Source organism: Borrelia persica No12, from assembly GCF_000500045.1.
In the GTDB taxonomy this organism is placed as follows: domain Bacteria; phylum Spirochaetota; class Spirochaetia; order Borreliales; family Borreliaceae; genus Borrelia; species Borrelia persica.
This window is the reverse complement of sequence record NZ_AYOT01000225.1, coordinates 115,343-173,013: the sequence shown is the minus strand read 5'-3', so window position 1 is coordinate 173,013 and position 57,671 is coordinate 115,343. Positions and strand designations below refer to the sequence as shown.

Genomic DNA, 57,671 nt, shown 5'->3' with positions numbered 1-57,671 from the left:
GACCATTGACCTTCTTTTAAATCAAAGATTAAATCATAAAAATCCTTACTATTACTAAAAACTGAAAGCTCTTTTAAAGTACTAGGATAAATGTTCATATTATATGCAAGATTAACCATATCTTCTTTTAACGCCAAGTTATATTTTTTCAAAGACTGTTCCTCTCCAACAGCAGAATTGACCTCCTCAAGAATAGTATTAAGCTTTTGCTCAAGAAAAGTCTCAATAACACTAGGTTCATAAGTTTCTATGTAATTTTTAACAGAACTAATATCATGATTTGAATTTTGATCAAAATCATGAACATCACTTAACACTTTATATATCTTATATTCACTTGAACTCTTAGATTTAATAGGAATAGTAAATTCATTTACCTTTAAAGAAAAAATTGTCGCAAGATCTTCTTTCTTTTCAAGCACAAGATCCAAATCAAAATAATATTGCTTAGAAGAAGCAATACCTTTAAAATTAGCAACATCTTCAGAATAAAACTTAGCAACCTCTTCAAAAGGAGTACCTTTAGATAATTTATCATAGGCATCATTAGCATCATTTAAATTCTTAAAACTAATAGAAACAACGTCTAAACTTTTAAATAATTTTTGGTTATTTTTAACATAAGAGATTAATTCATCTTGAGGAAAATCTTCATACGAAAGTGTAACATAAGCAATTTTCTTTTGAACTTTACTCATATCTTTAATATTACTCAAAAGAAAATCTGAAAATACAAAACCACTATTTAGAAAAACCTGTATATTTGAAGAAAGTAAATTTTCTACTGCTTCACTATGAATTTTAAACTTTTGATAATCAGAAACTTTATTATACCTTTTAGGACTAAAATTACCATTAGAGTCTAAATACACAAGAGAACTCATTAAGTTTTTATTCAAAACATTTTTTGAAATATAAAAGTTATTACTCTTTGCCAAATCAAGAAAAGCAATATCTTCAACATATTTCATAAAAGCCAAACGCCAAATAAAATAATCTATATCATAACTATTATCTCTTCTTAATTTAGAATAAAAATTTGAATAAGAATTAACATATTGCGCAAACTTATTATCTTTTGCATAATAAATTGGCTGTCCCTTATAAGAGCCAAACTTCACATTGGAAGAATCAGTAGTATCAAATAATCCTGGCATCAAAGGTGCAACAATAAACCCAAACACAATCAATATAAGTGCTAAAATTCCCCATATTCCAACTCTATTATCATTCAAATCACCACCAGAGGCAACACTTTTCCCTTGACTTATTCTCTTGTCCATAAAAACAACCCTTATAATTTCAATAAAATAGTATTTTAGATATTAAAATAGCATAATTAACACATTATTTCAATTCAGCGCATATAATTATAATATCAAAATTTTGATATTATAATTATATGCTCAAGAATATTTAAAAAAAATTGGAAAATACTTATAATTTAGACAATGGAAGATAAAAATATAATAATGGACACTAGATTTAATATTAAAATAAACCAAGAAGAATTTAAAAGACTTAGCAAAATAATTTATAACAATTTCGGGATTAATCTTACCGAGAAAAAAAAATTACTAATAGAGAGTCGATTGTCATCAACAATCAAAGCCAAAAATCTAAGCAGTTTTACAGAATATATTAATTACTTAGAAAAACAAAAAGACCAAATGTCTTTAATAGAATTAGTGGACAAAATATCAACAAATCACACTTATTTTTTTAGAGAAGCCAACCACTTTGAATTCCTTGAAAAAAAAATTTTACCCAAAATAATTAAAAGAATGACAGAATCAGGAGAAAGAGAAATCAGAATGTGGTCAGCTGGATGCTCAAGTGGAGAAGAGGCATACACAATAGCAATGATATTAAATGAATATATAAACAAAAATAATATCAAATGCAAAGTAAAAATCCTAGCAACAGATATTTCAATTACTGTTTTAAAGGAAGCTAAAGAAGGAATTTACCCAGAAGAACGAATAAAAACTCTTCCAGACAAATTAAAAACCAAATATTTAAACAAACTTGAAAATGACAAATTTATAGTTAAAGATGTGCTTAAAGAAATGACTGTATTTAGGAAATTAAATCTAATGAATGAAGTTTTTCCATTTAAGAAAAAATTTGATTTAATTTTTTGTCGAAATGTAATGATTTATTTTGATGAAAAAACTAGAAACAAACTTGCTGAAAAATTTAATAGATACTTAAAAAATGATTCTTATCTATTAATCGGACATTCAGAAACAATCAGAGGCAATAAAAATCTAGAATATATCATGCCAGCCACGTATAAAAAGATCAATTAAATTAAGAAATTATAATAATACTTATCAATAATTAAAGCAAAAATTAACATATTATTTTCAATTAAGGTTTACTTCCTCTCCTCTTTAACAAAATAAAGTAGTTCACCTATTGTTGCAACGTGATCTCCAACTCTTTCCAAAAAACTATTCAGAAATAATATATTTAAAAGATAATCTAAATTTTCTGGATTATTTTTCATAGCATCAATTAGAAGAGCCTTTTGTTTGGAAAACAATTTATCTATGATATTATCATACTTTATTATTTTAAATATTTTAATAAAATTTCCATCAAAATAAGCATCAAAAATATTTGCAAGCATATTTTTTGCTATATCAGCCATTTCTCTTAAAGGTTTCTGATACATATCACCACAAGAAACAACCTCTACATTAGATTCCAAGAGAAGTACTACCTTCACAATTTTAGTAAAATGATCTGCAATACGTTCAAGAGAGTTAATGACCTTGATGATTGCCAAAATTTCTCGAAGTTCAGTAGCAACAGGATGTTCAGTAGCAATCATGCGTCCACATAAATCTTCAATATGATATTGATAATCATCTATAATTTTTTCATCCTCATTGATAATCTTTTTAGCCAAATTCTTATCGTTAAATTCTAAGGCTGTTAATGAGTTTTCTATCATTTTAAGAACACATTCTGTCATCTTCCGAAGATAATCTTTAATATCTTCAAGTTGCTTAGTAAGCTTACGCCTAATCATATCAATTCCTCCTAAAAAAAACGTTTCAAAAACAAAAACCTTAATTTAGATAATTCATAATAACTGCTAAAAGGATAACTATCAATAACTCTCTTATAGTAACCAATAGACTTTAAAAAATCTTTATATTCGCTCTCAGTTTCATAAAATTTACCCAGCAAATAATTATATCTATCTACAAACCTTGAACTTAAATATTTTGGATAATACAACAAACTTAAACTAAGACAAAACTCATACTCACCATTTGTCAATAAAAATTCAAAAATATCAAGATAAATATTCTCATCAAAATCAATATTATTTTCTACTAAAAATCTAACATCTCTTAATACATTTTCAACTTTACCTAATTTAATACCAAGATCAACTAAATTGACAAATATTTGACTAAAAAACTTATCTCTTAAACTTAAATAATTTAAATAAGAATTCAAATAATCTCCATTCTTATAATAAAGTTCTGCCTTTAACAATATATACTCATCATCATTAAAATCGTATTTATTAAGCAATGCAATTGCTCCCTTGTAATCATTAATATGAGATAAATTCAAAGCTCTTCTCATGATATCTCTCAAATCCACATTATGATCATTACTATCATTTAATCCAAAACTTTTATCATTTTTAAAATCTTTATCTAAATTTACATTATTTTCAAAACTCATTTGATCTGATTTTAAAGATTTTTTTTGTTTTACAATTTTCAAAATCACATTTTTAGTAAATTCTCTAGAATCCTTTACATTTTGATACTTAAATGTCAACACAATAACTCCAATATTCTTTGAAGTTTGAAAAGTAAACATAGCACCATCTTGATAAGATTCTGCTACAAGCCTAATAAAGGCATTATTTTTGTCATTTTGAATATAAATCCAAGCCTCATCTTTTAAAAAAAAACTAAATTTCGAATTAGTATTTACCACAAATTCTTGCTTTTCACTACTAAAATCAAGTTCATAAATATTAAATTTATTTTTTTCAAAAGCAAAACAAGATATTATACTAATAATAAAAAATAAAAAATTACAATAAATAAAATTTCTTTTACTCATTTATAATTTTCCAAAATTTTATCAACTAATAATTCATTTTCATTTTCTAAATTGATATTAAATAAATTGTCTGATTTGACCCAAAGATCTTTCAAAATTTCTTCATTAATCGATCGATAATGCATCACACCATCGCCTAATTTACCATCAGGAAGACTAGGCTTAGGAAAGAAAAAATCATCCATATTAAAACTAGAATTCAAATCAAAATAAAAATCTTCTATATTAAGTAATTTTAATTTAAGATTTAAATTCTCTTCAGTACTACTTCTGCTCTCCTCAATCATTCTAGATGAATACAAATAAGTAAAAAAAGCAACAATAATTGATAAAAATATCAATATTAAAAAATATTGTTGAAAATTAAATTTTTTCTCTCTCATAATAATTTTTCCTAATATAATGAATAAATTATATATTAAATATTACACTTTCTCCATTATCACTAGTAACACCAATTAAATTCTTGCTCCCCTTAGCAACATACATATTATGAGTTATTATCAACAATTGAACTTTTTGACCAAGTTCATTTAAAAGTGTCGAAAGCTTACTACTATTTTCAAAATCAAGAGAAGCATCTATTTCATCAAGTACACAAAATGAAGCAGGAGAATAATAATACAAAGCAAATAAAAATGCTATACTAATTAAAGAATGTTCTCCTCCAGAAAGCATCTTATTTCCCTTAGCTAACTTATCCTTAAAATTTATTTTAATTTCTATATCATCTAAATTTTTATCATAAAACAGGCTGCCACTTCCTTTAAATATTCGACTAAAAAAATAAACAAAATGATCACTAATTTTATCAAAAGCATCATTAAATTTTTTATTAATTTCCCTTTTTATTTTCTTCCTAAGTTTATCTAAAGATTCTTTAGTTGCTCTTAAATCATCTATTTGTAGACCTATTTTTTCAACTTTTTCCTTTATCTCATTATACTCTCTCTCAACATTAAAAAAAATATAATTATTATGCTCAATTACATTAATTTCTTTACGTAAAGCATCTATCTGTATCAAATCCTCTTCAAGCTCAAACTTTTCCATATTTTTATTAATAAGGTTGAAATCTTTTACCTCATCCTTAATATCCAAGCTAGCATGCAATAAAACATCATATTCTGCTTGCTTTTTCATATACTCATAATAAGATGAATTTTTAAAAGCATCCAACAAACTCAAAGAACTGATTTCTTTATTAACAACTAATTCATTACCCTTAGCAGCACTTAAAAACTTATCTAAGTTAATATTAATATCACTTCTCTCCAAATTTAATTCATCTAACTTCAAGTTCAAACTATTCAGTCTCTCCTTAAGATCATCCCTAGTTTCAAATAAAAATTTCAAATTACCCTCAATTAATTTAATCTCATCTTCATTCTTCAGTCTAGAAAGCTCTGTATATTCAATCTCACCTAATATCTCATTTAATTTTGCTGTTTTCTCAGAAACCAAACCTTCAATAGTAGTGATTTCCTTTGCAAGACTGGTTTTAAAATTATTTCTTGTAAGTAAAAATTTCCTTAAATCAATATTTTGTTCAAAAATAGGTTCAATTTTTTCCCTTAACAAATTTAAAAGTTTATCTTCCTTGACTATATATTGAAGTAAATTTTCTCTAATCTCTTGAAGATATTTTATGCTCAAAGTATCTTCAAACAACTTTAAAGAATTAAAAATATTTTTTTTAAGTTGCTCAAATTCTTCTATATTACTCTCTTTGGAAATTGACAAGACCAAATCAACAAGCTCAAAAAAACTCCTAGTATACCTATTTATCTCATCAGTCAATTCAAAAAAATCTTTTTTCTTACTTTGAAGAGAATTATTCAAATTTATAAGCTCTTCATTTATGTTTATCTTTACTGATTCAATTTGTGACTTATTGCTCATAAAAATATTTGCCAAATTCAATTTTCCCATCTTATCACGTTCTAATTTTTGAATTTTAATCTCCATTGCAAGCAACTTAGATTTTAAAGTCTCAATTTCTTTTTTTACAACTTCAATATTTTTAATAACATTTTTTTCCCTAAGAGAATAAAATTCTAATTTTTCCTTAATACTCTCAATAGAAAAACTACTTAAAGATAAAATATTGTCTATATCTTTAATATCCAAACTACTCTTAAGTTTAGTCAATTCAAAGTTAAGATTAAAAAGTTTTTTTAACCTTAACTTTTTATCCAATATTTCTAAATCATCCTTCAATTTTTGATATTTATCTTTAATTAAAAAATCATTTTTAATCTTTTCATATTTTCCATTTAATTCATCTCTTAATATCAAAAGAGAAGTTAAATTTTCTCTAGATTTTTCTAATCTTTTATATGCCTCTTCCTCTTCAACTCTAAGCATATCTATTCCACTAGCCTCTTCTATTAGAGATTTTAAATTAATATTTCCACTTGAAGATATTCTCTCAATCTTACCCTGATTAATAAACATATAAGGCGAGTTTTTAAGTCTCAATTTATTAACAAGATTCATATAATTTTTAAGATTCAAAGTATCATTATTAAAAAAATACTCACTCGTGCCATCTTTATAAAGTCTTCTTCTAATATAAAATTTATCTCTAAAATCACTAACAGAAAGATCTTCATTGTTAAAAAAAAGAGTTACCTCAGCAAAATTAGATTCTATAGATTTTGACACAGAAATCAAATCTGTTATATGCTTAATTCGCAAAATACTTAAATTATCTTCCCCTATACAAAAACGAATTGCATCTAATAAATTACTCTTGCCACAACCATTTGGACCTACAATAAAATTTAAACTACTATTTAATTTTAATTCCTGAAGTTTGACAAAAGATTTAAAACCCAAAAGCCCTATTTTTTCTAAAAACAAAACTACTCCCAACTAAATTATAAACAATACTAATGTATTAAGCATAATTTCATATTATAATAAATAGTAATGATTTGTGGAATTGATGAAGTTGGAAGAGGGTGCATTTTTGGACCAGTTCTAAGTGCAGCTGTTATTTTCAAGAGAAAACCCAATTTTGTAAATGAACTAGATGATTCAAAAAAGCTTACTAAAGCAAAAAGAGAATATCTCTCATCATTAATAATGGAAAATACACATTATGCTTTTGCAGCCATATCCAATGAAATTATTGATAAAATCAATATTCATCATGCCTCGCTCCTTGCAATGAAAAGCGCATACGAAAAACTAAATATAGAGTGTGATTTAATACTTGTAGATGGAAAATTTATCCCCAAAATACAAGCTAAAGAGATCAGAGCAATAATTAAAGGAGATTCTATCATCGATGAAATAAAAGCAGCATCAATTATTGCAAAGGTGCAAAGAGATAAATTGATGGATGAATATGACAAAATTTACCCTTTATATGGAATTAAAACAAACAAAGGATATCCAACAAAAGAACACAAAGACGCAATAAAAAAATATGGAATATTAAACCTTCATAGAAAAAGTTTTAAACTCATTTAAATAAAATTTTAATTACGTCCACGACTAGGACTAAGTCATCTTTAGAAATGACAATGCTTATCAAACACTCTAAAATTTACGATCATTATAATATTCCCCTTTTTTAACTAAATTCTCAGCCACCTTTTTCTTAATCACAGAAATTGCTTTTAATAAATTTGATTCAAATTCCTCAATATTTTCCTCATAAACAAAAACAGAATGTCTCTCAAAATCTCCATTAACATTTCTCTTACTCTCTACAATATTCAAAAAATAATCACCTTTTCTATTTTCTTTGACATTAAAGAAATAAGTCCTATCAGAATTTGTAAACAACTTGTCAGAATATACTTCCCCTCTCTCGCCCATTAATTCCTCCACACAAAAATCCTTTATATATTAGCCTATACAAAAGTTAACATAATTGTACTTACTAAACAAAAAAAATACTAGCCGAAATTAACAATAAAATCAATTGACATAAAATGATTTTTTTTATAGAATCAACTCTGTTATATATGCGTCCTTCGTATAGTGGCTATTACCTTAGCCTTCCAAGCTAATGACGTCGGTTCGATTCCGATAGGACGCTTCCCAATAAATTAATACCTTAAATAAAAAACTAACATTGGAGATGGCGGGAGTTGAACCCGCGTCCTAAAAATAATATCATAAATATCTACAAGCTTAGCTAATTTTTGAAAAAGTAATAAGGCTTGAAAAAACTAGCAAACCACCAAATTACTCCCAAGTTTAAAAGTCCCTAAAAATCAACTTGAAATATTTTTAAGCAAGCTTTGATGTCTTAAAGAGTATAAGTCGAACCTCAAAGCACAATCCAACAAAACTCTCTGCTAATTTAAGCAGCCATTACAAGGTCTGAACTTGTAAAGTTATTAAATTTTGCATTTATTAAAGAATTTTTAAGAGATTCACTCTGCTTGCAACTCATGCTACTAAAGTTTTTAGTCAAATCCAAAAACATCCCCATCTAAATAATTCTCTTAAAAAGAGTATAACACAAATAAATCAAAAAAGGCAAAATAAATTAATTTGCAAAGAAATATCTAAAAGCTTATAATTATTACTAATACACAGATAAATATTAAAATAACAAATAACATAAGGAGCTTTCTTGAACAATGAAATCTTATGGTGCATCATGTTAGTTTGTACCTATTCAATTTTAATCATTATATATAATCTTTTTGGACAAAAAGGCTTACTTGCATGGGTAACATCATCCATCATTATTGCAAACATTCAAGTTTTAAAGCAAATCACAATATTTGGATTTAATGCAACACTAGGCAACATTATCTATGCATCATCATATGTTGCAACAGATATTTTATCAGAACTTTACGGTCATCAAAATTCAAAAAGAGCAGTTTATATTGGATTTATAAGTTTTATAGCATTTGCATTTATTACAAATATTCAACTTTATTTTTCAACAAATAATAGTGATATATATATAGAAGACTTAATAAACATTTTCTCTTCAATTCCAATTTTGTTAGCTGCATCAATCATAGCATATATAATATCTCAATTAAATGACATATACCTATTTCGTTTAATTAAAAAAAAGTTTCCAAAATTTTTATTTATAAGAAGTAATGGCTCAACATTAATAAGTGAATTTATAGATACAATAATTTTTATAAGTATTGCAACATATTTCAATATATTTCCAAAGGAAGCTTATTTTGATATAGTAATCTCCACATATTTGATTAAAGGAATTGCTGGAATCTTAGGCACCCCATTCATTTACATCGCAAAATATATGTATCAAAATAAAAAAAATTTAAATTAATGGGTCAATATACATTCAATTACCACTTAGTAATTTGTTATAATTAGCAACATGATGGACATAATTTTATGGATAATTTTAATAGCATTTGTATACTCAAAATTAACATTATTGTATTATTTATTTGGAAAATCGGGTCTTTTCTGTTTTAACATCACCATGAGTATACTTTCAAATCTTATTATACTAAAGAAAGTAATTATATTCGAACAACAAATAAGCTTATCGGGAATAACCTTTCTTGCAATTCTTTGTTCATTAAACTTAATTACAGAAAAATATAATGATAAATCAGCCATAAAATCAATAATATTAAACATGATCATACATATTACTTTTGTAATAATGATACACTTTACGCTTTATTTTCAACAAAATGAATTTGACACCTCTAACATACATCTAAAAGTATTATTTTACAATGCTTCTTATATTTCAATAATTTTTACTGGAACATACATTATCTTCTTGTGCAATTATGTAAATATCAAAATATATTCTACACTACAAAAAAACAACATAAACAGCAAATGGTTTAAACACAATGTGTCAAGATTGTGCTCCTCTTGTATAGCCTATATATTAGCCAATATTTCGATGTATGTGATAGCACAATTATATCCTGAAAATAATATTAACATAGTACAAAGTTCATCGATCTTTACCATTGCAATAATGATAATCGACACTTTTATCTATTACTTCCTAAATAAAATAAAAATTAAAGACATTCATGTTTCTCAATAATCTTATGCCTTTTTATAATTTTTCTATAATATTCAAGCTTCAAATTTAATTTTTCATCTTCATTCAGCAAATAATTAATAAAACTCTTTTTTAAACGAGTAATTAAAGAATAAAAGACTATAGCCACAGCTACAGAAAGATTATAGCTTTGTGTAAACCCATACATTGGTATTTTTAAATGCAAATCAGCATTTTCCAAAATTGTATGACTAAGTCCTGTTAATTCTGTTCCAAAAAATACTGCCATTTTAGTATCAATTGGAAAATCTTCAAGGGATATAGCATTATCATCTAAAGACGTGGCTACTATTTTATATCCACTCTCTCTTAAATGTTCAAATGCATATTTAACACATCTATACTTATTAATACCTATCCATTTTGAAGCGCCAAGAACAACACCCGGATTTAGAGTATATTTATTATTGGTCTCAATAATATGAATATCACTAAGCCCCAAAATTTCAATTGTACGCATTGTAGCACTTGCATTCTGAGATTGACAAATATCCTCAAGTACAAGTGTTAAGTAATTCGTACGATTATTCAACACCTCATCTATTTTTTCCCGTCTTCCTTGTGTTATAAATTTAGACAATTTCTCTATTCTTTTCAATGTATCGTTGTCAATCATAAAATATAATTTTAAATAAAAAACCAATAAAATCAAATTAAAATGTTAAAAATAATTAATTTTCTATATAATATTAAATGTGGAAGTGAGAATAGAAGAATCCTGGAAAGAAATGTTAAGAAATGAATTTTGCAAAGGGTACTTTACACGACTTGTAAAGTTTATAAAAAATGAATATAAAACTAAAAAGGATAAAATATTTCCACCGCCAAGACTAATATTCAATGCATTTGATACTTTACCATTTAAAGATGTTAAAGTAGTTATACTTGGACAAGACCCATATCATGGAAAAGGACAAGCCAATGGTTTAGCATTTTCTGTCAATTCAGACATCAAAATACCTCCATCATTACAAAACATTTTCAAAGAAATAGAGAGAAGTCTCAAAATAAGAACTATTCCAAATGGAGATTTAACACGATGGGCTAAACAAGGAACGTTTTTGCTAAATTCAATATTAACAGTAGAAGAAGGTCATCCATCATCTCATAAAGATATTGGTTGGGAAATTTTTACAAACGAAGTAATAAAAATTATTTCAAAAAACTTAAATAACATTGTATTCATGTTATGGGGTAATTTTGCAAAAGGAAAAAAAGAATTAATAGATGCTTCAAAACATTTAATTCTTGAAACAAGCCATCCTTCTCCTTATTCTGCACATAACGGCTTTTTAGGTTCAAATCATTTTAGTCAAACTTTAAAATACCTACACGAACATAATAAAACTACAATAGACTTTCAATAAATCAACTTGTCTAATACACTAGAGCATAGACAAGTTATTTAAATTTAATTATTTATCTTCCTGAGATTCTTCATTTAAGGTTTCTTTATTAAGAACATCTTCAGTTTTGTTTGTATCATCATCCCAAAAAGTTGAACTTTTTTCATCAACCTTAACATCTTTTAATAAATCACTATCAACCCTTCTGGTATTAATAAAAGACAATGCAATTACAAAAATAAAAAAAAGAGTAATAAAAAATGCGGTAATTTTTATCGCAACACTTGAAGATCTTGCTCCAAAAATAGAAGAACTTCCACCTCCAAATACTCCTCCAATACCATCACCTTGCTCATCTTGAAACAATACTAACAAAATAATCATAAATGAAGTAATAACAAAAAAAACAAATACTAAAAATCTAAATAACTCCAAAATAAACCTCTCTATTTGGCTATTTTATTAATTATCTTCAAAAACGTATCTGCTTTTAAAGATGCACCACCAATTAATGCCCCATCAATATCACTTTCTCCCATTAAATTTTCCACATTATCAACATTAACAGAACCGCCATATTGAATAATTATGTCATCTGCTGCCGATTTTGAATATAATGATGAAATTTCAAGTCTAATGGCCTTGTGAACTTCTTGTGCTTCTTCTTTTGTTGCTGTCTTTCCAGTCCCAATTGCCCATACAGGTTCATAAGCCAAAATTATTCGTTTAAGATCAGATTCAGATACAGATGCCAATCCACGTCTAACCTGATTTAAAACTACATCCAAAGTCTTAGATTGTTCTCTCTCCTCAAAGGTTTCTCCAACACAAAGAATTAAATATTTAAATGGATGCTTAAGTCCTGTAAGAATTTTTTTATTTATAATCTCATCAGTCTCTCCAAGATATGTCCTACATTCAGAATGTCCAATTATTACATAATCAACTCCAAATTCCAAAAGCATCAAAGGAGCAATTTCACTAGTTCTAGCCCCGCTATTCTCATAAGACATATTTTGTGCACCAAGGAGAACATTAGTTCCCTTAGTGATTTTACAAACTTTACAAAGAGATGTAAACGTAGGTGTTATCATAACGACAACATCACTATTAATATTTTGTACACCATCTACAATTTGTCTAGCAACATCTGCAGCCTCTACACTTGTATAGTGCATTTTCCAATTTCCTGCTAAAAATACCTTCCTCATTTTACATCTCCAACACTTTTATGCCTGGCAAAATTTTTCCCTCAAGATATTCAAGAGAAGCACCACCTCCCGTTGAAACATGAGTGATCTTTCCAGATAAATTAAATTTATTTACAGCAGCCACTGAATCTCCACCACCTACAACTGTAATCCCAGAACAATTAGACACATATTCTGCAACTTTTGCTGTACCTTTGGCAAAAGAATCAAACTCAAATACTCCAAGAGGACCATTCCAAATTACAGTTTTTGCACCAATAAGAGCTTCCTCAATTTTCTTTAAAGTCTTCTCACCAACATCCATTCCAATCTTATTATCAGGAATATCAATAGAATCAACATATTCAGGAGTAGAATATTCCTGAAATTCACTTGCAACAACATGATCAATAGGCAAAATAATTTTTACATTTAATTCCTTCGACTTCTTTAAAAAAGAAGCAGCTACATCAACATATTCATCTTCCAAAAGAGATTTTCCAATAGAATACCCTTCCACCTTTAAAAAGGTATATGCCATCCCACCACCAATTACCATTACATTTGATTTTGGCAAAAGCGATTCGAGCACTGCAATTTTTGAAGAAACTTTTGAACCACCAATGATTGAAACAAATGGACTCTCAGGATTTTTTAAAATTTTACCCAAAAATTCATCTTCTTTTTCCATCAAAAACCCACCAACGGCTGGCAAATAAGCTGCAACCCCTGATGTAGAAGCATGCGCCCTGTGCGCAGTTCCAAAAGCATCATTGACAAAAATATCACCACTCTTAGATAATTGCATTGCAAAAGCATCACTATTTTCTTCTTCTTCCTTATAAAATCTCACATTCTCAAGCAAGACAATATCTCCATTTTTCATAGAAGCAATAGCTGTTAAAACTTCATCACCTATGCAATCAGACAACATTTTAACATCTTGACCCAACAATTCTGACAATCTTTGAGCAACAGGTATAAGAGAATACTTCATATTTTTCTCTCCTTTTGGTCTGCCCAAATGACTCATCAAAACAACCCTAGCTCCTTGAGATTTAAGATATTCTATTGTAGGTAAAGCCGCTCTAATCCTAGTATCATCAACAATATTTCCTTCTCGTAAGGGAACATTAAAATCACATCTAACTAAAGCACGCTTGCCAGAAAAATCACAATCCTTTATCGTTTTTATTGACATTTACAAATACCTCAAGACTACCTTCTTAACTATTTAATTAATTTTTGTGCAAGATCAACTACTCTAGTAGAATATCCAAACTCATTGTCATACCATGAGAGCACTTTTACAAAACCATTTAGCAATACCATAGTTTCAAGACCATCAACTATTGAAGAATGAGAATTTCCCTTAATATCTGAAGATACTATTGGATCTTCTGTATATCCCAAAATACCACTAAGTTCTCTAGACTCTGATGCCTTTTTAAGTACAGAATTGATCTCTTCCTTTGTAACATCTTTTTTCTTAAGTTGCACTGTAAGGTCAACAATAGAACCTGTTGGCACAGGAACTCTCATAGAAGTACCATTAAGTTTTCCTTTAAGCTCAGGTAAAACAAGTCCAACAGCCTTAGCAGCACCTGTTGAAGTAGGAATAATTGAAAGAGCCCCAGCTCGTGCTCGTCTTAAATCAGCATGCGGCAAGTCAAGAATCCTTTGGTCATTTGTATAAGCATGAACGGTAGTCATAAGCCCTTGCTCAATTCCAAAAGCTTCATGTAAAACCTTTGCAAGAGGTGCTAGACAGTTTGTTGTGCATGAAGCATTAGAAACAGCTTTTAAATCAGAAGTAATTTCATGATCATTAACACCAAGTACAATCGTTTTAATATCATCCTTAGCAGGCACTGTCAAAATTACCTTCTTAGCACCAGCATGTTCAACATGATCAAGGTATCCACCTCTATCACTTGCTGCTAATGAGAATACACCTGTTGATTCAATTACAACATCAACTCCCAATTTACCCCAAGGAAGATTTTTGGGATCACGCTCAGCAATAATCTTTATTTCTTTTCCATCTACTACAATAGCTCCATCTCTTGCCTCAACCTTTTTATTATATATTCCAAAAGTTGAATCATATTTTAAAAGATGTGCAAGTGTTTTAGGATCTGTCAAGTCATTTATTGCAACAACTTCTATTCCTCTTTCAAAAGCAATTTTAAAAACATTTCTACCTATACGTCCAAAGCCATTAATAGCTAACTTCATACAACTCCTCCATCATTTTTATTATCTACTAGAATTATTAAATCATAAATTAATTAATAACAAGTGTCAAACTATTTTTTTATAAAAACTGTATATCTTTCCTGAATATAATCTCTTAAGAGTGCAGATGACTTTAAAGTTCCTCTAGAAATATAATCACCTATCTCCTCAACAAAAATTTCACCAAGAATATCTGACTTACTATAACTAATAAAGCTAGCACTATCACTATTATATTTTAAAGCTCCTTCTTTAAGAACTAAAAAGACATCACCCGGTTTCACATCATTTACATAACCAAGGTTCATTAAAACATCATCTTTCTTAATTTGAAGTATTTCTCCCTTTTTCGGTAAATAGTCATTAAAATCTCTAGAAAAAGAACTTAAAATATTACTTAAATATAACACTCCTCCTGAATTATAATTAAAAGTCTTAACTTTAACACCAGTTCTACCTGAAAAGATATCTACCTTTAAACTAGCCAAATTTTGAAAAATATCTACATCAAGATCAAACATTAAAAATAAATCAAGATTATTATTTCTTGCATAAGAAAATTCTTCAGAAAAACTACTTACCAAATAATCTTTATCTTTATTATAATCAAATCTATAATTAACTACTTCTATATTTAAATTACGATCAAGAATTCTCTCAGCATATTTTAAAATTAAATCGTTAGCACCAAAAACCTTGTTTTCATTTTGGGTAAATATCCCCACTCTGTAAACCGTCTGATTATCATAAAGCTTATTTAAATCACCAATGGTTTTATAACCATACTTAAAAAACAAAGAACTTCTAATATCAAATGCAACCACATCATAAAAGTCCAAAATTTTGGTGTCTGTTACCTTTTTCTGCTCTACTAAATAATACAGCTCCTCATAAGCCATAATATCTAATCTCATAAATTTATAAATTTTAGCAAGTAAAAATCTAGCACTATCATTATCAGGATAAATATCAATAGCATTCTTTACATTAAATACCGCTTTATCTAAATTTAAATCCTGAAAAGCTCTAAGCCCTTCATTTTGATATCTTTTAGAAATTTCTATATTAGCACCATTATTCTTTTGAAATGCACTTCTAAAATTAGAAACAAAAAAACTCTCTTCAAGAGCTATATCATAAAATTCCAAGTCTTTTTTCATATTTTTAGCTTTTTCAAAATTGAAAACAGCCTTGTCAACTTTTCCAAGCTTTAAATAAGAATATCCAAGCAAATAATAAAGCTCATCAGAATTTTGTTCAATAATTATTGATTTTTGAAGAACATCTGCTGCATCTTCATACTTACATTGATATAAATAAACAAGAGCAAGCAAACGATAAGCATCAACAAGTCCAAAATCCTTATAAGTAGTTTTTAGTAACATTAAATAATTTTGGGCATATTTTTCAGCAATCCCTAAATTACTCGTTTTAATAGAAAATTCTGCCACTCTTTTATGAAAATCTGGCAAAGAAGTAAAAGTTCCTCTAACCTTATTTATTAGATGTTGTGCCTTGTCATTCATGTGCAATTTTTCATAAATACTCATAAGATGATCAAAAGCACTATAATTTGTTTGACTATACTCAAGCACAGATAAATAATAATTAGCAGCTGCAATAAGTAAACCTTCTTCCTCAAAAATTGAAGCAAGTCCCACTAAAGCATCAACGTTATTTTTTTGTTTAGCTAAAACTTCTGAATAAAATTTCTTAGCCTGTGATGCTCCATTATTTTTAAGCAATATATTTGCATAAAGAATCTTATATTCAGTATCCCTATTTGACATTTTATAGGCTTTCTCTATAAAAAACTGAGCTTGATTATATATCTTTAATTTATAATAAATCTCAGCAATCAATTTATAAGCCTCGTAATAATTAGGATTAATCTTAACAGCTTCAAGAAGTTCATCAATAGCATCATAATATTTTTGCATAAGATAATATGTTTGTGCCTTTTGATAATATTCAATAGCAGTCGTAGTAGCACCTATCAAACTCCCAAAATTTAAATTCAAAAACAAAAGCACTATAAAAAATCTCTTCAAATTCATAAACCTTCCTTTTGGGAAATCTTTATAACTTTAATATTTCTCTGATGCATATTCTTAATAGTAAATATTAAATTATTATATTCTATCTTTTCATTTTTTAAAGGAATTTTTCCAAATAGATCATAAACAAATCCTCCAAGAGTATCAAAATCCCCATCGGGAAGACACAAGCCAAGTTTTTCATTTAAATCTTCAATTAACACTCTGGCTGTACAAAGATAACTTCCATCATCAAGAGAAACTATTTCATCAAGTTCATTGTCAAATTCATCCTGAATATCTCCCACAATCTCCTCAAGAATATCTTCAAGTGTCACAAGACCAGAAACGCCTCCATACTCATCAACTACAATAGCAATATGTACATGATTTTCTTGAAATTCTTTTAAAAGCGAATCTATCTTTTTGCTCTCAGGAACAAACATAACTTTTCGCATAATATCTCTTAGATCTATCTCATAAAAATCTTTTTTCCACATATGTAACAGGATATCTTTCGTATGGATTATTCCAATAATATCATCTATTGTTTCCTTATAAACGGGAAATCGTGAATGATTGCTAGATGTTACAACTTTCAAAATATCATCTTTACTTAAAGAATAATCAATAAATATTACACTTATCCTTGGAACCATAATTTCTTTAACAATCGTTTCTTTAAGTGAATTAAAATTCTTAAGTAAAGACGTTTCAAATCTCGACTTTTCTTCAATATCCTTACCATCAACATATTTCATTTTTTTATTTTTAAAATTCAAAAACTTGAACATCAAAATACCCTTCTGGTTTCTCTTAAAACTTGTTCCTGAATAATCAACATTATTTCATTTTGAAAGTCATTTGTATCATGATTATATCCTATTAAATGTAAAATCCCATGTATAGTATTCCTTTGTAGTTCATCATACATTTCAACATTAAATTCTAAAGAACTAAACTCCAAATACTCAAGAGATATTACAATATCGCCTTGTATTTTATGACTTATTTGTCCACTATCTTCAACATAATTAAAAGACAGAACATCAGTAGGCTCAGATTTTTGCCTAAATTCACCATTTAATTTTTGAATGTACTCATTATTGCATAGGATAACAGAAAGTTCATATTCTTTAATACAAAGAAAATTGAGAACAGATAAAATAAAATTATAATAAGCATCCCAATGTTTAAACTCAACACCCTCTGCCCATAAATTTAACTCCTCTTTTATCAATTCACTATATCCTAGAATTAATTATAACTTAAAAAGAATATTATATAAACAGACAAGATTTCAATTTCTCATCAAAACCCTTTATTCAACTTTAAACAAATCTTTAATTGCATCTTTAAAAGAATTCTTCTCTATAAAGCCAACAGAAACTCTTGGTTTCTCTCCAACAGGAACAAAAATAATGGTAGGAAGACTTTGTACACCAAGTGCCATAGAAATTTCCTGTTCCTTATCAGTGTTAACTTTATAAAAATCAATCTTATCTCCATATTCCTTAGAAAGTTCATCATAAATCGGAGCAAGCATTTTACATGGACCACACCAATCAGCATAAAAATCAATTATTGCAGGTTTTGTACCCTTAAAATTCCATTCCTGATTGTTTTTATAATCAAAAACTTTATCAATAAATTCCTGCTTCGTTAAACTAATTGCCATATTATCTCCTAACTTAATCGATTTTTCATTATAACATAAATATAATATAATTAATAAAGGACTCAATAGAGATAATGAATTTGATATTAATAAACTCAGATGAATTCCATAACGGAATTACGCTTAATGATCCAAGAGTAAAACATATTACAGAAATATTAAAACTTCAAAATAATGAGACTTTTAAATTTGGTATTATTGGAGAAGAATATATATATTCGTGCATATACCACAAAGATACAAGACTCTTTTTGAGAGATAGTCATAAAATATCAAAATCAAATAAACTTACAAGGCTAAAAGTTATCATTGGTTTAATAAGACCAATTGCAGCAAAAAGAATAATTAAACATCTTGGAAGTATTGGAATATCTGAACTTATTTTTTTCAATGCTTCACTCAGTGAAAAATCTTATTTACATTCCAAACTCTTTAGAGAAAAAGAATACGAAAAATACCTAATAGAAGGTGCTATGCAAGGCGGGATTACATATATACCAAAAGTTACCATTTTTAACAATTTAACAGAAGTTTTAGAAAATACAGAATATGACAATATGAATATCACCAAAATATTACTTGAAATAAAAAGCAAAAATAAATTAATTGACTTACATATAAAAACAAAAGATGTTATTGTCATTATTGGACCTGAAAGAGGATTTATAACAAAAGAAATAGATTTAATCAAAAAACATAATTTTAAAACCTATAACATTTCGCCAAATATCTTAAAAACAGAAGCAGCTACAATTGTAGCATCCACAATTATTACGTCAAAAATGGATATCTAATAATATCTTTTAAAAAAACCAAATAAAGATTTATCTTCACAATCTTTAAGAGAGAAATCATGGCTTTCTTTATTAAATGTTTAAAATTTCAATTTGCCAATGTTTGATTTATAAGTTTATCATGTATATAAAGTTCAATTGTAGAACCTTTTAATGCTTCATAAGGCAATCTAAGAAGCCCACCCCTAGATTTAAAAGAATAAAACAAAGAACTATTTCCACTAGCATCTTTTACTTTAATCATGATATCTACACTAGATGGATAGATATCTAATTTATAAGTCACAATTCCAAAAACACTTGTGCTAGTAACTTTTGGTTCATTAACAGTAATTGTTAATTTATCTAAATTTTTAATTTTACTGCCAGGCGATAAAGACTGCTTAATAACACTTCCAAAATCATTCCCCTTTGACAAATTTATATCAAAATTAATCTCATCATTTAAAAGAGAAATTATCACATCTTTATAATAAAGTCCAACATAATTTTTTATATATTTAACATATGTTTCTTCTTGACCCTTACTAACTAAAAACTGAAGATCAACTAAACTTGCAATCTTAGTACCTGGTGACGGTTCTTGTCGAATTATCGTTCCTTTTGGAAGAGTACTCTCAATTTCAACAGGTCTTAACAAATGATAAAGCATTCTATTATTGTTAATTGCATTGGCCTTTAAATTAATAAGAACATCATCAATATTTTTACCAATAAAATTATCAACTTTATTTATCAAAGATCCCTTACTAATAAAGATTTTCACTTTACTGTCAAGTCTTAAAACAGTACCTGCCTTAGGATTTTGATCTATCACTTTTCCTTTATCAAGCGCAGTTGATGAAAATTTAAGCTCAACATAAGGAATTAGTTCTTTATTTTGAAGCTCAGTAATTGCTTCTTCAATATAAAGCCCACTTAAGTTTGGCACAAGAACAATATCACTACCCTTTAAAAAAGTAAAAAATATCGCACATGCAATAATTAAAGAACCAAAAATAGTAAGCACCAAACCCCTAGACACATGTTTTGGCAAATGATAAACCTTATCATTATAATTTCCTTTAAATTCATACGAATTACCATTATTTAAATTTTGAATATCTAAAAATAACTGATCATGTGGTGGTTTATTGTCTATCAATATTAGATCATCTCCTTATACTTTAATTTTAAGAAAAAATTTTGCCTATTAAATTTTTACTTCCATGATAAAATGATGCAAAATCTACAACTTTTCTTCCAGTTTTTTGAAGTTCTAGTAATACCAAAATTCCATCTCCTGTCTTTACTAAAAGACCCTTATTAGGCTCAAAAGCAACAATTTTTCCAATAGCTTGATCATCATAATCACTAGTCTTTATAAAATCAGCTCTATGAAAAATAATTTCATCACCATCAAGCTTAGCTCTTGCAAGAGGCCAAGGATTACACGCATTAATTTTATTTTTAATATCAAATGCACTCAATTTAAAATCAAGAATTCTATGCTCTTTAGTTAAAAAAGAACAATACGTAGCACGGCTTTCATCCTGAACAATGCCAACGTCTCCTTTACTTAGTTTATCTAAAGCTTCAATCACAAGATCAAAACTATTTAAAGAAACATATTGAAAAATATCAACACTTGTATGAAAACTCTTAATTTTAAATTGATTTTGTGCAAAAATATTACCACTATCCATCTTCAAAGCCATTTTTTGAACAGTAATTCCACTAATAGCGTCACCATTTAAAATAGCAGTCTGAATAGGAGAAGGTCCCCTATATTTTGGCAAAAGAGAAGGATGAATATTAATGCAACCCATCGTAAAAATGTCCAAAAATTCTTGTTTAAAAATCTTCCCATAAGAGAAAACTAACATAAGTTCAGGGTCTAAGCTTTTTACCATTTCTATTACATCAGAATCAAGTACAGCTGGCTGCAGAACAGTAATATTTCTACTAATAGCTTCATTTTTAATGTCATTAGGCTTACAAAAAAGACCACGACCACTAGGTTTATCGGGAGCAGTTAATACCCCAACTACATCATATCGATCTGATATCTTTTTTAAAACCTCTAAAGCAATACTCTCAGAACTTGCAAAAAAAATTCTCAAGGGGTCACAAGCCCCCTTTCCTTAAGATAAGATTTCAATAATTTTTCTCTAAGTTTAACCTCATAATAATCAATAAAAAGCACACCTTTTAAATGATCCATTTCATGCTGAATAATCCTAGATAGAAGTTCTGAATTTTCAATCTTAAAAAACTTACCATTCTCATCATAAGCTTCAATTACAATTGATTTAGGTCTTGAAAGCTCATAATAAACCCCAGGAATACTTAAACAACCTTCTTTATAAACACTAAGTTCAACAGAACTTTCCATTATCAAAGGATTAATAAAAACCAAAGGTTTTGATATTAAATTTTCTCTAACTACAAACATAGACAAATCAAGACCTACTTGAGGAGCAGCCAGGCCAACACCACGACTACGATCCATTAAATCTATCATTTGAAAAACAACACTCCGAAGTTCATCATCAATATTTGAAACCACCTTTGTTTGCACTCGAAGCAAATCATCAGGATAGTAAACTATTTCCATAAAATCCTCCCCAAATTCATGATCAAACTTATGGCTTTATTTGCCCAAAAAATTTCCATTCTTCCTTCTCTGATTCCGAAAAATAAATACCACCTTTCTTAGATTTTGGAAAAGCATAAAGCCTACCTTCATTTTCATCCTTAAATACAAAAAATTCCTTAAGTTCTATTTTTGAAGGAAGGAGTTTTTTATCTTTACCATTCATTCTCAATCTCCAATGACCATCCAATGTTTTATAGAAAAAAACCTTATCATCAAGAATATTAATTTCATAGTTATTATTTTTATGTACAACATCATCTAATTTAAAAACTCCCAAAGCATAATTTAAAAACTCTTTATTATACTGAACAGTATCTTTAATAGAGCCAAAATAAACAGCTTTCACTTGTTCACTTTTTGCATCAACAAAAAACAAAGTTGGACTTTTCTTTAAATTAATCTCACTAAAAATTTCATTATTCACATCAATAATCAAAAAAACATTATGTTTGACAATAAGTTTAAACATTTTATCATCTTCAAATGACTTTAAAAAATCTTTTACCAAATTATCTTTAATATCTCTTCCCACCAATATTAAAACATTTTTATATAGCTTGCGAGCTTCTTCAATGGCATCTTTATAAGAGTCATGAAAAACAAAATCAGATGAAATTGAAAATAAACATACAAAATTAAAAAAAATAAAAATAAATATTGCCAATAAGTTTACAAATCTCATATCTTACTAGTCAACATCTCTACAAATTTAAGTTCATCACCACTAAGATATTCTTTTAAATTACAATATACAAATTCATGATAATTATTAATATAATCTAATTCATCTTCAGAAAGCATTTCAGAAACTATCAATTCTCTCTCAAAAGGTACAAGGGTCAAATTTTCAAATTCCAAAAAAGTCCCAAATTCATTTGAATAACTTTGTTTTACAAAAACTAAATTTTCAATTCTAATTCCATATTCAGAATTTCTATATATCCCAGGTTCAATTGAAACAACTTCAGAACCTTTAAAAGAATAAGTAGATAAAGGACTAATAGAAACAGGAAACTCATGAACATTGAGAAAAAATCCCACTCCATGACCCGTTCCATGAGCAAAATTTAACCCTTGCTTAAGTAAAGGAAATCTAGCAATACCATCAAGAGAAGCGCCTGAAATTCCAAAGGGAAATTTTAAAGATAAAAGAGCAATAAAAGACTTAAGAACTAAAGTATAATCTTCTCTCTCTTTATAAGATGCTGTCCCAATTAAAACTGTCCTAGTAACATCTGTAGTACCAAGTTCCAAATAGGAACCCCCAGAATCTATCAAAAGCAATCCATCCTTATCAAGCTTTTTAAATCCTTTTTTGGGTCTGTAATGAGGTAAAGCTGAATTTTCTTTAAATCCAATGATAGAATCAAAACTAGAACTAAAAAATTCATCTCTCGACATCCTAAAACTTAAAAGCATATTTGCAACATCAACCTCATCTAATTCAGAAAGCTCATCTCTACTCAAATTCTTAAATTTATATAAAAATTTAACCAAACTCACAGCATCAATAATATGAGCCTCTTTTATCTTACTAATTTCATAATCAGATTTTATTGCCTTAAGTTCATTAACAATACTAAGTCCAAGTACTGCATTTGCTCTACCAATAGATTCCAATATTTTAACATTACTATTAACTGGTATCAAAAATTTTCCTTCATGATTAATCTCTTCTAGAAACAAATAAAAATTACTATAATCTTCAATCTCAAATCCTTCAACTTCAAGTCTCTCTGCTAAATCGGAATCAAGTTCATCAACATTAACAAAAAGAACATTCTTATATCTTTCACTCCTAGCTATAAACAAAAAAGCATAAAATAAAGCTGATGATTCAATATCAAATCCTCTTAAATTTAAAAGCCAAGCTATTTCATCCAAAGAACTCATAACATAAAAATCAATTGCATTCTCTTCTAATTTTGCATTAACTTTACTAACTTTATTTGTTCTATTGTCATTCTTTTGCGCTTCATTAAGTTCGAATATTTTATTACTCTTTAAACAAGGCCTATCTTGCCAAATTTTAGAAATTAAATCTTCATGCAAAATTTCAATATCTGTATATCTACAATTCTTAACCAAATCATCATAAAATTTTATACTAATATCTTCAGCATAAACTCCAATTCGTAAGCCCTTAAGATTCATATTAATATAACCAAAAATGTCTGGATGACCTTTAACTCCAAGCTTGACTAATTTAAATTCAGTTCCCTCAAGTTCACTTTCTGCTTGCAGAAAATACCTACCATCAGTAAAAAGAACTGATTCCGTTTCTGTAATAATTACTGTACCAGCACTTCCTGTAAAACCTGTAATAAATTCACGAATATTAAATCTAATATGAAAATATTCACTCATATGCGGATCATGACTTGCTATTAAATATGCATCTATCTTGCTTTTAATCATCAATTTCCTTAAAGACAATATTTTTGTACTAACCTTCATATAAGCAAGCTCCTTAGGTTTCAAAAAGTAACTTTTTATTTTATTATAACAAATAATTCAATTTTAAAAAAACTTCTTATTTGATATAATGAAATGCAACGGTAAAATCAAAGGACAAGAATATGAGAAATATTAAGGCTGTTGTTTCTGATCTTGATGGTACACTTTTGCTTTCAAATAGCCAAATAGGAGCTTTTAGTGAAATTGTAATAAAAAAATTAACAAAAGAAAACAAAAAGTTTATTATTGCAACAGGAAGAAGTAAAAATGAAATAATACCTCTTCTTATACAAAATTTAAATTCACATGTTTCATTTTTTATAACATTAAATGGAGCAAGGGTATATAATAATCAATGGCAATTAATAAGCAGTTATGACCTATCTTCTGATATCGTAAATGAAATTTTAACTCTTAGAGAAAGCAAATATCAAGATATACCTCACTTCTTACAAAAATCTGATGATATAGATGAAAGCCTTTATGCCGACAATATTACTAAGAATGCAATTAATGATATATTTAAAAAACACAGATTGTTAAGAAAACATCAATATATCAAACATGAACTACAAGATATAAACATAAAATATAATGAAATTAATAATTTTAAAGAAATTGAAAATTTTACCAAAATAGCAAAAATTTTATTATTACATGATGAAGAATCACAACTCATAAAATACGAAGCAACAATTTTGGACAAATATAGAAAAGAAGTAAATGCCTATTTATCAACACCACACTCACTTGAAATTGTTAATAGTAAAGTTTCAAAAGGAAATGCATTAAAAGATGTTCTTGCAAGAATCAATATCAGCTTAAGTGAAACAGTTGCATTTGGAGATGGATTTAATGACGTTGATATGTTAGAAAATGTAAAAAAAGGATTACTAATGGGTAATGCAAATTATAGACTAAAAAAAATGCTATCATACTTAGAAATAATAGGTACTAACGACAATGAAGCTGTTGCACATTACATCAATGACAACATCTTAGAAGACCCTGCATAATAAGGATAAAATATGAAGACAGATTTAATAAAATATGCAGAACTCATTATCTTAAAGGGAATCAACTTACAAAAAGATCAATGTGTGCTAATTACAGGTCCAATTGAAAATTATGAATTCTTAAGAACTTTAGCACAAAAAGCTTATGAACATGGAGCAAAATACGTAGAGTTAAACATTGAAGATACAGAAATTCTAAAATCTAGATTACAATCAACACCAGAAAATTTCTTGGAATTTATTCCTGATTTCAAACGTAAATTTTTTGAAGAAATGATAAGTGAAAAATGGGCCAAAATAAGAATTGGTAACACAGAAAACTTAGATGCATTAAAAGAATATGACCATAAAAAAATATACAAATATCTTAAAGCACTAGGCTTAGCATCAAAAAACGTTTCAAGTGCAATAATGAACAATGAATTAGCTTGGTGCACAGTTTGTGCTCCAGGACCGAAATGGGCTTCAAAAGTCTTAAATAAACCTGAAAGTCAAAAAACATTAGAAGAATTTTTTGAAATTCAAAAGAAAATTATGTTACTTGACACAGAAGACCCACTAAAAGCTTGGGAAATCCATTCAAAAACACTTCATCAAAGATGCAAGACCCTAAATGACCTTAAATTAGAGAAAGTAATATTCAAAAACAAAAAAACAAATTTAGAAGTATATCTACTAGAAAATTCTATTTGGACTGGAGGAAGTGAAAAAGTAAGTGGAACAGAAATTGAATTTAATGCAAACATGCCTACACAAGAAGTTTTTACAACTCCAAACTACAAAAAAACAAACGGAATTATGTATGCAACCCGACCAGTAACAATAAGTGAAAATCTAATCACTGGCATATGGATAGAATTTAGAGAAGGTAAAATAATCAATTTTGGATGTGATAATGATGCACTACATAAAATATTAAAGAGACATATAGAAACTGATGCACAAGCCAAATACATAGGAGAAGTTGCATTAGTAGACAACAATTCTCCAATATATCAAAGCGGACTCACATTTTACAACATATTATACGATGAGAACGCAAGTTGTCATATTGCACTAGGAAGTGCTTACCCTTCTTGTTTAAGTAATGGAAGAGAACTTAAAACAGATGCCGAAAAATTAAATTACGGATGTAATGTTTCTTTAATTCACACAGACATTATGATTGGAAGTAATGATATAAATGTCATTGGTATTGACAAATCAGGAAAAGAACATGCAATAATACAAAATGGACAATTTGTTATATAAAACGGAGTAATCAAATAATGATAAAAGATTTGTTCACAAATGACCTTTTCTTATCTTGTTTAGTTTCAGGAATTGTTGCTCAAATGATCAAATACATCATTCAAGCAATGAAAACAAGAAAAATCAAATTAAGTCCAAAATATCTTTTAAAAAGTATTTTTTTAGAAACAGGGGGCATGCCTAGCAGTCACTCTTCAACAGTAACAGCTCTTGCAACATCAATATTACTGACAGAAGGAATTAATACTCACTTTATCATTGCACTAGCTTTTGCTTTAATAACAATAAGAGACTCATTTGGAGTTAGATATATGGCAGGCGTTCAAGCAGAATATCTAAATAATTTATCAGAACAATTAAAAATGAAAATCAAAATTGAACCTTTAAAAATCAAAGTAGTTAAAGGACACAAAAAAAAGGAAGTATTTACAGGAATACTTATTGGAATTATCTCTGCATGGGCAATATGCAATCGAATGCTATATCGAATAATATAAATAACAGATCATAAAGGGAAAAATGAATCTACTAAAGTTTTTACATATATTGCTAATATCGCTACTTTCTTGCAATATGGCAAAATTTGGAGACTATAAACCAATATATTTACAAGGAGAAAAAGATTTAAAAATAGCAAATGAATACATAAATTCATTAGGATATAAAACATTATCCGAATACACAACAAAAGTACATATATTAGATTTCCCCAACTTTAAAGAAATAACAATAGACAAAGTAATTCACCTTAATGACTACGATCTTCGAAAAGATCTGTTTTTAAAAAAATTACCTAACCTCTTTAACATAGAAAATAAAAAAATACTTTATGTTGAATCATCATTTACTAATAAAGATTTAAAAAAACTCAAACACGATAAAAATATTGAAGCAGAACTGCACTCTTTTAACTACAAAACAAAAATTCAATATTTTTCAATCATAACTTTCATAATAATGATGCTCTTATTATTATTACTCAACATCAAATATGCTCCCTTCATAATCCTCTTTCTAATAAGTTCATGCATTATATTCATATTTAGTGATGAAATATTATATTTTTATCCTTTAACCATACTATCTTACCTATTATTTATATTGATTGATAATTTTAACAAAAATTATAACAAAATATATCTAAGGGACATCAGTTTTACAGTACTCATTAAAAAAATCAAAATCCCAATATTTTTATTTTTATTCATAGTACTATATTTCACTATAAGTATTAATTTTTTATCCAGCAATCTTGAGGCCATTTTGATTATTTCTGTATCAATATCGACACTTTGCATTTTTTTGATATTTACTTGGATAAAAACTGAGAGCAATTTTAGCAATACATTTTTATCTTTAATTGAAATAAAAGAACAAAAAAAAGAAACCAAAATTTTAAGATATAAAGCAATAATACATACGATGCTATTTATAGGCTCAATAATGCCATTTTTTTATGCCCAAAATGTACTCAATTCTTACAAAAATTTCAATTATCTTTATAGCAAAAAATTGAATTATTTCGATTATTTAAATCCCACTAATATCTATTTAATGGTTGGACACAATGAAGAAATCCCAAATATCGTAGGTTATATGTATCACATATTTTATCAAAATGAACTTAAATACAAAATCACATCACAATACGGCAAAATAAATACAAATGTACAAGAAGACTACTTTAAAATAGAAAACAATAAAATAACTATCAATCCAAAAATTATATACAAGGTAGACAAAGAATTTATATCTAAAAACCTCAATAAAGAACTATCAAAACTATTTTTAGAAAACAAAAATCCAATTTTAATATATAAGGAAACACCTGATAATATCACAATTAATAAAAACAACTTCACAACATTATTTGCTCTTTCATTACCATTTTTTTTATTACTATTTTTATTTAAAGCAATAAGATTTACAATTCTTTTAAATATGAATAAAAAAAGTTATAGAAAATATATCAGAGGAAACACTTAATGTTTAACTCAAGAAAAACAAAAATGACAAGACAGTATAAAGTCAATATAGATGAAATCCAAATACCTGAATGTGTTTTGGTTCCACTAGAAACAGAAAATTCAAAATCTACAATATATATCATTGAAAATCAAAAAATCTCAGAAGGGCAAATACTATCAAAAAACAAAAATGCAGAGCTTTATACATATGCCCCAATATCTGGAACAATAGAAAAAATATATACTGCCAATCTTCCAAACGAACAACAAGTAAAATCAGCATTAATAAGATTTCATGGAAGAATAAAAAATGAACAAGAAGTTTCAATTGAAGAAGAATCTAGAGAAAAAACACTAGAAAAGCTAATCAGACTAGGAATCCCATGGTTCAATGAACATTCATTATTCCAATACATAAGCAAATGTAAAAAAATAGACAAAATGATTTTACTAATCAATGGAAAAGATTCATTTACAGACATATCAGAAATATTAATAACAAAAAAACTAGACCAAATTATTTACGGTTTTGAAACTATTGATAAGATATTCAAATTTAAAGAAATATTAATAATAACCGACAAGCATAATATTAAAAAAGAATTTGAAAAATTAAATATCATTAAAAACAAAAAATTAACAATCAAATTCATTCCCAACAACTCATACCCATATTCAAATCACGAAGTGATAATGCACTTTTTATACAATGAAGGAAACACAAAAAATGATATAAACCCAAATAAAAACATACTATTGACAAATGTTGAAGATCTCTACAATGTTTATACCACACTTAAAACAAACTCTCCATATAAAGAAAAATTCATAACAATAAATGGCAATAACAAAATAGAAAGTCAAATAATCAAAGTTAAAATCGGTACATCAATAAAACAAATAATAAATCAAAATATTGATACAAAAAAATACGACATTTTCTTAAACAATCCAACAAATAATATAAAAATAGACAATCTAAATATACCTATTACAAGAGATATATATAACATTACAATATTAAGAAAAAAAACAATATTCAGCAAAATCAATAAAATCAAACTCATAAACACACCCAGTTTTGCACCATTGTGTATGGAAGAAATGATTTTAGGAAAAATTAAAAATCATAATAATGTTGAAAATACACAACAACAATACTTACAATATACGGAAACTGAAATAGAAGAAGAAATAAGCAAAGTAAAAAGAGAAATAAAGGAAAATATATTAAATATAAGCTTTAATAATGAACCAATATACACTGAAAACAATTTAAAAGATATCTATTTGATTACCATCTTAGCATTAATGCCTAATTTAATATTTTCTTTTGCAAATAATATCAAATTCTTAATTGATAGCCTCATATTAACAATCATAAGTCTATGTTCATACATCCCAATCAGACTTAAATCTAAATACAGATATTTCTCTTTTTTTATATATACTGCACTAATTACCAATATAATACTACCTTTAAATTTTCCTATAATATTAAAAATAACGGCAATATTTTTTACATTTTTAATGTTTTTTTATTTCTCAAGGCTTTCTAAACTCCTTGTAAATCCTATATTAATTTCATTCATATTTTTATTGCTAAATTTTCCACTAAGTTTCAAACAAACATATTACAAGGAACTTATAAAACAAAATGACATAATTCCCACATGGAATAAAATAATTAATCAAAATCCAAACATTCAAAACTTAGAAAGCTTAAAAGAATTCAAAAGGCATGAAAACAAATACATTGATATAGTCGAAAAATTGATCAATGATCAAATATTATCTCATCTAAACATAATGATACCAAGATTTCACATTGAAAACCTATTTGGATTACAAAACGAAAAATATCTATCCCCTATTCTAATTTATATTGGTTTTTCATTTATCCTTGGAAAATTTATTATTAACAAATTAATACCACTAGCCTTTTACATAAGTTTATTACTAATCGCTTATACATTACAAAAAATTGGTCTCTACAGTTATATAAGTTTCGATATATTAAGTTTAATAATATCACCAATTACAATGATTTTAGTATTCACAATGGGCACAGAACTACAAACAGCCCCCCATTTTAAATTTGAACAAATAATTTATGGAATTGTATTATCTTTAGGATATTTTATAACATTAAGCTATATTCCCCTTGAAACTTTTGCAGTTGTAATGTCAATGTTTATACTACAAATAAGCTCAACACTAATTAAAAGATACAGCTTAACATTCCATATAAAAAAAATACTACACTCTTTAAGAATGAACAAAGAAAAAGTAATAGAAAATAAAAATGAAAATGGAGAAGAAATTATTAAGATATGACAAACAATTTAATAACATACTTATTAGTCAACAATTTATTACTAATACACTTTATTGGAATTGAAGATATAAAAATAAAAGACAACAAAACATTATCAAAAAAATATTTCACTATTACAATAACTTCTCTGTTAATTTATTCGAGTCTTTTTTATATTTATAAACTATTTTTAAAATATAGTTTATTATTTATGATACCAATAATGTATATGATATTAATTTACATATTAACAATTATGCTAAAAACACTAAATAATATATCAATTGTCATTTATAACAGCAAAACAAAATATTCAAATGATTTTTTGCTATCTAACAGTAGTTTAATTGCAATAACATTTTTTGCTCTAGATAAAAGTTATAATTTTGTAGAAGGGATTACAATAATTATTTTATCTTCACTAAGCATACTAGTAGCCCTTATATTAACAATAATAATCAAAAAAAGTGTAGAAAAAAAATCAACATCAGTACTACTAACTAATGAGACAATGTACTTTTTTATCATCTTCATTTTATCTTTAATTCCAAATATAATTATATTAATAAATAATAGTGAGAGTTTATAATGAGGGAAACAATAAATGAACTTTTAGAACAAATTGAAAATGTTTGGAGGCAGCTTTGACAGTGATACGATCAAAAAACAGATACAAAACTATGAAAAACAAATAAATAACGAAAATTTTTGGAATGACAATAAAAGGGCACAAGAAATTCTGAAGAATCAAAATATTTTAAAGGCCAAGATTGAACCTTGGGAAAACTTGATATATCAACTCAAAGACCTAAAAGAACTATATGAAATTGCAGAAAGTGAAAATGATAAAGCACTACTAGAGAGAGACATTCACAAATTAAAAGAACAGTATAAACATCTTCTAACATTATCATATTTTAAAGAAGATATTGACATAAATAATGCATTCTTGACAATACATTCAGGAGCAGGTGGAACAGAAGCATGTGATTGGGTTAGTATGTTATATAGAACATATCTGAGATATGCTGAAAGACGTGGATATAAAACAGAACTTATAGATTTACTTGAAGCTGAAGGAGGTATTAAATCCGTTACAATCGAAATAAAAGGCGAATATGCTTATGGATTTTTAAAGAGTGAAATAGGAATACATCGTCTTGTAAGAATCTCTCCTTTCGATGCTGCAAAAAAAAGACATACATCTTTTGCATCTGTTTTCATTGATCCTGTAATTGATGATAAAATTGAAATAATAATTAAACCAGAAGACATTAGGATCGATACATACAGAGCTTCAGGCGCAGGAGGACAACATATTAATAAAACATCATCAGCCGTTAGAATTACCCATCTTCAAACGGGAATAGTAACTCAATCTCAAACTGACAGAAGTCAACATAGAAATAAAGAATTAGCAATGAAAGTATTAAAATCTAGACTTTATGAACACTACAAAACACTAGAACAACAAAAAAGCAAATCTCAACAACAAGAAAAAAAAGATATAGCTTGGGGAAATCAAATAAGATCTTATATATTTCAACCCTACACTCTAGTAAAAGATCACAGAACAAAATTTGAAAATCCCAATATTATGTCTGTTATGGATGGAAACATTGATAACTTTATAGAAGAATACCTCAAATGGAAAAATTTAAGTTAATCATAATAATATTATTTTCAATCTTAACAACCAAACTAGCATATACTCAAAGTAATATTGAGTATGGATTCTCTTACATTATAAATACACAAGATGAAAATAAGGATCTCCAAAAAGGAATTGAACAAACATTAAATAAAATCTACAATACAATAAATGAACACATTATTAATGAGAAAGATAAAGACTTCATCAAACGAATCTACATATACCAAAATATAATAAATAAAGAACGAGAATTTAGCAAACTCAAAGAAGACATGGATAAAAGTAAGCTACAAAATACAATAAGTTTAAAAGAAGAAACTAAAACTAAAACCAAAATTAAAAAACTTAAAAAAGAAATTCTAAACATTAAAATTCAGCAACAAGAACTTGAAAAGTATCTTATGAATTTAAAAAAAATAAAAGCAAATCATAAAAAAAATCAAGATAAAATAAATCTATCAAGATTGAACATAGAATTTTTAACAAGTCAAGAATTATTTTTTATTAATTATATAAACTTAAAAAAAGTAGACAGACATTATTTAGTTGAAATTAGCAATATTACTCCACAAGGAGTAAAGGTTCACAAAGAAATTTTTCAAACATCATCATCCGTTGATAATATTGCATACAAAATAGCAGAACTTAGTCTTGAAGAAATATTAGGAAGAGAATTCATTAAACTTAAAATTAATGTCATCAATAACTCAGATGCCAAAATATATATAAACGAAGAATTTGTATCAAAAGGATTATATAACAATGATATATGGGATATTTCCAAATTACCAGATAAAGAAATTACTATTGACATTACAAGTAAAACTTATAAACCTTATAGAATAAAGCAAAAAGTAAAAAGTGGAGACACTATTGACTTAAATATCACTTTACAACAGACAAATTCTAATCAAATATTAATTAAAAGTAATGTAAAATCTAAAGTCTTCAAAAAAGGAGTATTTATAGGAGAAACACCAATTGAAATTGAAAAACCTGAGAATGAGGAATCCATACTATTGCAAGCTGAAGAACACAAAAATAAATTCACAATAATAAACAACAAAGATAAAGAAGTTTATATAGAAATGATAAGGGACAATAAAAGCAAACTCATTATAAAAAGAGATCTATTTTACATCAATCTTAGTATTTTTACATTAAATCTCATTGGTACTGCATTTGCAATAACAAAATATAATGAATCCTCAGAACTCTACAATATAGCTTTAAAAAATATTATACAACACAGAATAAGCGCTCAAAATTTATATAACGCAAAAGTAGAACAAATGATTGCAACATTTTTACTTGGCACAGGAATAACATTTTCCGTCGGCAGTTTTATACCATTAATCATTCATTTGGTACAATATATTAAGGAAGGAAGTCGAGGTGAATAAATTATTGTAAAATTTATTTAACGCAAAACAAAAAAATAGGAGAATGAAACTTTTGGGTATTTTTAACAAAATAAAAAGTCTATTTAAGAACAAGGCAAAGACACAAACACTTGAAAACTTAGAAGATATACTCTTAGAAGCAGATATTCAAAACGATATAGTAATAGAAATAATAGAATATATTAAAAAAATTAAAGCTAAAGATGAAGAAGAAACAATATCAAAACTAAAAAACTTGCTAAAAAGCTATATAAACCAACAATCTCTTAATTTGGAAAGTAAAACATTAAACATCTTATTGATACTTGGAGTAAATGGAGCTGGGAAAACATCAAGTATTATAAAACTTGCAAACAAATTCAAAAATGAAGGAAAAAATGTACTGATTGCCGCAGCAGACACATTCAGAGCAGCTGCAATTGAACAACTTAAAATACAGGGAGAAAAAATTGGAATTAAAGTCATATCTCAAAACCAAGGAAGTGACGCAGCAGCAGTAATATTTGACAGTATTTCAAGTGCAAAAATTAAAAATTATGATATATTAATAATTGATACGGCAGGAAGACTACAAAACAAAGAAAACTTAATTAAAGAACTCCAAAAAATGGATCAAGTGATAAAAAAACAAATACTAGATACAAATATTAACTATAAAAAGATACTAGTTATAGACTCCATATCTGGAAAAAACACAAGTAATCAAACAGAAATATTTGATAAAGCAATAAAGATTGACGGAATTATAGCCACAAAATTTGACTCATCATCCAAAGCAGGTGGGATAATCAATATTTCAAAATTATTTAAAAAACCTATATATTTTTTTACATTTGGAGAACAAGTAGAAAATATTAAAGAATTTAACAGCGAAAACTACTTAGATAAGTTACTATGACAAAAAAAATAATAATATTAATTTTAATAATTAAAATACAAAATATATATGGAAAAAGTTATTTTAAATCAGATGTATTTTTCAATAAGTATCAGGAAATATATGATATACCACAAACAGGATTTTACATTGAATATAGCAAAATCGATGAAATTGAAAAATTTAGTCTTTTTAAAGACTTAAAATTAATTAAATATAAAACTGAAGAAAAAATAGAAGATAATAAAAAAAAATTAACATTTTACAATGAAAAAAACATCAAAATAAGAGAAGAAATTTCCGATCATCTAAATAATAAAATAAGGGAAACAAAATATAATCACAAAGGAACAATTCTTGAATCTGTAGACTACTTTTATAAAAACAACGATTTAATTTATAAAGAAATTCAAATTTTAAATCAAAAACCCAAAACGATACATTATATGAAAGACACTAATGGCAAGCTATTAAAAATAACAGGATCAGATTTACAAGTTTGGAATTATGGAATCAATGGAGATATAAAATCAACATATTTTGATATAAAAGAATCCAAAACAAAGGTAATCCAATATGATGATCAAAAAAGACACTTAAAAAACATAATACTAGATAATGACAAAATTACATTTCAAGAAAACAATCAATATTTAAATGACAATAAAATAACTAATATCAAAGAAAAAGACAATACAAAAACCATATCAAAATATAAAGATCATAACTTAATCAAACAAGAAGTATACAAAGATAATAAGCTAACAAAAATAATCGATTTTGAATACAATGAATCTGGACATGTTACAATTGAAAATGTCACTATAAAAGACGAAAATAACGAATATACTACAAAAACAACATATGAATACAATTCTGATAATAAATTAAAGTCAAAAACAATCTATGAAAATGAGTTAATATCATTAAAGACTGATTATTTCGGTGATGATGAATATGAACAAAAAATATATCATAATGGAAGCCCTATATTTAAAATAAAGTATAAAAATGATGAAATTATTGAACAAATAAACACAGATACAACTAGAGATAAAAATGAAAATAAATAAACTTTTATTTAAAAGATTGATTATAGAGGAACAAAATAGTTTATCACTCACAATTGTAATAATATTAAGCATAGTACTTGGACAAACCATTATCATTATCACAATATCAATAATGAATGGTTTTCAAAATGATTTTTTCATAAGTACATCTACACTAGAAAGTGGCAACTTAAAAATTGAAAACAAACTCAGTGAAAAAGAATTCAACTCAATTAAAAATCTTAAAGAAATAATTCAAATAAATAAAATTTATGAAACACAAGGAATTGGAATTGAAAACTATTATGATCCAAAAATTTTAAATATAATTGCATTTGATACAAAAGATATTATAAAAGACACAAACTTTATTCTATTAACAGATCTGACACAATCTCAACTCCAACTCAATGAAGATGAAGTCATAATAGGAGATGTGCTCTCATATAACTTAGATCTATATGAAGGAGACACAATAGGATTGATATTAAATGATGAAATTACAAATTTAAACGCACTAAAAGATGAAGTAAAACAATTTAAAATAAAGGCAATTTTCAAAAGCAATGATAGCAAAATAAATAAATCTACAATATTCATGAACATCGATTATTTTTACACAAAACAACTAATTAAAGATTCGGACATTAATTATCAATTAAAGACAAAAAATCTATATCCTAGCAAAAGACTAATAAATGAAATAAAAAATATTAATCCACAAATCAAAGTTAAACCCTGGAATGAATATAATAAAGAATTATATAAAGCACTCAAAATAGAAAGAAATACAATGTTAATCATTTTAACAAGCATATTTCTTGTCATCGCTGTTAACACCTACTACCTACAAAAAAGAATAATAATTAATAAAAGTAAATCTATCGCAATACTCTTATTCTTAGGCCTAAGAGCACAAAAAATTAGAAAAGTTTTCTTAATGCATTCAGTAATAATCTGCATACTGGGAAGCATTACTGGCCTAATTGCAGGCACCATAATATCTTTAAACATTAATGAAATCCTAAATATAATTGACATTGCAACAAACAACCTGATTAATACTATAAATTACATATTAAAATTAAAACTAGAGAATATAGAAATAAAAATAGTAAAAAATACAATTACACCTAAAATATTCTTAAGTGATTTAATGTTTACATTATTCTTTGCTTGTTTATTTACAATATGTTCAAGCTTAAGAGTGACTCAAAAAATTAAATATGCTGACAAAATAAATGGAGCACCATAAATGAACAACACACAAAATATAATGTGCATAAAAGAAATATACAAAACATACACTAAAAACAAAACAAAAATAAAAGTATTAGAAAACTTAAACTTAAATGTTAAAAATGGTGATTTCATTTCCATTCAAGGTAAAAGCGGCTGTGGTAAATCAACACTCTTTAATATAATATCAGGAATTGATAAAATGGATTCAGGAGACATAATATCATGTGGCATATCTTTAAAAAATGCAAATGAGAAAACCTTAAGTTTATATAAAAATAAAAAAATAGGTCTCGTATTTCAAAATCATAATTTAATTGATGAATTTAATGTATTTGAAAATATTATTTTACCTAAAATAATAGAAGGAAAAGACAACTTTGAAGAAATCAAAAAAAAAGCTCTACGCTTAGCAAAAATATTAGGCATCAATACAAGAATAGAACATTATCCTTCAGAATTATCAGGCGGAGAAGCACAACGAGTGGCAATCGCAAGAGCTTTAATCAATGAACCAAATATAATATTATGTGATGAACCTACTGGCAATCTAGATATCAATACCGCCAAAACAGTAGAATCATTACTCATAGAAACATCGAAAACATTTCATAAAACACTTATTTTGGTTAGTCATAATCCAGAATTTTCAAATAAAGCAGACATCAAATACGAACTTAGAGATAGAACACTAAAGAGAATATGATGCGTCCAAATATTAAAGAACTCTTAAAAATAGCATACATTATATTTATAAATTCAAAAAATAAAAAGGCTCTAATAGGTTCTGGAATATCTTTAAGCTTAGTTATGATCCCCCTAATAATTGTTTATTACATGTCAAACAATATTATGAATGCTACAATAGAAAGATACATTGAAAATGAAGGATTTTCGGTGCAAATCGAATATAATGAAATTCACAAAAACGAATCTCTTAAATCTAAACTAGAAAAATTTAAAAAAGAATACAAACATAACGAACTAAGATATTTTTTTGAGAGACGAACTTATGGACTTATTGGAAATAAAAAAAAACAGGGAGCATTAATAAGAGCAGTAGAAAATAAATTTATTAATAATAATAAACACATCAAATTAATAGATGGAAAGAAAAATCTTAACAAAAATGAAATATTAATATCAAAGCAAATCAAAGATAAACTTAATTTAAATATTAATGACTCTATTTACCTAGTAATACCAAATAATAAATATCACAAAATAATTCCCAGAGCACAAAAATTGACCATATCTGGAATAATTGAAACAGGATTAAGAGAAATTGATAAAAATTTAGTTTTCATTTCATTAGAAGATTCAAATATAATGGCAAAAGAACTATCTAAAAGCATAATTGGACTTTCTATCAAATCCAATACAAAAGAAGAAATTAACAATCTTAAAAAAGAGATCGTAAAAGAATTTAAAGAATATAAAATAAAAACATTTTATGAAATTTATCTAAATAAATATGAAAACTTAGATACAAGCAAAAAACTCTTAACATTTATTATGGCATTTATTGTAATATTTGCAAGCATTAATATATCTTCATCACTTTGTATGTTAATACTTGAAAATAAAAAAAAGATTGCAATATTAAAATCAATTGGAATGAATAATTTAACTCTTAAATTAATATTCATCCTAATAGCTCTCGTTTTAAGTTCAATATCATGCATAATAGGAATAATCATTGGCAATTACCTAACTATTAATATAGAACATGTAATTAACATAATAGATATTATAGCTAATACAATTTTAAAAATATTTGGTGCTGACAATAACACGGAGATATTAAATTCTGATTATTATATCTCTGAATTCAACATAAAGATAAATACTAAATTTAGCATAATTATTCTGTTATCCTATACACTAATTAGTATTGTAACAACATTTATTCCTCTAAATATCATTTCAAAATTCAAAGAAAAAACAATTTTATAATTTACCTATATGAAATAGATACTATTTGACAAATACATTAATAATCTGAATAGAAGACAATTCTTCTTTAATATTTGGATAAATCTCTTTTGGAAAAATAGTTTTTAAAGTAAAACTTTGTCTAGAATGAGACTTAAGAAAAGAATTGGGCTCAGAAATTAATTTTCTTTTTAAAGATCTAATAACCTCAATATCCTTAGTAATATAACCTATTTCAATTTCCAAATCCTTAATATCATCATCTGACCTATTATAAACTTCTATTAAAGAATTAACCTCATAAATGCCAAAAGCTTCATTAAAAGAACTACCAAGATATTTAAAACTTAATATTGAAGAATTTGTCTCCAAATCAACACTAGAGAAATTATCACTTTCATTAAAAAATTCAATTAAACGTATATCAATAACCATTTTTTTAGGATAAGAATCAATACTCTTAGAAATATTATAAATAAAATCAATTGGTGCATATACTCCCTTCTTCCATTTATTGGGAAAATCATTTGTCTTTTCAAAAACTTTATTCAAAATAGGTTCTCCCAAATCATCATAAATAGTTACACCATAAGAAATCTTTTTAATAGGATCTCTAGACGAAATAACCCCTGCTTTTAACTGATAAGTGTGTGAATCTTCAAAAACCAATACCTTGGCATCTTCAATTTCAATATGATATAAAACATAAGGATTTGAAATAAGATTAGAAGATTCAACTATTAAACTAGATGCCCTTGTAATTGAAGGCAAACCTTGAACTACAGGCTCTTTAATATCCTCCTCTGCCTCACCAAAATCTTCATGACTACTAATCAAAGGATGTACTAATCTATATGTAGCAAATGCAACAATAGATATTAATATAAAACTCAAAAATAATATTAAGGTTCGTTGCTTTAACTTATCAAACTCATCATAACCTCTTAAATCAACTCCATCAAATATTCCAAATTCTCTAGCCTGCAAAGCTACATGCATTAATTTTTTATTTGCCTCTCGAGTATTTATTTCCGCAACAAGTCTCTTATACAAATTAAAAAACGAAGTAAAAAGAGTTCTATTATGAAGAGAATATAAATACACCGTATTAAGCTCTCTTAAAGAAAAAATCAAATCCCCCGTTCTTTCCAATTGCCTAGCCTTATCATATATCTTAAAGAAATGCTTCTCAATATTCTCTATATCAGCATCAGAAATATCAGCTCGTGCAATAATTTCCTTTATACCATTTTCTTTTAAAACCTTATTCTTATATTTAGACAGCTTAAATAAATAAATTTTAATTCTTTCCTCAGAAGTTTTACTCATTATCTTCTAATTCATCAACTTTTTTTAAAAGCCAATAAGCAATATTCTTAGCAGTATCTTTTGTAATAGAAATGCCAACAAAAGACTTAATCAAAACTATTTTCTCTTTAGAACCCTTAAGCTCTTCAGAAACCTCTTTTAAAACACCTTCTTTGGTTTTAGTATAAACAATCTCTTCAGAAATTTCTGTAGACTCAAAAACAAGATCACAAAAAATTTCTCCAGTATTAGTTACATTTCCATAAATATTATTAATAGGAACCAATTTATAATCCTCTGCTTTTTCAAATCTGTAAATTATTTCTTTCATAAGACGAATTATAACACATAAATATTTATTCAAAATTAAAACACAAACTTAAAAATCAATTTGATTATTTAAAATACAGAACATTTTATATACAAAAATAAAATAAAAAATAATGGTATAATTTTTAAAATAAAATTTTCAATATAAAAACAAAGAGCAATAAATGAACACTAATATTTTAGAAAGTAAAGATGAAAAGATAAAAAACCTAAGAAAAGACTTTCCTATTTTAAATAAAACAATCAATAATAAAAAAATTATCTACTTTGACAATGCAGCAACTTCTCAAAAACCACAAAGCGTAATTTCATCCATAGTAGAATATTACACAAACCATAATGCAAACGTTTATAGAAGCGGACATCAACTTGCAATAGAATCGAGCTTAAAAATAGAAAATACAAGAAAAATTGTTAAACAATTTATCAATGCAGAATCTTCTAAAAATATAATATTTAATTCTGGAACTACAGATGGAACAAACACAATAGCAAATTCACTATTGTTTTCAAAATTTTTTAAAGAAAATGATGAAATTATCACAACAACACTTGAACATAATAGCAATCTACTTCCTTGGATCAATATTGCCAAATATTTAAATTTAAAAATCAAACTTGCAAAATTTAATGCAATGGGAATTATCCAAGCAGAAGAAATACAAAATTTAATTACAGATAAAACAAAAATCATTGCTATATCTGGAATAAATAATTTACTAGGAACAATACAAGATGTAACACAAATAGGAAAAATTGCCAGAGATAATAAAATTATATTATTCATAGATGCTGCCCAAATGGCACCACACATGAGAATAGATGTAAAGAAAATAAATTGTGATTTTTTAGTATTCTCAGGACATAAAATGCTTGCCCCAACAGGTATTGGGGTCTTATACATATCAGATAAGATTATAAACAAACTTGAAAGCTCAAAATTAGGAGGTAATGCCATAGAAAACATCTATATAGAAAATAACAAACTTGATTTTAAAACCCTAAGCTCACCAAATAAATTTGAATCAGGCACACCAAATATTTCAGGAATTATTGGTCTTGGGAAAGCAATAGAATATATAAACGACATTACAATGGAATTTATTCAAGAACATGATAAAGACCTGACTCAATATTGTGTTTCAAAATTAAAAGAGATTGATGAGGTTGAATTCATTTTAAATAAAAATATTAAAAGAAAATCAATAGTATCATTTACAGTAAAAAATATTCACTCACACGATATTGAAACATATCTCGATACAATGGGAATTGCAACCAGATCTGGAAAAACATGTGCTTACCTTGCATTTCTTTCAGAACACATTAAAAAAGATCATTTATTAAGAATAAGCTTTTACATATATAATACAAAAGAAGAAATTGATATTTTTATTTCCTCACTTAAGAAAACGATAACAGAATTTTATAAATATTATTAAAAAATAATAAGTAAAATTTACTTACTATATCAAACCTAAACTAAATCAATATAAAACTATTATTAAAACTATTATTGATTTAATCAAATAAACTTCTTAAAATTGAAACATGTTCTCAGAAGAAACAAAAAAAGAACTAATCAGAATAAGCAAAATAAAGAAATATTGCTTCAAAACAGATCAAAACCAAAATCCCATATATCACAAATCCAAATGTGGGGATCAAATAGCCTTTCAAATTAATGAAGATAATAACAAAATCAGATTAAAATATAACGCATATGGATGCATAGTCCTTCTCTCAAGTGCTTACATTGTAACTAAAATATGCGATAATCAACCTAAAAAAACAATACTAAAAATTATAACAAAAATAATCAACAATAATTTTGAAAATTTAGAAGAAATCGATAAAAACCTTAAAAATTTTGAAAATTTTTTATATACAAACAGAAAAGATTGCTTCATTCTACCATACAAAGCTTTAAAAGAAATTTTAAAGTAATATAAATAACTCTAAAAAAGGAGAATTATATGAAAATATACTCTCATTCATCAATAGGATACGAAGGAGAACTAATTGAAGTTGAAGTAGACATAAAAAAAGGAATATCGGGAATTGATATTGTTGGACTAGCTGGAAGTGAAATTAAAGAATCGAGAGAAAGAATAAAAGCAGCTATTAAAAACTCAAAATTTAATTTTCCAAAAGACAGAATATTAATAAACCTTGCACCAGCAGGTATTAAAAAAATTGGAACAGCAATTGATCTATCAATAGCAACAAGCATTATCACTACAAAAGAAAATAAAAATAATAACTTAAAAGTTTTAATGTTGGGAGAATTGCAACTAGATGGACAAATAAGAGCAATTAAGGGAGTATTACCTGCTATTTCTCTTGCAAAAGAAAGAGGAATTAAATGCATAATAATACCTTTTGAAAATCTTGAAGAAGCCCTCTTAATATCAAACCTAAACATTTGGGGAGTTAAAAATTTAAAAGAAAGTATAGAAATAATTGAAAATCTTAATAATAATATATTTCCCTCAAAACCTACAATCAATTTTAAAACAGAAGAAAAAGAAGAAGAATTTGAATATGATTTTAAGAATATCAAAGGACAACACAGAATCAAAAGAGCACTCGAAATAGCGGTATCTGGAGGGCACAATATCATGATATTTGGACCTCCTGGAAGTGGCAAAACACTCAGTATCAAATGCGTACCATCAATCTTACCTCCACTCACAAATAAAGAAATTATTGAAACAAACAGAATCTGGTCAATTGCAGGAAAGTTAATAGATACAAAAATAATAAGACAAAGACCATTTAGACAACCACATCAAACTGCAAGCAAAGAAGGCATTATTGGTGGTGGGGCTAATGCACTTCCTGGAGAAGTATCACTTGCTCATAATGGTGTTCTATTTTTAGATGAAGCTTTGGAATTTCAAAAATCAATATTACAATCACTTCGTGAACCAATAGAAGATAAGGTAATCTCAATAGTAAGAGCAAGTTCAAAATCGTTTCAATACCCTGCAAACTTTCAATTAATGATTGCCACAAATCCATGTCCCTGTGGAAATCTTGGAAAAAACGATATTGAATGTTTTTGTTCACAGCAAGAAGTTTCAAACTATTGGAAAAAATTTGGAGCAGCCATGCTTGACAGAATTGACATTAGAGTACCAGTTAAACCAGTAAACAATGCCAAATTATTCCAAGAAGATAATGAAAGCTCAAGTGAAATTAGAAAGAGAATAATAAAAGCAAGAAACATACAAAATAAAAGATATGAAAACATTAAAAATATTCACAAAAATTCTGATCTAAAACCAGAACACATTGCAATATTTTGTAACTTAGATAAAATATTGACAGACGAAATGATTTATATATTAAATAAACTTAACATATCATCAAGAGCAACTCATTCAATCCTTAAACTTGCAAGAACAATTGCTGATTTAAAAGACGAAGCTCATATTTCAAGAGCATCATTACTAGAAGCAATTGAACATAGAAAACATGGAGAAAAATTATTAGAAGAATAAAAAAGCCCCCAAGCGGGGCAAAATTAAAATTTTATCTTATCAAGACAACTTTTCAATTGCTTTGCAGAAGCTTGAAATTTTTTAAGTTCTCTATCACTAATTTTAAAATCAAGAACTTCCTTTACACCATCTTTACAAACTACAGCAGGTGCTCCAATATAAAGATCTTTAATAGAATCACCATATTGACCATCAATATATGAAGATATAGGTAAAATAAGGTTTTGATCACCAATTATTGCATTGACAATTCTTTTAATTCCAAGTCCAATAGCATAATAAGTTGAACCTTTAAGCTTAATTACCTCATAAGCAGCATTCACAACCTTATTATGAATCTCATCAAGTTCTGATTCTGCTATTATCCCCTCAATAACGTATTCTGACAAAGACTTCATAGCTATTTTAGTTTCATCCCAAGTAGCAAAAGAACTATCTCCATGTTCGCCCATAATATATGAATGTATATTTTGAGTATTAACATTAAGACGCTCAGCCAAGAAATATCTAAGTCTTGAAGTATCAAGTGTTGTACCTGTTCCAATAACCTTACAGGTTGGAAAATTGGAATACTTCATTGTTACATAAGTCATAATATCAACAGGATTACTTGCAATTACAAAAATACCATTAAATCCACTTGAAACAATGCTTGTCACAATTTCCTTAAAAATCTTAGTATTCTTATCAACCAAGTCAAGTCTTGTCTCACCTGGTTTTTGATTAAGACCAGCAGTAATTACAACAATATCAGCATCAGAACAATCATCATAATTACCAAATTCTATTTTAATATTCTTTTTTAAGAACATCTGACCATGGTTCAAATCCATGACTTCACCTTTAGCTTTATCTTGAGCTACATCAATAATTATAAGTTCGTGAACAAGTGAGTTATCAATCGTCAAAGCATAAGCAAAGCTTGAACCAACACCACCCGCCCCAACAAGAACAACCTTATTACGTTTAAGCATAAACCATCTCCATATAAAATTATTTTATTGGTATAACATAATCTTATAACAGTTTATAACACTTTAAAGCAATTTAATAAATTTAATAATATTTTATAAAGGTACAATTTGATTATTGTCCTTAATAAATGGCAAAATCATACAAATTAACATATTGAATTAACTTAAATATAGATTAATTATCATCAGATTTAAGAACAGCAAGAAATGCACTTTGTGGTATTTCAACATTTCCTATCATCTTAAGTCTCTTCTTGCCTTCTTTTTGCTTGTCTAAAAGCTTTCTTTTTCGAGTAATATCGCCCCCATAACATTTAGCAGTAACATCTTTTCTAACAGGCGAAATTGTTTCACGAGCAATAATGTTGGAACCAATAGCTCCTTGAATTGCTATTTTAAATTGCTGCCTTGCAATCTCATCTTTTAATTTTTTACAAATATTCAAAGCCTTTGTTCTTGCACCATCCACAAAGACTAATTGAGACAATGCATCAACCCTATCTCCATTAACTAAAATATCTAACCTAACTAAATTTGTCTCTTCATATCCTAATAATGTATAATCAAAAGAAGCATACCCACGACTTACTGATTTAATCTTATCATAAAAGTCAAACAATATCTCAGCAAGTGGCATCTTATAGATAACCTCAACACGCTTTGAATCAAGATAAATTAAATTTTCTTGCACGCCTCTTTTAAGCAAACAAACACTCATAACATTACCCAAAAACTCAGTAGGAACAATAACATTAGCTCTAATATAAGGTTCAAGGGCAACTTCAATATTTTCATTTCCAGGAAATTGTTCAGGACTCTCAATAAAATAGAAATTCCCCTTTTTAGGAATAATTTTATAACGAACAGATGGAGATGTTAATATCACGCTAAGATTAAATTCACGTTCAATTCTCTCTTGAATCACCTCTAAATGTAAAAGTCCCAAAAATCCACATTTAAATCCATGTCCAAGAGCAGCCGAAGCATCTTTTTCAAAAGTAAGAGACGCATCATTTAGTTTAAGTCTATCCATTGCCCTTAGGAGATCATCATACTGATTAGCGTCAACTGGATAAACAGACGAAAACACCACAGGTTTAACCTCTTTAAATCCTTCAAGAGGACAATCTGCTGGATTATCAACAAGAGTTATAGTGTCTCCAATTTTAACATCTGATATATTTTTTATGCCTGCAATAAAATATCCAACATCACCCGCTTCTAAAACATCTCTCTTCTCAAGAATGATTCTAAAAATTCCAATCTCTTCTAACAAATATTCCCTATCTGCATGCATAAATTTAATCTTATAGCCAGTTTTAATTTGCCCCTCAAAAATTCTAAAATGAACAACAACACCACGATAAGGATCGTAATGCGAATCAAAAATCAAAGCTTTTAATGGATTTTGTGCATTTCCCTTAGGAGAAGGCACATATCTACAAATAGCCTCAAGTAATTCATCAATACCTATTCCATTTTTAGCAGATATGGGAACAGCAACACTAGAATCTAATCCCAAATCATTCTCTATTTGTTCTTTCACAAAATCGATATTTGCACTTGGTAGATCTATCTTATTAATAACAGGAATAATTTCAAGATCATGTTCAAATGCCATATAAAAATTTGAAACGGTTTGAGCCTCTATTCCCTGACTAGCATCAATAAGTAAGAGTGCTCCTTCACAAGATGAAATTGCTCTTGAAACTTCATAAGAAAAATCAACATGTCCTGGAGTATCTACAAAATTAAGCTCATAAATATTGCCATCACTACACTTATAATCAATAGTTACTGCTTGACTCTTAATGGTAATTCCTCTCTCTCTTTCAATATCCATACTATCAAGAATTTGACTTTTAAAGTCTCGATCCGAGATTATCTTAGCTTTTTGTATAAACCTATCTGCTAAAGTTGATTTACCATGATCAATATGTGCAATAATACAAAAATTTTTTTTATAAGAACTAATTTTTAAACCTCCCCTAAATTCAAAATAAAATATTTAGGAAAATTACATTGATTTATGTCAATTCACATTTTTATTAGACAAAAAATTTTTAATATGAGTCTTTGATTTTAAAACATAAGGCGAAAATTTAGGAGCAAGATCAACTATTAATTTCCAAGTATCTAAAGCTCTCAACTTATGTTTATGTTCATCATAAATATAAGTAGCATAAGCAATATTATATAATATTGCCCAAAAATCTGTAGATTCAAAACCAGATTTAACATCACTATACTGATTTATTTTTTGTACAAAAGATCTTAAATTCTTAAACTCATAAAGAGGTTCATAATAGCTAATATAATTATACATTCTAGTTAAAATACCAACTACAGCTACAAGTCCATGAGTAATTGCAAGCTCATAAGCATTTATCTTTAAATAAACTTTTGATAACAATTGATGCGTATCTATCAGACTATAATTATTAAATCTATAAAGATTAAAAGTAAAATCTATACCAGATGTTCCTCTTACCTGCTTTAAATAAGAATTTATATAAAAAGACATATCAAATTTATTACCTAAACTCTCCCCATATTTTTGTACAATATAGTGATAATTGTAATAATCATCACCACGTGAAAACTTACTTAAAATTTCATTTAAATAATCAATCATATCAACATAATTATTCTCAATCTCAGAAACTTTTGCCAAAGAAAAAAGTATATCTTTCTCAAAAGACTTATCCAATAAATAATCTTTATCTTCTAAAGTTCTTTGAAGATGTAATTTTTGAAATACAAAATTACCAATCATGCTATATGCAATAGACAAATAGTAATTGGCTTCTGGATATATTCCTTTTTTAAGCAATGCTTCCTGTAAAAAATTTATTGCATTAGTAAGATTAGACTTTACAAATCCTTCTTTAGAATAAATGAGTTGCCGACCCTTTTCAAGCAAAATCCAATGTGGGAATTCCTTCACATCCGATGCACTTAAATTCAAATTAAAACTAAAAATAAAAAGGAATAAAAAGAATCTTAACATATTTATAAATATATTAAATTTTCTCACAAATTGCGAGAAAATTTAATACCTCAATCCTTGAATTTAAACAAATTTAAATATCATCAAGAATACCATTACAAAAAGAGCAACAGATTCAATTAAACCCAAAACTAAAAGATTTGTCGCAAATCCCTTTCCAGTCTCAGCAAATGCATCACAAGCCCCTGCAGCAGTTTTACCTTGAGCAAAAGCAGAAAAAGCCATTGCAACTCCACCACCAAAACCAGCTCCAAATAATAACCAAGGATTAGCCTGAGTCATTACCTCTGCTAAAGTATTCATCAATATATAACCATATATTATTTGTGTAAGGGGTGCTGAAACAAAAACAATTAATAAAAAGGGAGCTGGTTTACCCTGCATATAACATCTCTTCCATGCTCCAATAGCAGCACTCCCGGCAGCTCCCATTCCCAAAGCTGAACCTATTGCAGAAACAGTTAAAGCTGAATTCACTCCTATTAAACCTATATCCATCATAATTTTCTCCTTATCTAGTCTTTAATTTTTCTAAAAGGCCTATAAGAATATCCATTCCATTCTTGACCCAAATGGTTTGAAAATTCAAGCATATTAAGTCTTACTCCATGAACAACAACAGACAACAAAGATAATGTTATATTTAATATGTGTCCAAAAAGTATCACAATAATGCCACTTATTACAAGACCAATATTAGATGATTTAAGTAAAGATGCTGACATGCTATTAAAACTATCAGAAATTGCAAGCCCTGCAAGTCCCACAGCAAAAAGCCTTATATAAGATATTATATCTGCAAATCCTGAAACAGTAGCTAGAAACTGCTCTATTATGCCTCCAAAACTTTTCAGTACACACATAAAGAAGTTTGAACCATCCTGTTTATCAAAAATAAAAATAAGCATAACTCCAACATATATCATATTAAGAACCACACTATACATAGGAAAATTATCACTTCCAAGTATTAAATTCAGGACAAGATAATAAAGTCCAGGCATTAAAATAAGCCAACCAATTTGAGCAATTGAATGTATATGTGGCTTTTCTTTTACCTTTTGAATAAAATTCCACAAACGAGCTAAAGATATTTGCAAAACACCTATTGTAAAACATATAAACATCACATGCTGCATACCATTATTTCCTGTCAAATACTCAACCTTAAGAGATTTCAAAATAGGAAATAAGTCAAGTAAAAAAGGACCACTACCAAACCAAGTACCAGTCATTGAACCATATATTATGGCCGAAATACTTAAGTAAAATATTAAAGCATGAACAGAAGTTAATGGTTTATTTTTTACAAAACTAATCAAACTAAGAACAACACCAGTTAACAAAAGTATCACACCATAAGCCGCATCACCAATTATCATTCCAAAAAACACAAAGAAAAATAACATAAAAATACAACTAACATCTCTCTCTTTATACCCAGGAATTGTATCTAAAACATCAAAAATAGGTTTAGCAAGCTTAGATATTCCCTTTCTTTTTATACATGTAGGAACAAAATCACTATCATCTGGTTCTGCAAACTGCACTACAAATTTACCACTAAGAGTCGCATTCTGAAGATATTCTTGCTTATCTTCAGGAATAAATCCTGTAATATACACAAACTCATCACACTCAACATTCATATCAGTCATAACCTGTTCAAATTCAATAATTTGTTCATACTCTTTTATTGAATCTCTCAAAACATCTCTATATTTATTTAGAATCGATAATTGAGTTAATTTTTGATCTAAAACTTCATCGATCATTTTTAACTTATTTTCAATAAAATCAAGATCAAATTCAAATTCATATTCCTCAGCTACATCTATCTTCTGCTTAAAATCATTAATAGCTACGAAATAGGCTGTACCTTTATAATTATTAATAAGAGCAACTTTAATCTGAGAATATAACAATAATTTTTTATATTCAGACATTCCAGATTTAAAAAACTGTACATAAATATTGCGTTCCTTCAATTTATTAATTAAATCAACAGAAAAATACCCCCAAAAAGATATAATATCTTTTTTATGAAGTAATGATTGACGCATATCTTTCAAATCTTTGATTTCAGAACCTAAGCCAACTATACGCCTTGCAATATCTAAAAAATTTTCATTTGAAGAACTTAAAATTTTTACCTCAGAATCATCATCAAGTAAAGACAAAGCCTGACTTAAAATACCTCTCTCTTCAATAACTTTTTGTAAAGATTCTGAAACTCTATTGCAAAAATTAACATGAACAACACCCAATTCTCTTAAAAGCTCAAGTGACTCTCTTTTATATTTTAATAAAGTCAAAAGTAAAACCTTTTTCATTTTTACAATCATTAACACATCCTTATCTATTTTTCATCAAACTAGCTTTTGCCATTTTACCTCTTACAACAGCTGCAGTTTGTTGATCTCCAAGATAAACATTAATCTTCTTTATATTAATTTTAGCATTAGGAATCATAACTTTTTCAAATAAATTTACTCTTTGAGAGGTAGTACTAAGTTCTAATTCCAATAAATTAGTCTGCTCATCTAAAACTTTAAGTTCTGCATTTATTTTAAGCATGCTCTTAATAGCCTCTATCCCTCTATCTACCCAATAAGGAGTTGATAAGAGATCATGTTTAATATCTTCATATTCAACAGACTCAAATACAGGAATAGTAATACCTGCTATATTTGTAAAACTCTTTACCACTTTTTTAATTTGAATCCAATCTTGAAAAGGAAATTTTTCACCAAATAATGCAATCCAAGATTTCATATCTTTTTTTAACTTATCCTGTTCAATCTTTAGCGCTTTTTTAAGAGCCTCAATTTTTTTAACTTCCAAATAAAGTTGTTGCTTTTTAAGTTGCAGAGTAGGCAAATACCTACTAAACATTTTAAGCTCATCTTTTTGTTTCTTAAGTTCATTTTTTGTTAACTTAATTTTAGGCATCTTTAATCCTTTTCTTTAGGCCAATACGTCTCCACAAGTTCTGTCTTAATTCCCGTTTCATTAGGCTCAAAACAACTAGAAAGAATCTTCCAACCCAAATCTAAAGCCTCTTCTAAAGGAATATTAAGAGACAAATCCATAAGTTTACTCTCAAACATACCACTGTACTTCAGAAGTTTTTCATCCCACTCTGTCATATTAAATCCCATAGCTTTTTTTTCTATAGATTCTTTTGAAGATGCATAAAGCTTAATCATTGAATCCATAATCGTCCTATGGTCATCTCTTGTCTTTCCATTAACCATTTGCTTGAGTCTTGAAAGAGAGCCAAAAGGTTCAATTCTGCCTCTCTTTAAATAGTATTGCCCCTCAGTAATATATCCCGTATTATCAGGCACTGGATGAGTAACATCATCCCCAGGCATCGTAGTTACTGCAAGCACAGTAATTGACCCTGCACCTTCAAAATCAACAGCCTTTTCATATCTAGCTGCAAGCTGAGAATACAAATCACCAGGATAACCCCTATTAGATGGCACTTGTTCCATAGTAATAGCAATTTCTTTCATAGCATCTGCAAAATTGGTCATATCAGTCAAAAGTACCAACACCTTTTTTCCCTGCAAAGCAAATTTCTCAGCAACAGCAAGAGAAATATCAGGTACTATTAAAGACTCAACAACAGGATCATTGGCAGTATTTACAAAAAAGATTGTTCTACTTAAAGCCCCACCCTTCTCAAGGGAATCTTTAAATGTTAAATAATCATCGTTCTTAAGCCCCATTCCTCCAAGAATAATCAGATCAACTTCAGCTTGAAGAGCTATTCTTAAAAGAAGTTCATTATAAGGTTCTCCAGACACAGAAAATATTGGCAATTTTTGAGATTCAACAAGAGTATTAAAAACATCTATCATTGGAATTCCAGTTCGTATCATATTTCTTGGAACAATACGTTTTGCAGGATTAACTGACGGTCCACCAATTTCAATTAAATTATCCTCAAGACGTGGTCCTCCGTCTTTAGGATTACCAGCTCCATCAAAGATTCTACCAAGTAAATTTTCAGAAAATGTCACTTGCATTGGATGACCCAAAAACTTAACTTCATCTGAAGTTGAAACACCTATTGTCCCATTATAAACTTGAAGTGAAACCTTATCTCTATCCAACTTAATAACCTCAGCCAAGGAACTTGTATTTTTAGATTTTACAACGGCAAGTTCTCCATACTTAACATTTTCTGCTATAACAGTTATTACATTCCCAATAATAGATTCTATCTTACTATAAACTCTCTTCATTTACACACCTCGAAAATCCAATTTTCTAGAACGCAATAAATTTGTCAAATTAGTTTCTAATTTATTAAACTTTTCTTCCTTAAAGGAAGCAAGATTCATATCTAAAATATTTTGTCTTACATCATTCATAAAACCTCTTGCTTCCAATTTATTATCAAACTTAAAATTCGACTGTAAAATATCATAAAGAATATCAAACATATAATTTTGACGCTCAGAACTCACAGCAGCATCAACACTATCAAATGAATTTTGTTGTAAATAACATGAATCTAAAAGTTCAGCTTTCAAATAAACAATAAAATCATCAATACTCACACCCTCTTCTCCAACAACTCTCATCATCTGATTGATTTCATTTCCCTTTACTAAAAAAGCCCTTGCATATTCTGTTTTTTCATATCCAACAACACCTCCATATTTACTCCAAGAGTCAAGAGGATTAATTGCTGGAAACTTTCTAGCATCTGATCTCTCCCTTGAGAGGCCATGAAATGCTCCTACCACTTTTAAAGTTGCCTGTGTCACTGGTTCTTCAAAATTACCACCAGCAGGACTAACAGAACCACCAACCGTTACAGATCCAATAGTACCATCATTCAAAACAACAACACCTGCTCTTTCATAAAATGATGCAATAACAGACTCAAGATAAGCTGGAAATGCCTCATCACCCGGTATTTCCTCAAGACGACCTGACATCTCTCTCATAGCCTGTGCCCATCTTGAAGTTGAATCTGCCAGTAAAAGTATATCAAGCCCCATTTGCCTATAATATTCAGCAATAGTAATAGCCGTATAAACCGATGCTTCACGAGCAGCAACGGGCATAGAAGACGTATTACAAATAATACATGTTCTCTCCATTAATGATTTACCTGTTTTTGGATCTGTAAGTTCAGGAAATTCTTTAAGGGTTTCAACTACCTCACCTGCTCGCTCACCACAAGCAGCAATAATTACAATATCAACATCAGCATTCCGACTTGTCACTTGTTGAAGAACTGTCTTACCAGCACCAAAAGGCCCAGGAATACAAAATGTACCACCCTTTGCAACTGGGAAGAATGTGTCTATTATTCTTGTTTGAGTTACCATAGTTTCACTAGGAATCAGTCTCTCTTTATAACTAGTAATTGGAACTTTCACAGGCCAATGAAACGACATAGTAATAATGTGCTTACCACCAGAATCATCCTCAATAACAGCAATTTTATCATCTACAGTATAATCGCCATTATTAACTATTTCTGTAATTTTATAAGAACCTCGCTTATCAAATGGAATCATAATTTGATGTTTAATAGTACCTTCAATAACAAATCCAAGATAATCTCCAGTAACAACAAAATCTCCAGCTTTTGCAGTTACATTCAAACTCCATTTCCTATTTCTATCAAGAGCACTTAAATATAAACCTCTCTCCAAAAAGAAACCACACTGAATAGCAAGTTCTGGTAATGGATTTTGAAGACCATCATACACCTGACTTAAAAGACCAGGTCCTAGCTCAACTGTTAAAAGCTTATCTGTAAATTCAATATCATCTCCAACAGCAATTCCCCTAGTCATTTCAAATACCTGAGCATCAACTTCTCCATCTCTAACGCGAATTATCTCAGCTTTTAAACTACGATCACCTGTTTTAATAAAAACAATCTCATTCATGGAAACTGTACCAATTATTTCAATAGTAACCAAATTCCCAATAACCCCTACTACTTTTCCTCTAACATCCATCTAAATTCCCTTCAAAAACTTTTACTTATTTGTATGCTTAATTTTTCATAAACATCATCAAAATTCTTTTCACCTATGTTCTCTATAAAGAGATTTTGTCTTAAAACTAACATCAGTTTTAAAAAATAGATCACCAATTTTTCAAAGTTAAATTCATTTCCAACTTCAAGCTCTGTCAAAAATTGCCACCTTAAAATATCAAGTCCTAATTCCACTTCCAAAGGATTTTCCTTAAGACAAAGAGATTTTAAAATACCCAAATAAGAATTAGAAAAATAATGAGATTCTAAATATACATCTTTTGGAAATCCCAACTTGTCAGCCCTAATAACTGCCAAAGTATACCTTATGATTTCCTCAAATTCAAAAAATTGCCTAGTGACCTTTAAATTTCCTGTATTAAATCTTAACTCTGACAAATCCTTTAGAAAAAGAAAATCCTCTTTACTTAATGCAATCTCAACATTATCAAAAAATTCTGATATGCTCCATACCTTTTCAGCTTTTAAATCAAGATAAGGTAATGAGGATATGATATAGTAATATGAATTTAACATACCACACTCCTTAATTCAATTTTATGACTTCCTTAAACCTTGGATTTAAATATTCAAAAATAATATCAGAAATAGCTTCTGCTGTAAAATCATAATACAAACTACCGTCTCTTTGTCGGATTTTAAACCCTTTATTTATGCCCTTAAAAGGTTTAATTTCAATTGCATCCCCAAACTTATTTCCTATCTCTGCTTTCAAAGTAAATAATAAACTAACAATATCAGCTTCACTAAGCATGATATCTATCTTATCACCCTTACTCCAAACATCTACAACTCTAATAATAAGTTCTCTTAAAAAGTTAGTATCACAAATACTAGAAACAGAATCCTTTAAAGCAGATTCAAAAAGAGACTTAATACTATTCTCAGTACCAATAATTAAATCTCTAACTGCTTGACGAGACGCTTCAAGAGAATATTTTTTATAATCATCAGCTTCTCTCTCAGCTTGTATTTTTAACTCTCTAGCATCACTCTCAGCCTTTAAAATAATAGCTTCAGCATCTCTTTTTGCATTTAGAATAATTTCATTTGCCAACTTTTCAGCTTCATCAAGTCCATCTTTCTTAATTTTACTTATCAAATTCTTAACTTCAAATTGCACTAGAACTCCTTAATATATAAAAGAATAATTCAAAATATTAAAGAAACAAATCTTTAGATAAAGTATACCAATAAATTTTCGACTATTAAAAGTCAAAATACTCAAATCACACATCATAAAAAAAATCACCAATAATCTTATAAACATTAATATCATAAACTATACACAGGTTTTTTTGGGGAAACTTCTCCTTAAGTTTTTCACGAAAAACTTCAATACCCTTTTCTACAATTTTTTTACTAAATTCTACATCAACCGCACAAAGAGTTATTATTTCAATAATGATTAAATATCCTTTACCAAATTTAGAACCATATCCGAGTGTAAAAGAAGTTGTAACACGAAAGAGTCCATCCAAAATTCCATTAGCTGCTTTACCTCTAGAAGGCCTACTTGGATGCATTTCATAAGCATTACCAAATTCATCTTCAAGAACAGAATCAACATAAAGACAAATATTAAACAATGCATTCTCAAATTTTTCAAACTTTGATATACCCATTTAAAATTCTACTATTGTTTTTCCAACTCCTCCATCATTTGGATGAGCAAAATAATATTTTTTAATAAAAGTTATATCTTTTAAAAATGCATGTACCCCTTCCATTAGCAAACCTTCTCCTTTGCCATGAATAATCTCGAAGCGAGAAACATTTCTCAGTAACATATTATCTATTTTTTTACCCAAAAAGTCTATAGCCTCAACTACCCTCATTCCCCTAATATCAACTGTTAAACTTAATATATCATCTTGCTCTTCAAAAGAAACACTAAATTTTTTCTTACAATCTTTCGACAATTTATTATTGTCCAATATTTTCTCTAAACTATCAGCCGCAACTGTAATCTTAAATACACCTGTATTTACAATAAATCCTTTCTTAGTAACACCTATTATTTCTCCTGAAGAACCAGATACTCTAACTCTATCTCCCACTCTAAATTCAACTTTATCAGCAATTTCGTGATTCAAGGTTTTAATTTTAGCAACCTTAGCAGCTATATTATCTGAAATATCAGCCATAAATTCCTTATTCTTAAGAGTAGAAACATTACCTTCTTTTATCTCCCTAACTAAATTTTCTAAAGTCTGCCTTGATTTTTTTAAAAACTCCTTTTGCTCATTGAGAAAATTCTTTTCCAAATCTCTTTCTCTCAAGATAAGATTATTCCGAATATCATTAATCTCACTTTCCTTAAGCTCAACAAATTTAAGTTTATCTTTTACTCTCTCATCAAGTAAATATATTTCCCTTTCCTTCTCTGTAAGTCTCTCCAATATTTCATTAACTTCTGTCTTATTACATGCATAAATATCTTTAGCTCTAGATATGATGTTAGGGTCAATAAAAGATTTGCTTGCAACATTAAAAGCGAAACTTTTTCCTGGAACAGAAAACATTAAATTATAATTGGGCTCCATACTATCTAAATTCATTTGCATTGAAGCATTAATAACATATTCATGGGTATATGCAAAATATTTAAGAGCACTATAATGAGTTGAAATGATCACAAAAGCACTAATGTCAATTAAATATTCAAGGATAGCTATAGCCAATGCCTGACCCTGTTCAATATCAGTACCTGAACAAAATTCATCAAATATCAAAAGACTGTCTTTTGTTGCATGCTCTAAAATATAAGCAATATTCTTCATATGACTTGAAAAAGTAGATAGTGAATTTACAATTGACTGTTCATCTCCTATATCAACTAAAATATTATCAAAAACCTTAAAGGTACTAGATTCATCAACTGGAATTGGAATGCCAAATTGCAACATAGCACTCAAAAGAGCAACCGTTTTTAACGTTGCCGTTTTTCCACCAGCATTAGGACCTGTAATAACCACAACCCTATTATTTAAAGGAGAAAAATTTATGGGTTTGGCATTATCTATTAAAGGATGCCTAGCATTTACAATATTCAAATTATCATTAAATTTAGGGAATATCCCTTTATTGTGAATCCCATAAATTGCTCTAGACTTTAGAGAATCATAATATATAAAATTATCATAAAGAGATTTTAATAGAACAATATGTTTGCGAATTTCATCTGACAGTTCTTGCAAAATTTTAAAAACTATACGTGTCTTTTCAAAATTCAAAAAACTCAATCTATTATTTTCACTTACTATTT

Annotated in this window: 54 protein-coding genes, 1 tRNA gene, 1 other RNA gene and 2 pseudogenes (2 of these 58 running past the window's edge); 23 read left to right on the top strand and 35 right to left on the bottom strand. The window is 27.7% G+C overall.

Going from position 1 to position 57,671, the window contains the following annotated elements; all coding sequences use genetic code 11:
• On the bottom strand, positions 1-1,283 hold the 5' portion of the coding sequence (locus U881_RS0109605) for a peptidylprolyl isomerase (protein ID WP_024654212.1). The gene continues 229 nt to the left of window position 1, outside the view; 1,283 of the gene's 1,512 nt are visible here — the first part of the coding sequence; the start codon lies at positions 1,281-1,283; the stop codon falls past the left edge of the window.
• 189 nt (positions 1,284-1,472) lie between these two features.
• On the opposite strand from U881_RS0109605, the gene U881_RS0109600 reads away from it, so the two are divergent.
• Entirely contained in the window at positions 1,473-2,312 is an 840-nt protein-coding gene (locus tag U881_RS0109600; RefSeq protein WP_024654211.1) for a CheR family methyltransferase, read from the top strand.
• 57 nt (positions 2,313-2,369) lie between these two features.
• On the opposite strand, the pseudogene phoU reads toward U881_RS0109600, so the two are convergent.
• The 4 genes and pseudogenes from phoU to U881_RS0109580 form a co-directional block, all read right to left on the bottom strand.
• Positions 2,370-3,040, bottom strand: a pseudogene (phoU, locus tag U881_RS0109595) (phosphate signaling complex protein PhoU).
• Positions 3,041-3,051: 11 nt separating this feature from the next.
• Positions 3,052-4,101, bottom strand: a complete 1,050-nt coding sequence (locus tag U881_RS0109590) for a hypothetical protein (RefSeq protein ID WP_024654209.1) — start codon at positions 4,099-4,101, stop codon at positions 3,052-3,054.
• Positions 4,098-4,484 carry a hypothetical protein gene (locus U881_RS0109585; protein WP_024654208.1) on the bottom strand — a complete coding sequence of 129 codons (387 nt, stop codon included), beginning with the start codon at positions 4,482-4,484 and terminating at the stop codon, positions 4,098-4,100. The genes U881_RS0109590 and U881_RS0109585 overlap by 4 nt, the downstream gene beginning before the upstream one ends.
• A gap of 28 nt (positions 4,485-4,512) precedes the next feature.
• A complete protein-coding gene (locus tag U881_RS0109580) occupies positions 4,513-6,966 on the bottom strand; it encodes an AAA family ATPase (RefSeq protein WP_024654207.1) in 2,454 nt (817 codons plus the stop codon).
• Between the two features lie 69 nt (positions 6,967-7,035).
• Here U881_RS0109580 and U881_RS0109575 point away from each other — a divergent pair, with 69 nt between their 5' ends.
• The gene (locus tag U881_RS0109575; protein WP_024654206.1) at positions 7,036-7,581 is read left to right on the top strand and encodes a ribonuclease HII; all 546 of its coding nucleotides are present in this window, start codon (positions 7,036-7,038) and stop codon (positions 7,579-7,581) included.
• Between the two features lie 84 nt (positions 7,582-7,665).
• Here U881_RS0109575 and U881_RS0109570 read toward each other — a convergent pair.
• Positions 7,666-7,932 (bottom strand): annotated as a pseudogene (locus U881_RS0109570) (DUF3276 family protein); the annotation flags it as partial.
• A gap of 151 nt (positions 7,933-8,083) precedes the next feature.
• Between U881_RS0109570 and U881_RS0109565 the strand changes: the two are divergent.
• Positions 8,084-8,155 (top strand) — tRNA-Gly (locus U881_RS0109565).
• Positions 8,156-8,191: 36 nt separating this feature from the next.
• Here U881_RS0109565 and ssrA read toward each other — a convergent pair.
• Positions 8,192-8,552, bottom strand: a transfer-messenger RNA (tmRNA) gene (ssrA, locus tag U881_RS12050).
• Positions 8,553-8,698: 146 nt separating this feature from the next.
• Here ssrA and U881_RS0109555 point away from each other — a divergent pair.
• Both U881_RS0109555 and U881_RS12045 read left to right on the top strand, forming a co-directional pair.
• Positions 8,699-9,385, top strand: coding sequence for a queuosine precursor transporter (locus tag U881_RS0109555; protein WP_024654204.1), 687 nt, complete (start codon positions 8,699-8,701; stop codon positions 9,383-9,385).
• Positions 9,386-9,436: 51 nt separating this feature from the next.
• On the top strand, positions 9,437-10,132 hold the full coding sequence (locus tag U881_RS12045; RefSeq protein ID WP_084538478.1) for a queuosine precursor transporter: 696 nt from the start codon (positions 9,437-9,439) through the stop codon (positions 10,130-10,132).
• Here U881_RS12045 and U881_RS0109545 read toward each other — a convergent pair.
• Positions 10,107-10,763, bottom strand: coding sequence for a TrmH family RNA methyltransferase (locus U881_RS0109545; RefSeq protein WP_024654202.1), 657 nt, complete (start codon positions 10,761-10,763; stop codon positions 10,107-10,109). The genes U881_RS12045 and U881_RS0109545 overlap by 26 nt on opposite strands.
• 82 nt (positions 10,764-10,845) lie before the next feature.
• On the opposite strand from U881_RS0109545, the gene ung reads away from it, so the two are divergent.
• The gene (gene ung / locus U881_RS0109540; protein ID WP_024654201.1) at positions 10,846-11,517 is read left to right on the top strand and encodes a uracil-DNA glycosylase; all 672 of its coding nucleotides are present in this window, start codon (positions 10,846-10,848) and stop codon (positions 11,515-11,517) included.
• 48 nt (positions 11,518-11,565) lie between these two features.
• Here ung and secG read toward each other — a convergent pair whose 3' ends face one another.
• From secG to trxA, 8 genes are all read right to left on the bottom strand, one after another.
• Positions 11,566-11,931 (bottom strand): preprotein translocase subunit SecG, encoded by a 366-nt coding sequence (gene secG / locus U881_RS0109535; protein WP_024654200.1) that lies wholly within the window; start codon positions 11,929-11,931, stop codon positions 11,566-11,568.
• Positions 11,932-11,942: 11 nt separating this feature from the next.
• Positions 11,943-12,707: a triose-phosphate isomerase gene (gene tpiA, locus U881_RS0109530; RefSeq protein ID WP_024654199.1), complete on the bottom strand. Its 765-nt coding sequence runs from the start codon at positions 12,705-12,707 to the stop codon at positions 11,943-11,945.
• A gap of 1 nt (position 12,708) precedes the next feature.
• Positions 12,709-13,887, bottom strand: coding sequence for a phosphoglycerate kinase (locus tag U881_RS0109525; protein WP_024654198.1), 1,179 nt, complete (start codon positions 13,885-13,887; stop codon positions 12,709-12,711).
• Positions 13,888-13,916: 29 nt separating this feature from the next.
• The gene (gene gap, locus U881_RS0109520) at positions 13,917-14,924 is read right to left on the bottom strand and encodes a type I glyceraldehyde-3-phosphate dehydrogenase (RefSeq protein ID WP_024654197.1); all 1,008 of its coding nucleotides are present in this window, start codon (positions 14,922-14,924) and stop codon (positions 13,917-13,919) included.
• A gap of 71 nt (positions 14,925-14,995) precedes the next feature.
• A complete protein-coding gene (locus U881_RS0109515) occupies positions 14,996-16,981 on the bottom strand; it encodes a tetratricopeptide repeat protein (RefSeq protein ID WP_024654196.1) in 1,986 nt (661 codons plus the stop codon).
• Complete coding sequence (locus U881_RS0109510) at positions 16,978-17,754, bottom strand: hemolysin family protein (RefSeq protein ID WP_024654195.1); 777 nt, start codon at positions 17,752-17,754, stop codon at positions 16,978-16,980. The genes U881_RS0109515 and U881_RS0109510 overlap by 4 nt, the downstream gene beginning before the upstream one ends.
• Entirely contained in the window at positions 17,754-18,200 is a 447-nt protein-coding gene (ybeY, locus tag U881_RS0109505; protein WP_024654194.1) for an rRNA maturation RNase YbeY, read from the bottom strand. Before ybeY ends, U881_RS0109510 begins: the two co-directional genes overlap by 1 nt.
• A gap of 81 nt (positions 18,201-18,281) precedes the next feature.
• Positions 18,282-18,638, bottom strand: a complete 357-nt coding sequence (gene trxA / locus U881_RS0109500) for a thioredoxin (protein ID WP_024654193.1) — start codon at positions 18,636-18,638, stop codon at positions 18,282-18,284.
• 74 nt (positions 18,639-18,712) lie between these two features.
• Between trxA and U881_RS0109495 the strand changes: the two genes are divergently transcribed.
• Complete coding sequence (locus tag U881_RS0109495) at positions 18,713-19,432, top strand: 16S rRNA (uracil(1498)-N(3))-methyltransferase (RefSeq protein ID WP_024654192.1); 720 nt, start codon at positions 18,713-18,715, stop codon at positions 19,430-19,432.
• 88 nt (positions 19,433-19,520) lie between these two features.
• Here the strand turns inward: U881_RS0109495 and U881_RS0109490 are convergent, their stop codons facing one another.
• Genes U881_RS0109490 through U881_RS0109470 form a run of 5 tightly spaced genes read right to left on the bottom strand, consistent with a single transcriptional unit; the run spans position 19,521 to position 24,527 of the window.
• A complete protein-coding gene (locus U881_RS0109490; protein WP_024654191.1) occupies positions 19,521-20,576 on the bottom strand; it encodes a PASTA domain-containing protein in 1,056 nt (351 codons plus the stop codon).
• A gap of 28 nt (positions 20,577-20,604) precedes the next feature.
• Entirely contained in the window at positions 20,605-21,534 is a 930-nt protein-coding gene (fmt, locus tag U881_RS0109485; RefSeq protein WP_024654190.1) for a methionyl-tRNA formyltransferase, read from the bottom strand.
• The gene (gene def / locus U881_RS0109480) at positions 21,531-22,028 is read right to left on the bottom strand and encodes a peptide deformylase (protein ID WP_024654189.1); all 498 of its coding nucleotides are present in this window, start codon (positions 22,026-22,028) and stop codon (positions 21,531-21,533) included. Before def ends, fmt begins: the two co-directional genes overlap by 4 nt.
• A 28-nt stretch (positions 22,029-22,056) precedes the next feature.
• Positions 22,057-22,752, bottom strand: coding sequence for a hypothetical protein (locus U881_RS0109475; protein WP_024654188.1), 696 nt, complete (start codon positions 22,750-22,752; stop codon positions 22,057-22,059).
• On the bottom strand, positions 22,749-24,527 hold the full coding sequence (locus U881_RS0109470; protein WP_024654187.1) for an aminopeptidase P family protein: 1,779 nt from the start codon (positions 24,525-24,527) through the stop codon (positions 22,749-22,751). Before U881_RS0109470 ends, U881_RS0109475 begins: the two co-directional genes overlap by 4 nt.
• Positions 24,528-24,649: 122 nt before the next feature.
• On the opposite strand from U881_RS0109470, the gene U881_RS0109465 reads away from it, so the two are divergent.
• The 13 genes from U881_RS0109465 (at position 24,650) to U881_RS0109405 (ending at position 39,259) form a co-directional block, all read left to right on the top strand.
• Positions 24,650-25,543, top strand: a complete 894-nt coding sequence (locus U881_RS0109465; protein ID WP_024654186.1) for a Cof-type HAD-IIB family hydrolase — start codon at positions 24,650-24,652, stop codon at positions 25,541-25,543.
• A 12-nt stretch (positions 25,544-25,555) separates the two neighbouring features.
• The gene (locus tag U881_RS0109460; protein ID WP_024654185.1) at positions 25,556-26,794 is read left to right on the top strand and encodes an aminopeptidase; all 1,239 of its coding nucleotides are present in this window, start codon (positions 25,556-25,558) and stop codon (positions 26,792-26,794) included.
• 17 nt (positions 26,795-26,811) lie between these two features.
• Positions 26,812-27,291, top strand: coding sequence for a divergent PAP2 family protein (locus tag U881_RS0109455; protein ID WP_024654184.1), 480 nt, complete (start codon positions 26,812-26,814; stop codon positions 27,289-27,291).
• Positions 27,292-27,313: 22 nt separating this feature from the next.
• Positions 27,314-28,780: a hypothetical protein gene (locus U881_RS0109450; protein WP_024654183.1), complete on the top strand. Its 1,467-nt coding sequence runs from the start codon at positions 27,314-27,316 to the stop codon at positions 28,778-28,780.
• Positions 28,780-31,098, top strand: a complete 2,319-nt coding sequence (locus tag U881_RS0109445) for an RnfABCDGE type electron transport complex subunit D (protein WP_024654182.1) — start codon at positions 28,780-28,782, stop codon at positions 31,096-31,098. Before U881_RS0109450 ends, U881_RS0109445 begins: the two co-directional genes overlap by 1 nt.
• Positions 31,095-31,667, top strand: coding sequence for a hypothetical protein (locus U881_RS13405; protein ID WP_024654181.1), 573 nt, complete (start codon positions 31,095-31,097; stop codon positions 31,665-31,667). The genes U881_RS0109445 and U881_RS13405 overlap by 4 nt, the downstream gene beginning before the upstream one ends.
• Positions 31,667-32,744, top strand: a protein-coding gene (prfB, locus tag U881_RS0109435) for a peptide chain release factor 2 (protein WP_200861722.1) whose coding sequence is annotated in 2 segments (ribosomal slippage) — positions 31,667-31,722 and positions 31,721-32,744 — 1,080 coding nt in all. Because the reading frame shifts where the segments join, the coding sequence is not laid out codon by codon here. The genes U881_RS13405 and prfB overlap by 1 nt, the downstream gene beginning before the upstream one ends.
• Positions 32,726-34,135: a transcriptional regulator gene (locus tag U881_RS0109430; RefSeq protein ID WP_024654179.1), complete on the top strand. Its 1,410-nt coding sequence runs from the start codon at positions 32,726-32,728 to the stop codon at positions 34,133-34,135. Before prfB ends, U881_RS0109430 begins: the two co-directional genes overlap by 19 nt.
• A 52-nt stretch (positions 34,136-34,187) precedes the next feature.
• Positions 34,188-35,033, top strand: coding sequence for a signal recognition particle-docking protein FtsY (gene ftsY, locus U881_RS0109425; protein WP_024654178.1), 846 nt, complete (start codon positions 34,188-34,190; stop codon positions 35,031-35,033).
• The gene (locus U881_RS0109420; RefSeq protein ID WP_024654177.1) at positions 35,030-36,085 is read left to right on the top strand and encodes a hypothetical protein; all 1,056 of its coding nucleotides are present in this window, start codon (positions 35,030-35,032) and stop codon (positions 36,083-36,085) included. Before ftsY ends, U881_RS0109420 begins: the two co-directional genes overlap by 4 nt.
• A complete protein-coding gene (locus U881_RS0109415; protein ID WP_024654176.1) occupies positions 36,072-37,319 on the top strand; it encodes an ABC transporter permease in 1,248 nt (415 codons plus the stop codon). The genes U881_RS0109420 and U881_RS0109415 overlap by 14 nt, the downstream gene beginning before the upstream one ends.
• A complete protein-coding gene (locus tag U881_RS0109410; protein WP_024654175.1) occupies positions 37,320-38,009 on the top strand; it encodes an ABC transporter ATP-binding protein in 690 nt (229 codons plus the stop codon).
• Complete coding sequence (locus tag U881_RS0109405; protein WP_024654174.1) at positions 38,006-39,259, top strand: ABC transporter permease; 1,254 nt, start codon at positions 38,006-38,008, stop codon at positions 39,257-39,259. Before U881_RS0109410 ends, U881_RS0109405 begins: the two co-directional genes overlap by 4 nt.
• 21 nt (positions 39,260-39,280) lie before the next feature.
• Here the strand turns inward: U881_RS0109405 and U881_RS0109400 are convergent, their stop codons facing one another.
• Together U881_RS0109400 and U881_RS0109395 are read right to left on the bottom strand one after the other, a co-directional pair.
• Positions 39,281-40,567 carry a hypothetical protein gene (locus tag U881_RS0109400; RefSeq protein WP_024654173.1) on the bottom strand — a complete coding sequence of 429 codons (1,287 nt, stop codon included), beginning with the start codon at positions 40,565-40,567 and terminating at the stop codon, positions 39,281-39,283.
• The gene (locus U881_RS0109395; protein ID WP_024654172.1) at positions 40,560-40,877 is read right to left on the bottom strand and encodes a hypothetical protein; all 318 of its coding nucleotides are present in this window, start codon (positions 40,875-40,877) and stop codon (positions 40,560-40,562) included. The genes U881_RS0109400 and U881_RS0109395 overlap by 8 nt, the downstream gene beginning before the upstream one ends.
• A 163-nt stretch (positions 40,878-41,040) precedes the next feature.
• On the opposite strand from U881_RS0109395, the gene U881_RS0109390 reads away from it, so the two are divergent.
• The 3 genes from U881_RS0109390 to U881_RS0109380 all read left to right on the top strand — a co-directional run bounded on the left by U881_RS0109390 (position 41,041) and on the right by U881_RS0109380 (position 44,382).
• A complete protein-coding gene (locus tag U881_RS0109390) occupies positions 41,041-42,318 on the top strand; it encodes a cysteine desulfurase (protein WP_024654171.1) in 1,278 nt (425 codons plus the stop codon).
• A gap of 109 nt (positions 42,319-42,427) precedes the next feature.
• Entirely contained in the window at positions 42,428-42,823 is a 396-nt protein-coding gene (locus U881_RS0109385; protein WP_024654170.1) for an iron-sulfur cluster scaffold-like protein, read from the top strand.
• A gap of 29 nt (positions 42,824-42,852) precedes the next feature.
• Positions 42,853-44,382, top strand: a complete 1,530-nt coding sequence (locus U881_RS0109380; protein ID WP_024654169.1) for a YifB family Mg chelatase-like AAA ATPase — start codon at positions 42,853-42,855, stop codon at positions 44,380-44,382.
• Positions 44,383-44,405: 23 nt separating this feature from the next.
• Here U881_RS0109380 and U881_RS0109375 read toward each other — a convergent pair whose 3' ends face one another.
• From U881_RS0109375 to U881_RS0109320, 12 genes are all read right to left on the bottom strand, one after another.
• Entirely contained in the window at positions 44,406-45,356 is a 951-nt protein-coding gene (locus U881_RS0109375) for an L-lactate dehydrogenase (protein ID WP_024654168.1), read from the bottom strand.
• A 175-nt stretch (positions 45,357-45,531) separates the two neighbouring features.
• A complete protein-coding gene (gene lepA / locus U881_RS0109370) occupies positions 45,532-47,364 on the bottom strand; it encodes a translation elongation factor 4 (RefSeq protein WP_084538477.1) in 1,833 nt (610 codons plus the stop codon).
• Positions 47,365-47,388: 24 nt separating this feature from the next.
• Positions 47,389-48,366: a hypothetical protein gene (locus U881_RS0109365; RefSeq protein WP_024654166.1), complete on the bottom strand. Its 978-nt coding sequence runs from the start codon at positions 48,364-48,366 to the stop codon at positions 47,389-47,391.
• Positions 48,367-48,429: 63 nt separating this feature from the next.
• Entirely contained in the window at positions 48,430-48,864 is a 435-nt protein-coding gene (locus U881_RS0109360; protein WP_024654165.1) for an ATP synthase subunit K, read from the bottom strand.
• A 17-nt stretch (positions 48,865-48,881) separates the two neighbouring features.
• Positions 48,882-50,711 carry a V-type ATP synthase subunit I gene (locus U881_RS0109355; protein WP_024654164.1) on the bottom strand — a complete coding sequence of 610 codons (1,830 nt, stop codon included), beginning with the start codon at positions 50,709-50,711 and terminating at the stop codon, positions 48,882-48,884.
• 10 nt (positions 50,712-50,721) lie between these two features.
• A complete protein-coding gene (locus tag U881_RS0109350; RefSeq protein ID WP_024654163.1) occupies positions 50,722-51,318 on the bottom strand; it encodes a V-type ATP synthase subunit D in 597 nt (198 codons plus the stop codon).
• Between the two features lie 2 nt (positions 51,319-51,320).
• The gene (locus U881_RS0109345; protein ID WP_024654162.1) at positions 51,321-52,622 is read right to left on the bottom strand and encodes a V-type ATP synthase subunit B; all 1,302 of its coding nucleotides are present in this window, start codon (positions 52,620-52,622) and stop codon (positions 51,321-51,323) included.
• A complete protein-coding gene (locus U881_RS0109340; RefSeq protein WP_024654161.1) occupies positions 52,623-54,362 on the bottom strand; it encodes a V-type ATP synthase subunit A in 1,740 nt (579 codons plus the stop codon).
• Between the two features lie 11 nt (positions 54,363-54,373).
• On the bottom strand, positions 54,374-54,919 hold the full coding sequence (locus U881_RS0109335; RefSeq protein WP_024654160.1) for a hypothetical protein: 546 nt from the start codon (positions 54,917-54,919) through the stop codon (positions 54,374-54,376).
• A 10-nt stretch (positions 54,920-54,929) separates the two neighbouring features.
• The gene (locus U881_RS0109330) at positions 54,930-55,526 is read right to left on the bottom strand and encodes a V-type ATP synthase subunit E (RefSeq protein ID WP_024654159.1); all 597 of its coding nucleotides are present in this window, start codon (positions 55,524-55,526) and stop codon (positions 54,930-54,932) included.
• Positions 55,527-55,632: 106 nt separating this feature from the next.
• Entirely contained in the window at positions 55,633-56,028 is a 396-nt protein-coding gene (locus U881_RS0109325; protein ID WP_024654158.1) for a hypothetical protein, read from the bottom strand.
• Positions 56,029-57,671, bottom strand: partial view of an endonuclease MutS2 gene (locus tag U881_RS0109320; RefSeq protein WP_038364252.1) — the 3' portion only. The gene runs 688 nt beyond the window's last position; only the last 1,643 of its 2,331 coding nucleotides appear in the window; its start codon lies off the right edge, out of view — the gene reads right to left on this strand; its stop codon occupies positions 56,029-56,031. It abuts the gene before it with no gap.

What these genes read in the sequence shown, in the direction of transcription:
- U881_RS0109380 (WP_024654169.1), top strand. Translation starts at nt 42,853, where the DNA reads ATGAAAATATACTCTCATTCATCAATAGGATACGAAGGAGAACTAATT.
- U881_RS0109460 (WP_024654185.1), top strand. Translation starts at nt 25,556, where the DNA reads ATGAAGACAGATTTAATAAAATATGCAGAACTCATTATCTTAAAGGGA.
- U881_RS0109465 (WP_024654186.1), top strand. Translation starts at nt 24,650, where the DNA reads ATGAGAAATATTAAGGCTGTTGTTTCTGATCTTGATGGTACACTTTTG.
- U881_RS0109355 (WP_024654164.1), bottom strand. Translation starts at nt 50,711, where the DNA reads ATGATTGTAAAAATGAAAAAGGTTTTACTTTTGACTTTATTAAAATAT.
- tpiA (WP_024654199.1), bottom strand. Translation starts at nt 12,707, where the DNA reads ATGAGGAAGGTATTTTTAGCAGGAAATTGGAAAATGCACTATACAAGT.
- U881_RS0109510 (WP_024654195.1), bottom strand. Translation starts at nt 17,754, where the DNA reads ATGTTCAAGTTTTTGAATTTTAAAAATAAAAAAATGAAATATGTTGAT.
- U881_RS0109395 (WP_024654172.1), bottom strand. Translation starts at nt 40,877, where the DNA reads ATGAAAGAAATAATTTACAGATTTGAAAAAGCAGAGGATTATAAATTG.
- U881_RS0109590 (WP_024654209.1), bottom strand. Translation starts at nt 4,101, where the DNA reads ATGAGTAAAAGAAATTTTATTTATTGTAATTTTTTATTTTTTATTATT.
- U881_RS12045 (WP_084538478.1), top strand. Translation starts at nt 9,437, where the DNA reads ATGATGGACATAATTTTATGGATAATTTTAATAGCATTTGTATACTCA.
- U881_RS0109415 (WP_024654176.1), top strand. Translation starts at nt 36,072, where the DNA reads ATGAAAATAAATAAACTTTTATTTAAAAGATTGATTATAGAGGAACAA.
- U881_RS0109375 (WP_024654168.1), bottom strand. Translation starts at nt 45,356, where the DNA reads ATGCTTAAACGTAATAAGGTTGTTCTTGTTGGGGCGGGTGGTGTTGGT.
- U881_RS0109475 (WP_024654188.1), bottom strand. Translation starts at nt 22,752, where the DNA reads ATGAGATTTGTAAACTTATTGGCAATATTTATTTTTATTTTTTTTAAT.
- U881_RS0109325 (WP_024654158.1), bottom strand. Translation starts at nt 56,028, where the DNA reads ATGGGTATATCAAAGTTTGAAAAATTTGAGAATGCATTGTTTAATATT.
- U881_RS0109600 (WP_024654211.1), top strand. Translation starts at nt 1,473, where the DNA reads ATGGACACTAGATTTAATATTAAAATAAACCAAGAAGAATTTAAAAGA.
- U881_RS0109385 (WP_024654170.1), top strand. Translation starts at nt 42,428, where the DNA reads ATGTTCTCAGAAGAAACAAAAAAAGAACTAATCAGAATAAGCAAAATA.
- U881_RS0109430 (WP_024654179.1), top strand. Translation starts at nt 32,726, where the DNA reads ATGGAAAAATTTAAGTTAATCATAATAATATTATTTTCAATCTTAACA.
- U881_RS0109335 (WP_024654160.1), bottom strand. Translation starts at nt 54,919, where the DNA reads ATGTTAAATTCATATTACTATATCATATCCTCATTACCTTATCTTGAT.
- U881_RS0109410 (WP_024654175.1), top strand. Translation starts at nt 37,320, where the DNA reads ATGAACAACACACAAAATATAATGTGCATAAAAGAAATATACAAAACA.
- U881_RS0109585 (WP_024654208.1), bottom strand. Translation starts at nt 4,484, where the DNA reads ATGAGAGAGAAAAAATTTAATTTTCAACAATATTTTTTAATATTGATA.
- U881_RS0109455 (WP_024654184.1), top strand. Translation starts at nt 26,812, where the DNA reads ATGATAAAAGATTTGTTCACAAATGACCTTTTCTTATCTTGTTTAGTT.
- U881_RS0109400 (WP_024654173.1), bottom strand. Translation starts at nt 40,567, where the DNA reads ATGAGTAAAACTTCTGAGGAAAGAATTAAAATTTATTTATTTAAGCTG.
- U881_RS0109350 (WP_024654163.1), bottom strand. Translation starts at nt 51,318, where the DNA reads ATGCCTAAAATTAAGTTAACAAAAAATGAACTTAAGAAACAAAAAGAT.
- U881_RS13405 (WP_024654181.1), top strand. Translation starts at nt 31,095, where the DNA reads ATGACAAACAATTTAATAACATACTTATTAGTCAACAATTTATTACTA.
- U881_RS0109495 (WP_024654192.1), top strand. Translation starts at nt 18,713, where the DNA reads ATGAATTTGATATTAATAAACTCAGATGAATTCCATAACGGAATTACG.
- U881_RS0109575 (WP_024654206.1), top strand. Translation starts at nt 7,036, where the DNA reads ATGATTTGTGGAATTGATGAAGTTGGAAGAGGGTGCATTTTTGGACCA.
- gap (WP_024654197.1), bottom strand. Translation starts at nt 14,924, where the DNA reads ATGAAGTTAGCTATTAATGGCTTTGGACGTATAGGTAGAAATGTTTTT.
- U881_RS0109365 (WP_024654166.1), bottom strand. Translation starts at nt 48,366, where the DNA reads ATGTTAAGATTCTTTTTATTCCTTTTTATTTTTAGTTTTAATTTGAAT.
- U881_RS0109390 (WP_024654171.1), top strand. Translation starts at nt 41,041, where the DNA reads ATGAACACTAATATTTTAGAAAGTAAAGATGAAAAGATAAAAAACCTA.
- U881_RS0109515 (WP_024654196.1), bottom strand. Translation starts at nt 16,981, where the DNA reads ATGAATTTGAAGAGATTTTTTATAGTGCTTTTGTTTTTGAATTTAAAT.
- U881_RS0109445 (WP_024654182.1), top strand. Translation starts at nt 28,780, where the DNA reads ATGTTTAACTCAAGAAAAACAAAAATGACAAGACAGTATAAAGTCAAT.
- U881_RS0109525 (WP_024654198.1), bottom strand. Translation starts at nt 13,887, where the DNA reads ATGTCAATAAAAACGATAAAGGATTGTGATTTTTCTGGCAAGCGTGCT.
- U881_RS0109405 (WP_024654174.1), top strand. Translation starts at nt 38,006, where the DNA reads ATGATGCGTCCAAATATTAAAGAACTCTTAAAAATAGCATACATTATA.
- trxA (WP_024654193.1), bottom strand. Translation starts at nt 18,638, where the DNA reads ATGGCAATTAGTTTAACGAAGCAGGAATTTATTGATAAAGTTTTTGAT.
- U881_RS0109450 (WP_024654183.1), top strand. Translation starts at nt 27,314, where the DNA reads ATGAATCTACTAAAGTTTTTACATATATTGCTAATATCGCTACTTTCT.
- def (WP_024654189.1), bottom strand. Translation starts at nt 22,028, where the DNA reads ATGGAAATAGTTTACTATCCTGATGATTTGCTTCGAGTGCAAACAAAG.
- U881_RS0109360 (WP_024654165.1), bottom strand. Translation starts at nt 48,864, where the DNA reads ATGGATATAGGTTTAATAGGAGTGAATTCAGCTTTAACTGTTTCTGCA.
- U881_RS0109420 (WP_024654177.1), top strand. Translation starts at nt 35,030, where the DNA reads ATGACAAAAAAAATAATAATATTAATTTTAATAATTAAAATACAAAAT.
- U881_RS0109340 (WP_024654161.1), bottom strand. Translation starts at nt 54,362, where the DNA reads ATGGATGTTAGAGGAAAAGTAGTAGGGGTTATTGGGAATTTGGTTACT.
- U881_RS0109470 (WP_024654187.1), bottom strand. Translation starts at nt 24,527, where the DNA reads ATGAAGGTTAGTACAAAAATATTGTCTTTAAGGAAATTGATGATTAAA.
- U881_RS0109345 (WP_024654162.1), bottom strand. Translation starts at nt 52,622, where the DNA reads ATGAAGAGAGTTTATAGTAAGATAGAATCTATTATTGGGAATGTAATA.